The following is a 53,725-nucleotide window of genomic DNA, read 5'->3' on the forward strand; positions in this document are numbered from 1 at the left end:
GAGTCACTCGCAGGCGACCGGATCACCCTCGAGTTCGAAGGGGCGACGGATGCCGCAGCCGCCGCGGCCCGCATCGGCGGCGACACCTCGGGCCGGGTCGTGACCGTCACGGCTCGCGGCGGGGACCGCGCGCTGCCCCGCTTCATCCGCGACCTCGGCGACGCGGGCCTCGACGTGGTGGCGGCCACGCACCGGCAGCCCACGCTCGACGACGTGTTCCTTGCGCTCACGGGCCGCAGCCTCCGCGAGGAGGCGGCGCACGCCGAGGCATCCGACGCCGCCGAGCCCGTCGCCGTCTGACCCGACTGCACCCCTCACTCGTTCACCCGCACGACCCTGCAGGAAGAAACGCCGTCCGGCTCGCCTGACGAGGGGCAACACGCCGCAGGTGCGGCAGAAGTTCCTGCATCTCGAATCCCAAAGGAGCATTCCCATGAACACGATCACCTCGACCGCCGGTTCGGCACCCGCCGCGACCGACCGCCACGCGGCATCCGCTCGCCCGACCGGATTCGTGCGCGACACCGCGAGCGTCTTCGTGCGCGAGTCCCGTCCGCTTGCGCGCGACCCGTTCAGCGTCATGTTCAGCCTCGTGCAGCCGCTCGTCTTCCTCGGACTCTTCGGGCCGCTGCTCGTCGGTGCCGCGGGCGGCGACGTCGCGGGCACACTGCAGTGGTTCGTGCCCGGCATCCTCGTGATGGTCGCGCTGTTCGGCACGGCCTCGACCGGCGCGAACCTCCTCTTCGAGATGCAGACCGGTTCGCACGAGCGCACGCTCGTGGCGCCGCTCTCGCGCAGCGCGCTCCTCGTCGGCCGCGCCCTGAAGGAGGTCGTGCCGCTCGTGATCCAGGGCACGATCGTCGTGCTCGTCGCAGTGCCGTTCGGCTTCAGCGTCGACCCGCTCGGGCTCGTCTCCGGCCTCGCGGTGCTCGCGGTGTTCGGCATCGGCTTCGGTGCGCTGAGCTACTCGCTCGCCCTCGCGTGCCGCAACCGAGACTGGATGTTCTGGATGGTGCACCAGACGCTGCTGTTCCCGCTGATGATCCTCTCGGGCATGCTGCTGCCGCTCGAGGACGGCCCCGACTGGATGCAGGTCGCCGCGGCCGTCAACCCGCTCAGCTACCTCGTCGGCGCCGAGCGCGCACTGCTCGCGGGCGACTTCGGTGCCCCAGCGGTGCTCGGCGGCATCCTCGCCGCGGCGGCGACGTGCGCGATCGGCGTGCTCGTGGGCGTGCGGTCGATGCGCCGCGCGAGCTGACGTCCACAATTCGCACAATTCAGGAAGGCCCCGGCGTTTCGACTGCGACACGCCGGGGCCTCGGCACGCCACGCCGAGCCCGCTCCTGAATTCTGAAACAGGGCCCGGCGGATGCCGCATCCGCTCGTTACGCTCATTGGATGCCCCACCCCCACGACGTCGTGATCATCGGCGGCGGCCACAACGGTCTCACCGCCGCCGCCTACCTCGCCAGCGCCGGCAAGCGCGTGCTCCTGCTCGAGCGCGAGGACCACCTCGGCGGCGCGGCCGTCTCGGCCGAGGCGTTCGACGGGGTCGACGCGCGGCTTTCGCGCTATTCGTACCTCGTGAGCCTGTTGCCGCAGCGCATCGTCGACGATCTCGGGCTCGACGTTCAGCTCGTGCGCCGGCGCTATTCGTCGTACACGCCCGACCCGGCCGATCCGTCGCGCGGGCTGCTGATCGACCGGGAAGCCGGCGCCGAGGCATCCGCCGCCGCGTTCGCCGGCATCGAGGCAGAGAACGACGCCGACGCCTGGAACGCGTTCTACGCCGAAACCGCGCACCTCGCCGAGCGCATCTTCCCGACGCTCACCGAACCGTTGCCCACGCGCGCCGAGGCGCGCGCCCTCATCGGCGACGATCGCGTGTGGGGATCGTTCGTCGAGCGACCGCTCGGCGAGACGATCGAGGCGCGTTTCGAGAACGACCTCGTGCGCGGCGTCGTCGCGACCGACGGCCTCATCGGCACGTTCACGAGCCTCGACGACCCGGCGCTCGACGCCAACCGGTGCTTCCTCTACCACGTGATCGGCGGCGGCACCGGCGATTGGGACGTGCCCGTCGGCGGCATGGGCGCCGTCAGCGGTGAGCTCGCCCGGGCCGCTCGAGACGCCGGCGCCGAACTCGTCACGGGCGCCGAAGTGCTCGCCGTCGATCCCGGCGGTCGAGTGCGGTGTCGCCTCGAAGGCACCGAGCATGAGGCGACCGCGGGGATCGTGCTCTCGAACGTCGCGCCCGCGGTGCTCGAGCGGCTGCTCACGGCCGGAGCGGCGGATGCCGCGGCGCACGCCGCGCGCGAGGCATCCGGCTCGATCGCACCTCGTGACCGGCCGCCGTTCACGCACGACTCGAAGCTCGACGTCCCGCCCGTCGTCCGCGAACGGCTTCGGCTCGCCGCCGAGCCCGAGGGCGCGCAGGTGAAGGTCAACCTGTTGCTCAACCGCCTGCCGCGCCTGCGCGACGCGAGCGTCGCTCCTGAGGTCGCGTTCGCCGGCACGTTCCACATCAACGAACTCGAGTCACAGCTCGACGCCGCCTACGCGACGGCTGCGCGCGGTGCGATCCCATCGCCGCTGCCGTGCGAGATCTACTGCCACACGTTGAGCGACCCGTCGATCCTCTCGCCCGAGCTCGCGGCCACCGGCGCTCACACCCTCACGGTGTTCGGGCTGCACGTGCCCCATCGACTGCTCGAGCGCTTCGGCAACGACGAGCTGCGCGCGCAATTGCAGGCGGCGGTGCTCGCCTCGCTCAACTCCGTGCTCGCCGAACCCATCGAAGACGTGATCGCGACGGATGCCGCGGGCCGCCCCTGCATCGAGACGAAGACCACCCTCGACCTCGAGGAGGCCCTGCGCATGCCGGGCGGCAACATCTTCCACGGCCCGCTCTCGTGGCCCTGGGCCGAAGACGGCGCGCCCCTCGACACGCCCGCCGAGCGCTGGGGCGTGGCGACGCGGCATCCGCGGATCCTCGTCTGCGGGGCGGGCGCCGTACGCGGCGGCGCGGTGAGCGGCATCGGCGGACACAATGCGGCGATGGCCGTGCTCGAGGCATCCGTGCTCTGAGATCTCAGACAGGAGAAGGATGCGATTCGAACGCTACGAAGCGGCTGCCGACGCCGCCGAGCTGCGTGAACAGCTGCGGCACGTCTACTGGATCGGTGGCGGGAGTGGTGCAGGCAAGTCGACGATTGCCCGCCGCTTGGCGGATCAGTACGGGTGGCGTCTCTACGCGACCGACGACGTGATGTCGGAGCACGCTCGCCGGACCACACCCGAAGAAGCCCCGTTCCTTCATCAGTTCATGGCCATGGACATGGACGAGCGATGGGTGAACCGGCCTCCGGACACCATGCTTGAGACTTTCCACTGGTTTCGCGGTGAGGGCTTCGGGCTGATCATCGAAGACCTCCTTCGCCTGCCTCCGGAACCTCGTGTCATCGTCGAGGGTTTCCGGCTGTTGCCACACCTCGTGAAGCCGCTCCTCACCGTGTCCAGTCACGCGGTTTGGCTCCTCCCCACGCCCGAATTCCGCCGGGCCGCGATCGAGAGTCGTGCCACGCCCGGCGAAGGCTTCATCTGGAAGACCAGTGATCCGGAGCGAGCCGGCCGCAACATCGCCGAACGCGACCAAGCCTTCGTGAAACGACTCCACGAGGAAGCGAAACGTCTCGAACTGCACGCCATCGAGGCTGACACCACGATGACCGAAGATGATCTGGCCAAGCGAGTGACGGAAGCCTTCTTGGGCCGCGGAATGGCAGGTGGCGCAGCCGAAAGCTGAACCGCAGGAGATTCGCGGTCATAGGCCCGCATACGCGCCTCTGACGCGGGATCTCCTGCATTTCGCGAGCGGGAGCGCGAGCGGCCTCAGCCGAGCGCGACCCACCCGATGCCCACGGCGAGCGCGACAACGCCGAGCACGATGTTCACGATCGGCGACTCCTTGCGCTTCAGGTGCAGCGCAGACGCGGCACCCATCGTGAGCACGAGCGCGAACGCGGCCACGGGCGTGAGCCACGGCAGGATGCCGGTCGCGGCGGGCAGCACGAGGCCGAGCGCGCCGAGGAACTCGAGGATGCCGATGACACGCGCCTGGCCATTGCTGAGGTCCTCCATGTACGGCTGCTTCGGGATCAGCTTCTCGCGAGGCGTCAACGTCTTCATCGTGCCGGCGGCGAGGAAGGCGAGGGCGAGCAGGGCGGTGACGATCCACAGTGCGATGATCATGTGATTCTCCAGAGGGTCGGTTACGATGAGTGCGTGACGCACGATCGGTGACTATAACCGACGGGTCCCCGGCACTTCATCGTGCGTCACGCACCTCGAGGTGCGTATTGGAGAGAGCGAGACGAGCGAGACGATGACCACGACGGATGCCGCAGCACCCCGATTCGCCGATCACCCTTTGGCGTCGGCGTCGACGTGCAGCAGCGACGAGCCGGCGAGCGGCGTGATCCGCGACGTGCTCTCGCGCGTCGGAGACAAGTGGAGCCTGCTCGTGGTGGGCTTGCTCGACGACCGCTCGCTGCGCTTCACCGAACTGCAGCGCAAGGTCGACGGCATCTCGCACCGCATGCTCACGCAGACCCTCCGCAACCTCGAACGAGACGGACTCGTCTCGCGCACTGCCTACCCCGAGATCCCGCCGCGCGTCGAATACGCGGCGACCGACCTCGGCCGCTCGCTCGCGGCGCCCGTGCTCGGCCTCGTCGGATGGGCCGCCGCGAACCACGAGGCGATCACGGCCGCGCGAGACACGTACGACGACGCGGCACCCGGCGCCTGATCTTCGCGGGCGACCGAACCCCCTCGTCGAGCGCTCGCACGCCGATACGGTCGCCGAAGAGACCCGCGAACATGTTGCCGTTCACGAACGCGCCGAGGTTGCCGAACATGGGCTTCACGACGACGCGCGGGTCATCGGGCATCGACGACGTGAACCGCTCCTTGGCGGCATCCGATGGCTTCGGTATCTGCATTCGCCCCCGCCTCACTCGGGTCTGATCAGGAGCGGCGACACGCTCTCCCGCAACCCATGGCGCCACTCTAATGAGCCCGATCGCTCGCGTGAAGCTCTAGTGAAAGCAGGCCGACCGCATTAGCCTGAAGAGCACGACGAGCGGGGGTCGAAGATGATCGCGAAGCCGACCGGACACTATGCGTTGAAGCCTGACGGCCTGTACCTGCAGTTCGACCGCTTGTTCCATGCGCCGATCGTCGACGTCTGGTTCAGCCTCACGAATCCCACCGCGATGCAGTCGTGGATCGGCACCTACACCGGCAGCCCCGCCACGGGCGGCGTGCGCTTCATCATGTCGGCCGAGCCCGACGCTGAGTGGGAGAACGTGAGCATCCTCGAGTGCACGCCGCCGTATCGCTTCACCGCCGATGCCGGTTCGGGCGACAACGCGTGGCGCGTCTTCTGCCACCTCGTCGAGGGCGGCGGCCTGACGACGCTCACCCTCGGCCAGCGATTGAACAGGGCAGCGGATGCCCCGAGCATCGGCCCCGGCTGGGACTACTACCTCGACCGCCTCAGCGCGGCTCGCAGGGGCATGGCCCTGCCCGAGTGGGATCACTACTATCCGGCGTTCTCCGAGCACTACCGCAGCCTCAACGTGCCCGACGCGGCGCGGCGCTGAGCGCGATTCAGTCGGCTCGCGTAGCCACGGCTCGGTGCGGTCAGCGCCAGACCGACGGCGCCTCGGCGCGCGTCGCGGGCAGCGCGACATCCGCTCCCCAACGCTCGATCCACTCGGGCAGGCCCTCGCCCTCGACGGTGCCGAACGCCTCGATGAGCTCGGGCACGGGCACGATGCCGCCCGACTTGCGCAGGAACCGCCCACGGATGAAGCCCTGGGCGAAGACCTCGGGCACGCCATCTGGGCCCGGCCGCACGAAGCGCTGCTCGACATAGACGGCCTTCTCGTCGAAGCCGAGGATGCGCGACTCGATCGTGAACCGCTGCCAGAGGTTCAGCGACTTGCGGAACGTGATCGTCTCGCTCGCGACGACGGGGTACCAGCCCTTCTCGCGCATGATGCGCCAGACCCCGTTGCGCACGAGCATGTCGAAACGCGCGACATCCATGATCGAGAAGTACACGCCGTTGTTCATGTGGCGGTTGATGTCGAGGTCGGTCGGCAGGGTGATGAAGTTCGTGCGCGCGATGTCGTAGTGCCCGAGATCGTGCTTGCGGCGCGAGAGGAACAACACGTGGAGCAGCGTGCGGAAGAACATGTGCATAGTCCACGACTGTAGGCCCGATTCGTCGTCGATCATCCATCATTGGCGGGTCGCCACAGTCGGCGAGCGGATGCCGCCACGCCGCGTTGTGCGCAACCGATACCGTGGTCTCGTGCTCACCGTGATCGCGATGACCGGCCGATTGCTGCTGGCCCACTGGCCGGCGCTGCTCGCGTGGTTCCTCGGGGGCATCCTCGCCCGGTACCTCGTCATCGAACTGGCGGGCTTCGTCGGGGCGTACTCCGCGCTCGGCGGCACGCTGTTACTGCCGCTCGCGATCCTCGCCCGGCTCGTGAGCTTCGTCGCGATGTTCCTCGTGCTGCGTGACGGGATGAACCGGCTCGGAGCCATCGCACCACTTCCCGGCGATGCCGGGGCACGACGGCGCGCCTTCGTCGACGCCGTGCTCGGCGGCATCCTGCCGTTCTTCGCCTTCTACGCGGCTTGGGGCTACCTTCGCGACGACTGGTTCGCCTACCTCGCCCGTGCGCTCGAGGTGCAGCAGGGCATCAACACCGTGGCGATCTTCGCGGGTGAGACCGTCTCCACCGAGGGCACCATCGACAAGCTGATGTTCGAGCCGGCCACGGTCGCGCTCATCGTGCTTGCCTTCGCCGGCCGATGGGCGTGGAACCGGTTCCGCACGCGGCTGCCGAAATGGTCGGCGATCGGAGCGGCCTACCTCGAGGCGGTCTGGGTCTTCTTCACCGTGATCCTGATCTCGGAGGCGCTCGGCCAAGTGTCGGCGTGGGTGCAGTCGCGGCAGGCGATGGTCTGGCTCGCCGATGTGCGAGCCTGGGTCACCAGCCAGGTCGAACCCGTGGCGTGGCTCTGGGAGGCGGTCGAGTGGCTGCTGGGCGAGGCCGGCGGCATCATCCTGCTGCCGCTCGCCTGGCTCACCATCGCCGGGGTCATCTACGGGCAGGCGGTCGCACCACAGGCGCCGCGGCTCGGCGGCGCCCTCGTCGATGGAGCCCGCCGCCGGTTCTCGAGCCTGCCCGAAGCGGTGCGTCGACGGCTCGGCGACGTGTGGTGGGACTTCGCCGCGCGATTCCGCCCCATCGGGCGCGCGGTGGTGCTGATGTGGCGCGCCGGGCCGGTGCTGGTCGGCGGGTACGTCCTCTTGTACACGATCGTGCTCGGCCTCGAGCAGATGCTGCGCATCTGGGTCACCCGCCTCGTCGGCCCCCAGGACCTCTACTCATTCTGGGCGGTCGCCGACGCGGTGATCCTGCTCCTCGTGCCGCTCATCGTCGAGCCGCTGCGCGTGAGTCTCGTGGCGAGCGCCTACGACGCGACACTCGCACGACTCGTTCCGGCCTCCGCAGCCGGCTCGTCAGGGCTCGACGAGCAGTCGGGCGAATCTGGGAAGCGCGTTGGGCGAGATGAGCTCGACGGCGAAGGGCCCGGTGGCGTCGAGCGGAACGAGGAACGCGACGGTGATCGTGAAGGGGTCCGTCCCGGTCAGGGCGCATGAGCCGAGCTCGTCGGGCGCCGGCGACCACCCGATGTCGAAGGTGGCGTCACTCCATTCGCGTTGGGCTCCCGTCGTCTCCCGCAGGGTGGGTGTGTGGCACGTCACGGCATGCGCACCTGGATCGACCGGCACCGCGGCGGTGACGACCTGCGAACCGGCGGGAGCCTCGAACTCTGCACCTGGGTCCACGACCTCGATCTCGGCGGGTCCCCAGACGGCGCCCTCGAACTCCACAGAGCCGCCCGGCGGTGCGACGACCGGCTGCGTCGCCTGTCCTGAGAAGTACTCGTTCCATTCATTCCAGGCAATCACGCCGAACGTCGCCGGGAGCAGCACCGCGACCCCCACGAGCGGGAGCGCGTTGCGCCGCCACCACCCGCGCCGGTTCGTGAGTGCATCGACCGTCATCTCGCCCACCCGCTCGACATGAGTTCCGCCTCCTCGATTCGATCGAGGGTGCTCGGTTCGAAGTGCACTTCGATCAGAGAGTCGAGCCTCGGATCCGCCTCCAGGCCCAGACTCAGCACGGCGACGTCATCGCCGAGCGCTTCCTCGGGCAATTCGAACGCGATGCTCCCCGATCGCGGCACGCCCACTGCCAGTTCCGAGCGGAACATGGAGTCGGGCGGCCGCTCGCTCGCGCGGTAGGTGCGGCCGTCGACCGAGAGCGTGGCGTGCGAGAGTGTTGCGCGAAGGTCGCTCTGCACCGCCGCGGCCTCGAGGTCGACGATGAGCCACGGACCCTCGGCGTCCCAGCCGTCGATCGTCGCCGCATCCGCGGCTCGAATCCCCGTGACGGTCACGGCCAGGTTCCGCCCCTCGCCGCGGTCGCCGATCTCGACCGGCACGCTGAACGGCCGCTCGGCCTCCGCATCGTCGGGCGTCACGAGCGCGGTGCCCCATGCCGCGACCACGAGCGCCGTGCCGCCGAGCGCGGCGGCCCATCTCCTCATTCGCCAGCCCCGGGATCTGGCTCTGCCACATCGCGGCCCGCTCCGACGTCCTCGATGTCGAGGGCCATGATCGCGGCGGGCACCGGATTGTCCCAGTACTGCCCGCTGATCACCGCCGTACCGGTGAAGAGCGTCTCGTCGTTCAGCACGACGCGCAACTCGTCGCCGGCAGCGTGGCGATCGGCGGGAACCACCCAGGCGAGCACGATCGTCGCGAGCACCCCGGGCTGCAACCACGGGTTCTCCGTCGTGTCGTCATAGCGGGAGATCCCCTCTGGTTCCGCCTCAGGATCGTCGGCCAGCGCGACCGTCGACGACAGGCTGTAGCCGGGTGTCGTGGGCAACGGCTCGTCCCAGAGGTTCTCGGCGTCGACGATCAGGGCGAGCACCCGCTCGCCGGGTTCCACCGTGACACCCGCCTCGGGCAGCTCATCGATGAGCACCGCACGCTTCACGGTGACCGCCAGCTGGTCGTTGCGATGTTCCTCGCCGGCGGTGAGCTCGGGCAGGCTTACGGCCTCCACCGTCTCGAGCCCGCCGAACGCAGCCGTCACGGCCAAGAACACGCCGGTCCCGATTCCTGCGACCCACTTCGTCGGCACTCGGTCGGCCGCCGCCCGCACCCAGCGGAATCGTCGCTTCGGCACGGCCTGCGGCTCAGTCGGTTGCGGCTCCCCCACGGGGGCAAGCATAGAGGCGCGGGTCAGCTGTTCGGCAGCACCACGTAGCGCACGTGGGTGAATTCGCGCGTCGAGCCCTCAGGGCAACTCGCCCGCGACCACGCGACCGCGCGAGACGACCGCGACGATGCCCGACGTGTCGAGCTCACGGATGTCGCGCCACGGCCTGCCCCGCATGACCACGAAGTCCGCGGCGAACCCCTCGCGGACCCGGCCGAGGGAGTCCCCTCGTCGGATCGTCCGCGCGGCCCGTGTGGTCGCCGCCTGCATGGCTCGCTCGGCGCTCCAACCCAGCGTTGAGGCCATCGCGCGCACCTCCGCCATCTGGTCGGCGAACCCGATGTGGTGCCCGTTCGCGTCAGTGCCGAGCACGAAGTCGACGCCGGCATCGGCCGCCGAGCGCATGAGCGCATCGCGCTCGGCGACGAGCGCGCTCGCCTTCGCCGCCTGCTCGGGCGTCACACCGAACTGGCCTGCGGCGATCCGGTCGTTGATGAGCAGCGTCGGGGCGATGCTCACTCCGCGAGCGGCGATGCGCTCGGCCTGGGCGGGTGAGACGAGCGTGCCGTGCTCGATGGAGTCGACGCCCTCGTCGAGGGCGATGCCGATGCCCTGCTCGGTGTGGGCATGCGCGGCCACGAGCATGCCGAGCGCGTGCGCCTCGTCGACGATCGCGGCGATCTCAGCCCGCGTGTGATTGCGCCAGGAGCTCTTGTCGCCCACCGACAGCACGCCGCCGCTCGTGGCGATCTTCACCCCGTCAGCCCCGGCTCGCGCCCACTGGCGCACGAGCTTGCGGCACTCGTCGACGCCGTCGGCGACGGGCTTGCGCGCCGCGACGGCGGGCGGCACGAACAGGTCGCCGTGGCCCGCGGTCATGCTCACCATGCCGTGCGCGAGCACCCGAGGGCCGTCGACGATGCCGGCATCTAGGGCTCGCGCGAGCGAGAACTGGATCTCATCGGCGGAGAGGTCGCGCAGCGTCGTCACGCCGGCCTGTGCGGCTTGCCGCGCGTGCGCGAGCCCGTGCAACACCTGCTCCTCTGGGCGCGTGGTGAGCGGCCACGTGAGGAAGTCGACGCGCCCCTCGCCTGCGTGCCCGATGAGGTGCACGTGCGTGTCGATGAGACCGGGAATCACGGCAAAGCGGGGCGCTTGGGCGGATTCACTCGGCCGCACGGCGACGATCGTGCCGTCGGTGCCGCCGCCGTCGCTCCACTCGATCGTGGATGGCCCTTGCGCCGAGTCGCCATCCCACAGCTCGACGTTCTCGAGCACGTGAGACCTCATGACCGCGCGTTCTTCCGTGGGAACACGTGGCCGAGCGCAGCGGGCGGACGCATCGTGACGCCGGCGACGACGAGCACCGCGAGTGTCACGAGGTACGGCGCGGCGGTGGCGAGGCCGCTCGGCAGCGGCACGAACAGGAAGACGAGCACGAGCACGACTCCCAGCACGAGCGGGGCGATGCCGCCGCGCCGCTCGCCCTTCATGATGCGGCTCACGCCGACCACTACGAAGACGATCGCGAGGATGAACAGCAGCGCCCGGAACGTCTCGGGCCTCCCGAGTCCGACCGCATCGCTGAAGCCGAAGAGCGACGACCCGAGGAACACCCCAGAGGGCATCCAGTTGCCGAAGATGAGCGTCGCAAGTCCGATGAAGCCGCGGCCGGCCGTCTGGTGCTCGACGTAGCCCTGCGAGATCAGCACGAGGTATCCGCCGGCGAAGCCCGCCATGCCGCTGCCGATGAGCACGGCGAGCCAGCGCGTGCGGTGCACGTCACCGCCGAGCGCCTGGAGCGCCGCCGGCCGTTCGCCCGCCGCACGCCATCGCAGCCCGAACGGCGTGCGCCACAGCACGTACGCGGTGGCCGGGATCAGCAGCAGCCCGATCACTGCCGTGATCGACACGTCGCGAGTGAGTCCGCCGACGATGCCGCCGAGCTGCGCGACGACCGGTAGGCCCGACGCCTCCATCACGCGAGTGAGGTCGAACGTGCCGAAGCCGCCCGAGAGGAAGGGGATGCCGATCGTCGGCAGGGAGCCGCCGATTCGCGGCGAGTGCGCGATGGTGCCGCCGTCGACGCCGTTGAAGACGATGTCGGCCATGAATCGGGCGAGCGCCGCCGCGATGACGTTGATCGAGACGCCGACGATGAGCTGGTTGAGCCCCATCTCGATGCAGAGCAGTGCCATCAGGAGTCCGAAGATCAACCCGCCGACGATGCCGCCGCCGAGCGCGGCCCACGGCCCCCAGAGCCAGCCGAACAGGCCCGCCATCCAGGTGCCGCCGATCATCATGCCCTCGAGGCCGACGTTGATGATGCCCGCGCGCTCGGAGTAGAGGCCGCCCATCGCCACGATGGCGATCGGCACCGTGAGGCGCAGCGCGGAACCCCACGTGGAGGAGGCCGCGATCCCCGGGGCGTCGGCGACGTACTGGGCAATGACGATCAGGCCGAATCCGAGCAGCGCCCAGCGGAGTCCGGTGCGAAGCGCCGCCCGCCCGGGCGCGAGTCGCGTCGGCGAAGGTCGCGCCGCGACGTGCGTGATGGTGTCGGTCATCGTGCGGCCTCCGCCCCGTCGGTGGCGAGCGGCATCCGTCGTCTCGCCCTGATCGCCCGCCAGAGGGCGATGCGCTGGTCGGCCTTCTCGGTGAACCAGTAGCCGATCGCCGAGCTCAGGAGGATCACCGCCATGAACACCGACCCGACCTCGGTCGGCAGTTGCACGAGCCCGAGCACTTGCGAACTGCGCTCGACGAAGGCGAGCAGGAACGCGCCGAAGGCCATGCCGATCGGGTGCATCCTGCCGAGCAGCGCGGCCGCGAGTCCCGTGAACATGAGGTCGATCGGCAGGGTGCCGTCGAAACGATGGGCCGTGCCGAGCACGTGCGGCATGCCGATGAGGCCCGCGATCGCGCCCGAGCCGAGCATCGCCCAGATGATGCGATGCTTCACCTTGATGCCCGCCGACTCGGCGGCGTCGGGCGAGCGAGCGGCCACCTGCAGCGTGAAGCCGAACACCGTGCGGTACTGAATGAGGTAGAACAGCACGCCGAGCACGATCGCGACGACGAGAAAGCCCGTGATCGCGGTGCGATTGCCGATGCCGAGGTCGACGAGCACCGGCATCGCGCCGTTCTCGTCGATGATCGCCGTGCCGGTGTCCTGACCGCCGCCGGCGCGGAAGACGTTCGCGAGCAGGATGGCCACGACGGTCGTCGCGATCGCGTTCATGAGGATCGAGGTGATGACCTCGTTCACTCCGCGGTACACCTTGAGCAGCGCGGGCACGAGCGCCCAGAGTGCGCCGGCCACGCTGCCGACCAGCAGCGAGAGCGGCAGCCGCACGGCGAGATCGAACGGGAGCTGCGCGGCCGCGACCGCGCCGGCGAGCGCTGCGACACGGTACTGGCCGTCGATGCCGATGTTGAAGAGTCCCATGCGAAGAGCGAACGCGGCGGCGATCCCCGCGATATAGAGCGGCACCGCGTTGTTCAGCGCCGACACGAGTGAGGCCGGCTCGATGCCGTAGTTCCACATGACCTCGTAGGCGGATGCCGCGGAGTAGCCGCTGAGGCTGAGGAACAGGGTGGTCACGAGCAGCGCGAGCAGCACCGAGACCACCGGGCCGCTCAGGGTGAGCACGATGCGTCGGATCATTCGGCGGCCTCCTGGTCGATCGGTGCCGCAATGCGGTCGCTGCGTACACCGGTCATGTATTCGCCGAGGGTCTCGGCGTCGGTCGCGCGGGGGTCGAGCTCGCCCACGATCGTGCCGCGGTAGAACACGATCACGCGGTCGGAGAGGGCGAGCAGCTCATCGAGGTCGGCCGAGATGAGCAGCGTGCCCAGGCCGCGGTCACGCGCCTCGATGAGTTCGGCCCACACCGCCGATTGCGCGCCGATGTCGACGCCGCGGGTCGGATGCGCCGCGATGAGCACGCGCGGATCGGAGCCGAGCTCGCGCCCGACGATGAACTTCTGCTGGTTGCCGCCCGACAGGGACGACGCGAGGGTCATCGGCCCACCGCCGCGAACGTCGAATCGTGCGATGATCCGCTCGGCGACCGCCGCTGCGCCCGATCGGCTGAACCACGGCCCGCGCTTCACGGGGCGGTGGGTGTGGTGACCCAGCGCGGCGTTCTCGCGCAGCGGCATCGAGAGCACGAGACCGTCGTGGTGGCGATCTTCGGGGATGTACGCCATGCCGCCGCCGCGCCGCTGCTCGGTCGACAGCCCCGAGACATCCGCTCCACTCACCGACACCGTGCCGCGTGCCGCGACCCGGCCGAGCAGGGCGAGCATGAGCTCGGACTGGCCGTTGCCCTCGACCCCGGCGACGCCGAGGATCTCGCCGGCCCGCACCGAGAACGACACGTCGTCGAGCGCGGGCACCTCCCCCTCGTCGCCGACCGTGAGCCCTCGGCCCTCGAGCACGATCTGCTCACCTGGGGGTTCGATGCGAGGTTCGACCGATGGCATCGCCACCTTCACCATGAGCGAGGCGAGCTCGCGTGCGCTCGTCTCGGCCGGCATCCGGTGCCCGACGACCTCGCCGGCGCGGATCACGGTGATCTCGTCGGCGAAGTCGAGCACCTCGTCGAGCTTGTGCGAGATGAAGATGACGGATGCCCCGGCCTCGGTGAACGCGCGCATCGCCGCGAACAGCGACTGCGCCTCGCTCGGCACGAGCACGGCGGTCGGCTCGTCGAGGATGATGATGCGCGCGTCGCGGTAGAGCACCTTGAGGATCTCGACCCGCTGCCGCGCCCCGACGCCGAGGTCGCGCACGACGGCGTCGACGTCGACCGAGAATCCGTTGGCCGCGGCGAGCTCGCCGACGCGGCGGCGGGCGCCCGCCGTGTCGAGCCGGAGCGCCGACCCCGGCTCGTCGGCGAGCACGACGTTCTCCCATACGCGAAGCGCGTCGGCGAGCAGGAAGTGTTGGTGCACGATGCCGACCCCGGCTCGCTGCGCCTCCCGAGGGGACCGGAACGAGCGCTCGACGCCCTCGATCTCGATCGTGCCCTCGTCGGGGTTCTCCTCGCCGGCCAGGATCTTCATGAGAGTCGACTTGCCCGCGCCGTTCTCCCCGACGATCGCGTGCACCGTGCCGGCCTTCACCGACAGGTCGATGCGATCGTTGGCGACGAAGGTGCCGAACCTCTTGACGATGCCGGTGAGTCGCACCAGCTCTTTCCGCTCCACCATGTTCGCGCCCGACCGCGCCTACAGGGCGCTCGGCACCGTGATGTCGCCGTCGATGATGGCTTGCCTGGCCTCTTCGATCTGCGCCTCGAACTCGTCGAGGAACCCGCCGCTCGTCGAGTAGCCGACGCCGTCGTTCGAGAGGTCGAACAGCTGCTCGCCCGGCTCGAGAGTGCCGTCGAGGAAGGCGGCGATGCTGTCCTCCACGGCGACGTTGACGTTCTTGATCGCCGAGGTGAGGATGTACGGCTTGATCGACTCGTCGACCTGCTGGTACACATCGCCGTCGACGCCGATCGCCCACACCTTGGCGTCGGGCGTGCTCGACGCGAGGGCCTGCTCGTAGACGCCGAGGCCGGAACCACCGGCCGCCGCGTAGATGACGTCGGCACCGCCCGCGTACATCGAGGTGGCCGCCTCCTTGCCCTTGGTGGGGTCGGAGAAGCCCGTGAAATCGCCGAGCGGTGAGAGGTAGGTGCTGTCCACCACGATGTCGGGGTTCACCGATTTCGCCCCGGCCTCGAAGCCGACGAAGAAGTTCTGGATGCTCGGCTGGTCGACGCCGCCGATGAACCCGACGTGCCCCGTCGTCGAGGCGAGTGCCGCGGCGACGCCGACGAGGTACGAGGACTGCTCGGCCGCGAACGAGATCGTCGTGACGTCGGGGATCGTGGTGCCCTTGTCGATGTCGACCGCGACGAAGGCCGTGTCGGGGTGGTCGGTGGTCTCGGCCATGGGCGTGGCGTACTGGAACCCGATGCCGATCGCGAGGCCAGCGCCCTCCGACATGGCGAGATCGATGCGGTCCTGGAAGTCGTCGGTGTTCGGACTCGAGAAGTCGAGGGGCGTGAAGTCGTATTTCTCCTGGGCTTCGGTGAAGCCCTTGTAGGCGCTGTCCATGAACGAGAAGTCGCCGGTGGTGCCGTAGATCATGGCGATCTTCGGCGCATCGGGGTCGCCGCTCGGCTGGGTGGCCGCCGTCTGGCCGGAGCACGCGGAGAGCACGAGAGTGGCGGCGAGCACTGCGCCGCCGACCGAGATCACTCGGGAGGTTGCTGAACTGGACACACTGGCTCCTTCTGCTGTGGGGGTCTTCGAGAAGCTACGCCGCAAAAGGCTTTGCGCGATTTCACGGATGTTACATTTCCGATACGTCTGCGGCAACTGTCCTGATATTTCCGGGCAGATCAGACCTGTGGGCCGCGCAGTCGGCACCAGATCGCAGCCCGAGTGCACAAAACGTTCAGGAGGCGGCTAGCATGCAGGCATGAGCGACGAGAACCGCAAGCCCGCGGCCACGATCCGCGACGTGGCGCGGGTGGCGCAGGTCAGCATGACGACGGTGTCGCATGCGTTGTCGGCCAAGCGGCCGGTGAGTCCAGAGACCGCTGAGCGGATCCAGGCCGCCATCGAACACCTCGGCTATGTGCCGAGCTCGGCGGCGAGAAGCCTGCACGCGGGCAAGTCCCTCATGCTGGGGCTCGTCGTGCCCGACGTCTCCGATCCGTTCTTCGGACGCCTCGCTGCGAGCGTCGAACGTGCAGCCGACGAGGCGGACTACGGCGTCGTGCTGGGCAGCTCGAGCGGAGCCTCGACACGAGAGGCGCGATACTTCAACCTCCTGCGCTCCCGGTCGATCGACGGACTGATCTACGTGGCCGGCGCCCCGCGGTACGACGATCGGCTCAGCCGGCTCGCGCGGAGACACCCGATCGTGCTCGCCGACGAGTGGGTCGAGGGGCTCGACGGCATCCCGCTCGCGGCGGCCGACCACGAGCAGGGCGGACGCCTCGCCGCCGAACACCTCGCCGCGCTCGGGCACCGCGATGTTGCGGTGATCACGGGTCCGCGCGGACTGCGCTCGGCCGACGAGCGGGTCGCGGGATTCCGTTCGGTCTTCCCCGACGCCCGTGTCGTCGACGGCGACTTCACCGAAGAGGTCGCCTACCACCGCACCGCGAAGCTGCTCGGGCGGGGCGGCGCCCCGACCGCGATCTTCGCCTCGAACGACCTCTCGGCATTCGGCGTGCTCGACGCCGCACGCGACCACGGCCTCGTCGTGCCGCGCGACCTCTCGGTCGTCGGCTTCGACGATGTGCCGCTCGCGCAGCGCGTCTCGCCGCCGCTCACGACCGTGCGGCAGCCGATCGACGAGATAGGCCGCCTCGCGACCGCGACCCTGTTCGAGGTGATCGCCGGCCGCGATCCCGGCGAGCTCGAGCGCTGCCCCGTCGAGCTCGTCGTGCGCGAGAGCACCGCCCCATCCGCCCGAACCGACTGAAGGAGCCACGTGGCCCGCGTCCTGCTCATCGGCGAATCCTGGTTCGTCCATTCCATCCACCAGAAGGGCTTCGACTCGTTCACGACGTCGGAGTACACGCTCGGCGGAGCGGAGTTCGTCGCGGCCCTCCAGGCGCACGGGCATGAGGTCACCCATGTGCCGGCACACGAGGTGCCCACTCGCGTTCCCACCACGATCGAGCTGCTGCAGTCGATCGCCGACGTCGTCGTGATCTCGGATGTCGGTGCGAACACGTTCCAACTGCCGCCGCAGACCTTCTCGGCGTCGATCGCCGAGGTCGACCGCACCGAGGTGCTGCGCGCCTTCACCGAGCGCGGCGGGGGACTGCTCATGGTGGGCGGATACATGACGTTCTCGGGCATCGACGCCAAGGCGCGCTGGGGCCGCACGCCGCTCGCGGAGGCACTGCCGGTCACGCTCCTCGACCGCGACGACCGGGTCGAGCTTCCGTCGGGGATGCTCCCCCGGGTCGCCGCGGCACACCCGATCACGCGCGGCCTCGACGCGGAGTGGCCCGCCCTGCTCGGGCTCAACGAGGTGAAGCTGAAGGAGACGGCCGTCGGCTTGGCGACGTGCGCGGGGCATCCGCTGCTCGCCGTCGGCCTGTACCGCGCGGGCCGCGCCGCCGCGTTCACCTCAGACCTCGCGCCGCACTGGGCGCCGCCCGCCTTCCTGACCTGGAGCGGCTACGGCACGCTCTTCGATCGCACCATCCGCTGGCTCGCAGGAGAGGAACTGCCGTGACCGACGCCACCACCATCGACACCGTGATCACGGGAGCGACCGTGCTCTCGCACACGACCCGCCCCGCGCCCGACTACCCCTCGTTGCCGCGCGACGATCGCGAGGCCCGGGGCACCGCCGTCTTCCTGCCCGACCACGCGATCGGCATCGCCGATGGTGCGATCGCCTGGGTCGTGCCGACGAGCGAGGTCGACGCGGCGTCGCTCGCGGGGGCGACCGTGATCAACGCCCAGGGGCAGGTGGCGATTCCCGGCCTCATGAACTCGCACACCCACTCGCCGATGACGATGTTCCGCGGCTCGGCAGAGGATGTGCCGACGAACGAGTGGTTCAACAAGCACATCTGGCCGATGGAGGTGAACCTCACCGATCGCGACGTCGCACTCGGCGCACAGCTCGCGATCGGCGAGATGCTCCTCGCCGGCGTGACGAGCTTCGCCGACCACTACTTCGCGACCGACCGCATCGCCGAGGCCGTCGAGGCGAGCGGGGCACGGGCCCTGCTCGCCTCGACGTTCTTCTCGTCGGAGGGCGCAGAGGGAATGCGCAGGTCTGCCGAGTTCGCCGAACGCTGGAACGGCGCCGCCGACGGTCGCATCACGACCGCGATGGGTCCGCATGCCACCTACACGGTCGACGACGCCGACCTCGAGCAGACCGCCGAGCACGCGCGGCGACTCGGGGTGCGCACGCACATCCACGCCTCCGAGGCGCCGGCCCAGACGGCGTCGAGCCTCGCCCGGCGCGGCGTCACGCCGATCCAGGTGCTGCACGACACGGGCATCCTCGAGACCGGGGCGATCATCGCCCATGGCGCCGGCATCATCGAAGACGACCTGCGGTGGCTCGTGCCGTTCGCCGATCGCGTGGCCGTGGCATCCTGCAGCAAGGTCTACCTGAAGCACGCCCAATCGGGCGGCACCCCCGTGCGGATGCTGCACGACGCGGGCATCACCGTGGGCGTCGGCACCGACGGACCCGCCTCCCACAACACCCTCGACGTGCTCGAGAGCATGCGGTTCCTCTCGCTCGTGCAGAAAGACGTGCACAGCGACGCCACATGGCTCACCTCCCAGCACGCGCTCGACCTTGCCACACGGCAGAGCGCCGACGCGTTCGGCCTCGGCGGCCGGCTCGGGCAGTTGCGCCCCGGATACCGCGCCGACATCGTGCTCATCGACACCATGGGGCCTCACATGCAGCCGATGCACGACCTCGCGGCTGCGCTCGTCTTGAGCGTCAAGTCGAGCGATGTGCGCACGGTGCTCGTCGACGGCCGGGTCGTCGTCGAGAACGGGCGGCTGACGACGATCGACGTGAGCGGGGCCATCGAGGAGCTGAACCGGCGCATCCCCGAGCTCACCGACACCTCGCACGGCAGCGCGATCCAGGACTACGCGCCGTGATCGAGGCGGTGAACGCGGCGTGGACGGATGTCGCGGCGCACATCGCCGGCGGGTCCGGCGGCTCCGGCGGCTCCGGCCTCGCGATACTGCCGTTCGGCGCGCTCGAGCAGCACGGCCCGCACCTGCCGCTCGGCACCGACACGGTCACCGCAGCCGAGGTGGCGCGTCGCCTCGCCCAACGGCTCGACGCCGTGCTCCTGCCGCCGCTGCACTACGGGGAGACGTGGAACAACGCGGGCTACCCCGGCACGCTCTCGCTGTCGCCCGCCACGGTCACGGCGATCGCGGTCGACCTCGGACGCTCGCTCGCGGCATCCGGCGCCCGCGCCTTCGTCGTCGTGAACGGCGATTGGGGCAACCGGATGCCGCTGCACGCCGCGATGCGTACCCTCAACGCCGAGGGCGTGATCGCCGCCATCACCCTCGACTACCCGGGCATGGATGCCGCCATCGACGAGCTCCGCGAGAGCGCTGCCGCCGCGCCCGGCCTCAACCACGCCGACGAGATCGAGACCTCGATCATGCTCGCGATCGCGCCCGAGCACGTGCGACCCGAGCGGTACGTGGCGGAGTACCCGACGTTCCCGAGCGACTTCGGCACCCGCCCCATGCAGCTGCACCCGTTCTCACCGAGCGGCGTGTTCGGCGACCCGAGCACGGCGACCGCCGCGAAGGGAGAGGCAATCCTCGCCGCGACCGTCGAGGCGTCGCTCCGCGTGCTCGCGGACTTCATCGCGGGGGTCGCACAGACGCGCAAGCATTCGTAACCGGCACTGCTAGTTACCGGCTACCGATCGGCGTCGGCGCGCACCCGGTACCGCAAGTGCGTGGCGAGCGCACCCTGCTGGACCCCGAGCGGATCGAGCTCGATGCGGTGTGGAGAGGAGTCGGGGAACAGCCTCGCGCCGCCGCCGAGCAGCACGGGCGCCAGGTGGAGGCGCACCTCGTGCACGAGTCCGAGCGCGAGCGCCTGGCGTGCGACATCCGCTCCGCCCATGATGCAGACGGATGCCGCGGCGGCCGCGTCGTCGGCCCGGGCCACCGCCTCGGCGACCCCGCCGGTCACGAACTCGTACCGCGATCCGCCCCGCTCGAACGGCTCGCGGTCACGGGTCGTCACGACGAAGACCGGGCGACCCTCGAACACCGGGTCGTCGCCCCACGGACCCTCGCCGACGTCGAACGTGCGGCGTCCGATCACGAACGCGCCCGTCGACTCGAACATGCGAGCGGCGACGCTGCGGTCGATCTCGTCGGGTGAGGCATCCGGTGCCCCCTCGGTGCCCCCGCCGCTGAATGCGCCCACGAAGTTGCCACCGAGCCACTCCTGCACGCGCTCGCCGCCCACGCCGAGCGGATCCTCGAGGCTCACCGCGGGTGCGGCCGTGAAGCCGTCGAGCGTCATCGTCATCTCGAGGAAGATGTGCGACACCGCTCAGCCCTTCGCCGGGACGTGCCGTTCGTCGGGACCGTTGTAGACGGAGAGCGGGCGGATAAGGGCGTTCGACGCCGCCTGCTCCATGATGTGCGCCGTCCACCCCGTGATACGGCTCGCCACGAAGAGCGGCGTGAACGTCTCGGTGTCGAAGCCCATGACGTGATAGGTCGGGCCGGTCGGGTAGTCGAGGTTCGGCTTGATGTTCTTGCGCTCGGCCATGCCCTTCTCGAGCGCCTCGTAGAGCTCGAGGAGGTCGCGGCGATCGTAGTGCTCGAGCATCCGCTCCATCGCATCGCGCATGGTCGGCACCCGGGAGTCGCCGTTCTTGTAGACGCGGTGCCCGAAGCCCATGATCTTGCGCTTCTCGGCGAGCGCGGCGTCGAGCCACGCCTCGGCGCGGTCGGCGGTGCCGATCTCGCCGAACGCGTGCATGACCGCCTCATTCGCCCCGCCGTGCAGTGCACCCTTGAGGGCGCCGATCGCACCCGTGACCGCGGAGTACAGGTCGGCGAGCGTCGACGTGATGACGCGCGCGGTGAAGGTCGAGGCGTTGAAGGAGTGCTCGGCGTAGAGGATCATCGACACGTCGAACGCGTTGACGACCGCGAGCTCTGGGGCTTCGCCGAACGCCTGCCAGAGGAAGTTCGCCGAATAGCCGAGGTCGGCGCGGGGCTCCACGAACTCGAGGTCGTGACGGCGACGCTGGTCGTAGGTGATGATCGAGGGGAGCTTCGCGAGCAAGCGGATCGACTTGTCGAGGTTTGCCTCGAGGGAGTCGTCGGGCGTGTTCGGGTCGCTCGCGCCGATGACGCTCACAGCGGTGCGCACGACGTCCATCGGGTGCGCCGTGAGCGGGATCTCGTCGACGATGCGCTTCACCTCGTGGTCGAGCCCGCGGTGCGAGCGCTCGAGCTCCTCGAACGCGGCGAGCTGCGCGTCATCGGGAAGCTCGCCGTACCAGAGCAGGTAGGCGACCTCTTCGAAGGTGACGGATGCCGCGAGCTCTTGCACCGGGTACCCGCGGTAGAGCAGCGAGTTCGTGTCGGAGTTGACCTTGGAGACGGCCGTGTAGTCGACCGGCACTCCAGCCAGGCCCTTGTAGATGACGGGCTCTGCCCCCTGCTGATCGCTCATCGTGCTCCTCGCGTGACGATGCGGCCGCTGCGGCGCGACCGCTCCCCCAGCCTACGACCTGCGGAGGGTGTCCGGTGGTCGAGTAGCGCCCGCCGCAGGCGGACGCGTATCGAGGCCACTCAGCGAGCGACGCGGAAGTTGAAGATCGAGGTGTCGAAGCGGTTGTAGCCCTCGTAGTCGATGAGCTCGTACAGGTCGGCACGATGCTGCATCTCGCCGAGGAGGCCGTTCAGGCTTCCGGATGCCTCGAGCTCGTCGAGCCCGCGGACGGCCGAGCCCATCGCGAGACGCAGCAGCGACACGGGCCAGATCACGAGGTTCATGCCGACATCCGCCAGCTGCTGCACCGTGAAGAGCTCGCTCTTGCCGAACTCGGTCATGTTGGCGAGGAGCGGCACGTCGACGGCGGCGCGGATCGCCGCGAACTCCTCGAGCGAGGCCATCGCCTCGGGGAAGATCGCGTCGGCGCCCGCGTCGACGAGCTTCTTCGCGCGGTCGACCGCGGCAGGAAGACCATCGACGGCACGGATGTCGGTGCGCGCCATGACGAGGAAGTTCGGGTCGCGGCGGGCGTCGACGGCGGCACGGATGCGCTGCAGGGCCGTGGACTCGTCGACGACCTGCTTGCCGTCGAGGTGGCCGCAGCGCTTCGGGTTCACCTGGTCTTCGATGTGGAGGCCCGCGAGGCCCGCATCTTCCATCTCCTGCACGGTGCGGGCGACGTTCATCGGCTCGCCGAACCCGGTGTCGGCGTCGATGATCGCGGGCAGCTCGGTCATCCTGGCGATCTGCTTGCCGCGCCCGGCGACCTCGGTGAGCGTCGTGAGGCCGATGTCGGGCAGTCCCAGGTCGGCCGAGAGCACGGCTCCCGAGATGTAGACGCCGTCGAAGCCCTTCTGCTCGATCAGCCGCGCGGAGAGCGGGTTGAACGCGCCTGGGAAGCGGAGGATCTCGCCGCTCGCGAGCCGTTCGCGGAAGAGCCGGCGCTTCTCGGCGGGCGCCGTGGTGGCGTACAACATGGTGCGACTCTCTCTCAGCGCGATTCAGTCCAGGGGGCGTTTGCATGACATTCGCCCATTTGCATGACGTTCTCGCGCGTAAACGTCATGCAAACCACCCCATGTCATGCAAACAGGGCCACTGCAGGATCTGATGGAAGCAGGCCTCCATCAGAAGAGGCCCTGCGGGATGTCGATGCCGACGAGCGCACCGGGCGCCGCCGTGATCGTGAGGCCGCCGAGCTCGTCGGGGCCGAGTTCGGGCAGGCGCTGCGCGAGCTCGAGGAACCGCTCGATCTCGGCCTCCTCGAGCACCCACTCGGCGAGCGAGCGGAACTTCTGCACGTACTGCTCGCGGCCGAACGGACGGGCACCCAGCGGGTGCGCGTCGGCGACGGCGATCTCGTCGACGATCTCGCCGCCGTCGGCGAGCTTGATGACGACCCGGCCGCCGAACGCCTTCTCGGCCATGTCGAGCGAGTGGTAGCGGCGCGTCCACTCGGGGTCTTCGACGGTCGTGACCTTCTTCCACAGCTCGACCGTGTCGGCGCGGTGGGCCCGCTCGGGCGAGTAGGAGTCGGCGTGGTTCCACGCGCCGTCCTGCAGGGCGACCGTGAAGATGTACGGGATCGAGTGGTCGAGCGTCTCGCGCGAGGCGTCGGGGTCGTACTTCTGCGGGTCGTTCGCCCCCGAGCCGATCACGAAGTGCGTGTGGTGCGAAGTGTGCAGCACGATCGACTCGATGCGTTCGGGGTCGTCGAGGATGAGCGGGTACTCCTCGTGGAGCTTGCGCGCGAGGTCGATCCACGCTTGCGCCTGGTACTCCGCCGAGTGCTCCTTCGTGTACGAGTCGAGGATGGCGCGCTTGGGCTCGCCCTCGTCGGGAATCGACACCTCGTAGGAGGCATCCGGCCCCCCGAGGAGCCAGGCGATCACGCCGTCTTCACCCTCGTAGATCGGCACGGGGCTCGTCTGCCCGCGCATCGCGCGGTCGACCGCTTCGACGGCCATCTTCCCGGCGAACGCGGGGGCGTGCGCCTTCCACGTGGAGATCTCGCCCTTGCGGGACTGGCGGGTCGCCGTCGTGGTGTGCAGCGCCTGGCCGATGGCCTGGAAGATCGTCTCCTGGTCGAGGCCGAGGAGCGTTCCGATGCCCGCGGCGGCCGACGGACCGAGGTGCGCGACGTGGTCGATCTTGTGCTCGTGCAGCGAGATCGCCTTCGCGAGGTCGATCTGCACCTCGTAGGCGGTCGCGATGCTGCGCACGATGTCACGGCCGCTGAGCCCGCGGTTCGCAGCGAGGTGCTGGGCGACGGCGACGATCGGCGGGATGTTGTCGCCGGGGTGCGAGTACTCGGCGGCGAGGAACGTGTCGTGGAAGTCGAGCTCGCGCACGGCGACCCCGTTCGCCCACGCCGCCCACTCGGGAGACGTGCGGCGCGCGGCATCCGCGCCGAAGACGGTGGCGCCGTCGCCCCCGATCGAGACCGGGTGGGCGAGCGCCTGGCTCCGCGCCGACACCACCGGCCCGCGCCCGAGTGAGGCCGCCGCGACCGCAGCATTGTCGATGACCCGGTTGACGACCATCTCGATGACGTCGTCGTCGAGTTCGACTGGATCGACCGCGACGCCGGCCAGCTGCCAGGCGAGCTGGCCCTCGCGAGCGAGGTTCTCGTCACTCCGGTGTGTGCGCAAATGGTGGGTCTTCACCCGTCCAACGCTAGCGGGTGGGGTGCCGGATGCCGCGGCGGAACACGTTCTCCCAGCGCTTGCGCGGCTCAGCTCGGCCAGACCGGCTCGTGCACCTGCTCCTCGAGCACGCGTGCCGCGAGCCCGCGGTCGACCTCGCCGAGGGTCGCCGGACGCCACTTCGGCGAGCGGTCTTTATCGATCACCTGCGCTCGAATGCCCTCGCGCAGGTCGTGCTGCTCCATGAACCACGACACGAGCCGGAACTCCTGCTCGAGCGCGTCTTCGAGGCGCGGCAGGGTGCGGGCGCGGCGCACCGACTCGAGCGTCAGCGTGAGCGCGGTCGGCGAGAGCGTCTCGAGCTCGTCGGCGGCAGCTGCGGCGTATGCGGAGGCGGCGGGGTCGAGCGGATGCCGCAACAGCTCGGTCGCCGCCGGGTCGCCGATCCGGCCCGCGGCATCCGCTCGGCCCTCGGAGAATGCGCGCAGGCGCTCGATGATCTCGGCGACCGTGGGCGCGGAGTAGCAGGCGTCGACCCAGTCGCGTGAGAGGGCGAGTGTTGACGGGCCGGGCGTCTCGTCGAAGAGCATGACGATCTCGTAGGGACTGCCCGGGTCGGCGCGCTCGGTGAGGGCCTGCAGCAGGTGCGGAATGAGTTCGGAGGTCACGAACGCGTCGGCGAATCCCGCGTGCAGGGCGTCGGCGGCGTCCATCGTGCGGGAGTTGAGGCCGACGTGCACGCCGAGCTCGCCGGGCGCCCTGCCGAGCAGCCACGATCCGCCGACGTCGGGCGTGAATCCGATGCGGGTCTCGGGCATCGCGACGCGCGACCGCTCGGTGACGATGCGGATCGACGCGTGCCCGGCGAGGCCGATGCCGCCACCCATCGTGATGCCGTCCATGATCGCGACGACCGGCTTCGGGTAGCGGGCGATCATCGCATCGAGGCGGTACTCCGCCCGGAAGAAGGCGCGCGCCTCTTCGTGCCGGTCATCGGTCGCGTATCCGTAGAGCTCGCGGATGTCGCCGCCGGCCGAGAAGCCGCGCTCGCCTGCGCCGTCGAGCACGACGAGCTCCACCTGGGAGTCGTGTCGCCAGTCCACGAACACCTCGGTGAGCCGCCGGATCATCTCGTAGCTCAAGGCGTTGAGCGCCTGGGGCCGGTCGAGCGTGACGTGGCCGACACCGTCGGCGACGCTCGTGGAGATATGGTCGCTCACGAGTCACACCGTAGCGGCATCCCGCCCGGCGGCGTAGCCTCCCCTTCGAGGAGGGGTCATGATCGAATCCGCGTTCCCGATTCTCGAAGTGCCCGACGTTGAGGCCGCGCTCGGCTTCTACCGCGACGGGCTCGGTGCCATGGTGGTCTACCGGTTTCCACCCGAGGGTCCGCCGGCGTACATCTCGCTACAGGCCGGCTCCTCCTCGATCGGCATCGGCTTCGCCGAGACGGTGACGCCGCCGTCGAACATGCTCCTGTGGTTCTACGTCGACGACGTCGATGCCGTCACGGCCGCGCTCGCCGCCCGCGGCGCCGAGGTGATCGAGGAGCCCGTCGACCAGGAGTGGGGCGAGCGCACGTCGCTCGTCACCGATCCGTTCGGCACGCGCGTGCGGTTGGGTGCGGCGATCTCGCCGCCGCCCGACGAGGAGTAGGGCCGGCCGTTTGCTCAGGTAGCCGGCGCGCTCGACGGTGCCGGCTCGAGCGCGAGCACCTCGACGGGCGTGCGCAGCTCGAAACCGAGCCGTTCGTAGAGCCCAATGGCGGCCCGATTGGTCGCGTAGACGTGCAGGAACGGCGTCTCGCCTCGCGTCACGATGCGGTCGGCCATCGCGGCGGAGAGCATCGCCGCGTACCCGTGACCCCGGTGATCGGGATGCGTGCACACGCCACTCACCTCGGCGAAGCCCTCGGGCTTCATCCGCTCGCCCGCCATCGCCACGAGGCGTCCGTCGACGCGAACGCCGAGGAAGCCGCCGAGCTCGGGCGTGCGCGACTCGAACGGACCGGGCACGGTGAGCTTGGCCAGCGCGACCATCTCGGCGGCGTCTGCCGCGGTGAGCGGCACGAGGTCGGATGTCGCAGGCACGGCGCGCAATCGGTCGAGCACGAGTTGCAAGCCCCGGGCCGCCAGACGTGTGGTGGTGCCGGGCGGCAGCGGAATCGCGTCGCGCTGCAGCAGCACGACCGGACCGTGAGCGGCGACGAGCTCCCCGAGCCGCGCGAGGTGCTCTGGGTCGTCAGCGGCGACGGCCGCGAACGGCCCGATCTCGGGATCGAAGCGCCGGGCGAGGTCGTCGCCGACAGCGAGGTCGCGCTGGCGCGTCGTGAGGGCGCTCCACACCGGGCGATCGAGCGGATGCCGCGTCATCGCGTCGCCTCGGCAGCGTCGCGCACCGCGGCCGCCCGCCGGTCGAGCGGCACGAGGGCGAGCCGCGCCTCGATCTCGCCGAGCTGGCCGAGGAGCGGCCCCTCGAGGTCGCCGCAGAGATCGGCCACGGCGCGGTCGACGTGCGGCCACACCGACCGTCGCGCCACCTCGACGACGCGCTCGCCCTCTGCGCTGAGCTGCACCGAGCGGCGTCGCCGGTCGCTCGACCCGGGCTGCACGGTGATGAGCCCGAGGTCGGCGAGGCGCGTGACACTGCGGGTGATGCCGGGCTGGCTCACGCCCACGGCTTCGGCGAGCTCGCCGATCGTGAGCCCGCCGGGGCGGTCGAGCGCGGCGAGCAGGGGGAACTGGCTCGCCGGCAGCGAGAGCCCGCTCGCCTCGATGAAGCGCGTCGTCTCGGCCTGCAACCGTTCGCCGAGCCGTTTCAGCCGGGAACCGAGCGCGAGATGACCGAGACCCTCGACGACGTCTTCGACCACGATTCCTCCTCGTTCCATAACAGGATATATAGCGCGTTATGAATGTGCAAAGCGCCGCGGGAGTAGCATCGCTCCATGGTCCCCGTCGAGAACCTCTGGGCGTTCGCCCTGGCATCCGTCGTGCTCATCCTGATCCCCGGTCCGAGCGTGCTGTTCGTGATCGGTCGCTCGCTCGCGCTCGGGCGCCTCGGCGGCCTGCTCAGCGTGCTCGGCAATGCGATCGGCATGCTGCCGCTCATCGCCGCCGTGGCGCTCGGCGTCGGCGTGGTCGTCGCGCAGTCCGTTGTGATCTTCACGATCATCAAGTTCGTCGGAGCGCTCTACCTCGTCTACCTCGGCATCCAGGCGATCCGGCACCGAGCGGATGCCGCTGCCGGCGTGAACGGCGAACTCCCGTCGCGGTCGCACTGGCGCCAGCTCGGCGAGGGGTTCATCGTCGGCGTCACGAACCCCAAGACCATCGCGTTCTTCGTCGCCGTGCTCCCGCAGTTCGTCGACTTCAGCGGCGGACCGATCCCTCTGCAGTTGTTCGAACTCGGCGTCGTGTTCGTCGTGCTCGCACTCCTCTGCGACTCGGTCTGGGCTCTCGCCGCGAGTGGGGCCCGCACCTGGTTCGCCCGCTCACCGAGGCGCGCCTCGCACCTCGCCGCGACCGGCGGCGTCATGATGATCGGGCTCGGGGGCGTGCTCGCGTTCAGCGGCAACGGCAGCAAGCACTGACGGCGCCTGCAGGCGCGGGAGTCGGCGGGGTTCAGTCGCCTGAGGCGGTGCCCACGAGGATGCCTCGGCCGAGCCCGTGGAAGAAGAGCTGCATGCCGAGGGTGGCGAGCGCGGCATCCGTCGACACGTCGACGTGCGGCACGTCGAGCGCGTGCACGACGAAGAAGTAGCGGTGCACTCCCGTTCCGGGCGGCGGCGTGGGGCCCGAGTAGCGGCGCTCGCGGTCGTCGTTCAGCAGCATGAGGGCGCCCTCGGGGAGGTTGTCGCCGCTCGCGGCGCCGGCATCCGTCGGCAGGCTCGTCTGGGTCGCCGCGAGGTTGACGACCGCCCAGTGCCACCAGCCTGAGGCGCTCGGGGCGTCGGGGTCGAAGCACGTGACGGCGAAGCTGCGGGTCTCAGCCGGGAAGCCGGTCCAGCTGAGCTGCGGCGACCGGTCGAGGCCGCGGTGGCTCGACCCCACTTGCGCTCGGTCGAGGGCGCCGTCGCCCCGCACATCGCTGCTCACGAGACTGAACGCCTCGACGGGCTTCAATCCCTGCAGGGCCTCGTACGGGTTGTAGTCGAACATCACGATCTCCTCGAGTCGGACGCCATCACGACGGTGCACCACGCCACAGGGGCGCAGGTCTCTCGCGACCAGCGTACGTCGCACGCTCTTTGGGCGACAGGCGTTGCCCGGCGATCCAGGACGTGCTCGGCCTTAACCTGAACTGATCGCGACGGAGCCGCCTGCCGTCCCGGCCGTCGGGTCGTCGCCGGCGAGACGAATCAGACCAGGTTCCTCGATCCACTCGATCATTTGTGGCGATGGAGCCATGGGTCGGCTAGTCCGGCACTCCCGTGATCCATTCGTCAATGCTGATTCCAAAGAGTGCAAGTGGTGCATTCCCGAACCAAAGCGCAAAGAACGAGATCAACACGAAGACCGCTGCAGCCGTGACCGCGACGATAACGGCACCGCGCTTCTCGGGTGCAGCTCTCAGGCTCAATGCCACTGCCCCGGACACGACTGCGACGATGGCCGCGATCTCCAGCACCAACCAAACGCTGAGAAATGCCGGGTAGAAGAAGAGTGTGAACGACTGTCTCCAGACATAGACCGGGAGCCACCACACCAGCCACAGAATCGCAAACGAGACCCAGACGCCGACGGTTGCATAGACTGCCACGCTTGCCAGCCATCGGCGTGTGGCGTTCGGCGCCACGGTGTCCTCACTCACGGGACGACTCTATGCCTCGACCACGTGCTCCACGCACGACAGCGACCACCCAGCGAGCGCCCGTAAAATCTGCGGGTGGCCGTCGCCAAGATCCTGCTCTACTACGTCTTCACGCCGCTCGCCGACCCCGAGGCGATCCGCGTGTGGCAGCGTGACCTCGCCGACTCGCTCGGCCTGCGCGGTCGTATCCTCATCTCGAAGGACGGCCTGAACGGCACCCTCGGCGGCGAGCTCGACGCGCTCAAGCGCTACGTGCGCAAGACGCGCGACTACCCCGCGTTCAAGGACATCGACTTCAAGTGGAGCGGCGGCACCGGTCTCGATGACGAGGGCGGCAGCCTCGACTTCCCCAAGCTCAGCGTGAAGGTGCGCGACGAGATCGTGAGCTTCGGTGCACCCGGCGAGCTCGAGGTCGACGCCGGTGGCGTCGTGGGCGGCGGCACGAAGCTCTCGCCCGAGGCGCTGCACGAGCTCGTGGCCGAACGCGGCGACGAAGTGGTCTTCTTCGACGGACGCAATGCGCTCGAGGCGGCGATCGGGCGATTCCGAGGGGCCGTCGTTCCCGACGTGGCGACGACGCGCGACTTCGTGGCCGAGCTCGACTCGGGCAAGTACGACGAGCTGAAGGGCAAGCCCGTCGTCACGTACTGCACCGGCGGCGTGCGCTGCGAGGTGCTCTCGAGCCTCATGACGAGCCGCGGGTTCGGCGAGGTGTACCAACTCGACGGCGGCATTGCCCGCTACGGCGAGCGCTACGGCGACGACGGCCTCTGGGACGGCTCGCTCTACGTCTTCGACGCGCGCGGCGCGGTCGACTTCAGCGATCACGCTGCGGTCATCGGTCGCTGCGAGATCTGCGGTTCGCCGGCGAGTCGAACTTCCGATTGCACGGATGCCGCCTGCCCCACGCAGCTCGTCGCGTGCGAGGCCTGCGCCCCTGCCCCGTGCGCCGAGCACGCCCGCCTGGTGGTTGAGTAGGCAGCGAAGCAGGTGTATCGAAACCACCCCGCGTGCCCCGGTGGTTGAGTAGCCAGCGAAGCAGGTGTATCGAAACCACCCTGCGCATCCTTGTCTCCTCCTCAACACCCGGCCGCCGCAGCCGCGCACCGCGAGCCCTTCACCGGCCCCGGTTGCACCAGCACCCGCCGGCCCACACTCGACTGCATGCCGCACATCTGCATTCCTCGAATGTGCCGACGGCTCCACCTACGTCGGCAGCACCAACGACCTTGCTCGCCGACTCCTCGAGCACGAACGCGGGGAGGGGTCCGTGTACACCAAGTCCCGCAGGCCGGTGAAGCTCGTATACGCCCATGAGGTGGATCGTTTCGACACGGCGTTCGCACTCGAGAAGCAGGTGCAGGGATGGAGCCGGGCGAAGCGTCGGGCACTCATTGAAGGTCGGCTCGAGCTCCTGCCTGAGCTCGCTCGCAAGGCGCCGAGGGCGCGGGTGGTCGGCCAGATCCGCGGTGGTGGTTTCGATACGCCTGCTTCGCGGGCTACTCAACCACCGGAGTGAGTGGTTTCGATACGCCTGCTTCGCGGGCTACTCAACCACCGGAGCGGCGGGGTCGAGGGCGGCGGGCGTAGGCGCGAGCGTTGTGGCTCGAGAGTGCGAGTAGCACGAGGATGTCGAGGGAGAGGGTGATCAGCGTCGTTCGCAGCGTGATCTCGGCGTCATCGCTGAAGTAGTCGATCGCCGCGACCGTGATGCTGATCGTCGCGAAGACCATGACGGTGATGCGGGCCCAGTTGCTGCCGCGATACACAAGCAGGGCCATGGCGAGCACCGCCAGCAGGATGACGGCGCCGATGATGAGCACCACGGTGAGGATGACAGCGGATGCCGCGGTCTCATCGGTGCCCGGCTCGAGCTCGATGTCCAGGTCCTCGGTGACCACGCGGTCCCACTCCAGGGCGAGCGCGATGAGCCACACCACGCCCGCGAGCGCGCGAAGCACCACCAGCACCGCGCCGAACGACGTGGCGATCGGCCGGCGCATCTGCGGCGGCGGCGTCTCGCGCTCCAGGAGCACGGCGGGAGGCTCGAAGGCCGGACGCTTCTCGACGCTCATGACGTCTTCACCCCCGGCACCACGCGAACGCGCTCAGGAGCGGCATCCGATATATCCGACTCCTCGATCGCAGCGACCCGCTCCTCGCGCACGTCGCTCACGTCGAGCACCGGCAGGTCGCCGTCGGTGCGCACGGAGTCGCCGCCGCCGTTGCGCGAGTGGTAGCCGGTCGAGAAGTCACGCAGGATGACGACGCGCGCGTCGGGGTTCGCGGCGAGCACGGTGCTCACGATGTGGTCGCGCTCGACGTCGATGTCGGCGTCGATCTTGTGCGTGACCTGCAGCGTGAAGAGCGAGAACCCGACGGCGCGGTCGAACGTGCCGGCCGCGAGCCAGTCGACCCGGCGACCGCCCGGCAGGAGCCAGCCGTCGGGGGTGCGCCAGAAGCGCACGTGATGGCGCCTCGCGGGATTGCCGAGCACCTCCTGCTGGTAGGCGAAGTCCTGCTGGCGGCCGAAGAGGAACAGCGGGCTCACGGGCGCCTCGTCGTAGCTGCGGCGCGTGATCGTCGAGGTGACGATGCGCCAGCTCGAGGCGAGGGTCACGTCGTCGGCGCGGGTCCAGGCGGCGGCCCGCATCGCGGCGTGCACGGATGCCTCGTCGCCGTCGAGCGCGAGGTTCACCGGGTCGCCGAGCAGGCCGTCGCTCGTGCGGGCCCGCCCGATGAAGTAGTCGGGCACGTAGATCGTCGTGAGGATGCGGTGCAGACGCGGCAGCACGAGGTAGGCGAGCACGAGCCAGAACACGACGAAGAACGCGATGCCGAACCAGCCGAACGCGAACGTCTCGCTGAGCACGAGCCACGCCAGCCAGACCGCCGCGAGCCCGGCGTAGACGAAGAAGAATCCGTCGAGGGCGGCGTTGATCGAGAATCGCCGCGGTGGCGGCGGCTCGGATGTGTCGGCGCCCGGCTCGCCCATGTGTGCATGCTATCGCCCGGCTGCCTCGCTCGGCCTCGATGTCAGAGGATCAGAGGAGGCCCGTGACGAACAGGTGGTGCTCGATGGCGTACGTCGCCGCTGCGGTGCGCGAGCGCACGCCGAGCTTGTCGAAGATGTTGCTGACGTGGCGGTCCACGGTGCGTTCGCTCAGGAACAGCTCGGATGCGATCGCATGGTTCGTCTTCCCGTTCGCCACGAGGCGGAGCACTTCCATCTCGCGAGCACTCAGCCCGTGCGTCCCTGCACCTTCGCCCGGTGCAAGGAGGCGCTCGACTCGGTGCAGGTCAGGCAGCGCCCCGAGCCGGGCGAACGTCTCGGCGGCCGAGCGCAATTCGAACACGGCGGCCTCCTCGTCGGAGAGGTCGCGGCAGGCGGCCGCGATGAGCACCGACGCCTTGGCTGTCTCGTAGGGCGCATCGAGGTCGCGCCACGTCGTGGCTGCGGCCCGCAGCAGGGGCAGCGCGTCGGCGGCGCGTGCTTCGGCCAACGCAACACCCGCCCGGGCGAACGCGAGCTCCGCACGCATCGCCGCGGTGGGAAAGCCGTCGGCGACCATGACGAGTTCATCGAGTGCGCGCTTGGCCTCCTCGACCTCTCCGGCCGCCAGCAATGCCGTCACCAGGTCGGGGAGGAGCCGGCATCGGTCGAGGTCGCTCCCGGCCTCTGCGAGCGCACGCCGCATCCCCGTGACGGCCGTGCCGACCTCACCCTGGGCGAGCCGCAGCAGCGCGAGGCCCGGCTGGATCGGCTCCCCGTAGTCGCTCGCACGGCGGTAGGCGTCCTCGGCCTCAGCAACGTCTCCGAGCAGCCGATGCATCTCGGCGAGGTGGTAGTACGCGTGGCCGACCACGCGGCGGCCGTAGCCCTCCGCGAGTTCGATGCACACGTCGTCGAGCTCCTCGACGGCCGCGTGCCACGAGCCCTGCAGCCGCAGGAGCAGGGAGCGGTAGATGCGGCAGTTGCCGAAGTACGCGCCGTGAAGCGGGGGCAGTGTGTTGAGCCATCCGTCGAGGGACCGACCCCACTCCCTGACCCGGCCCAGCTCGAGCGCTTCGTGGCACGTCGCGATCGCGGAGCAGTACAGCATGCTCGTCACGCGTGGTGACGTGGCCCCCTCGGTGACCGACAGCATGCCCTCGTCCATGCGGCCCAGTCCCTCTTCGAGCCGGCCCGCCTTGAGCAGGGCGCGGCCGCAGATCGTCGTGGCGAACGCGAAGAGGTCGACCACTCCCTGCCGTGCACCGAGCTCCGCCGCGCGCCGCGCGAGCCCGACCGCATCCTCGTACTCCCCCGCAGCCACCTGGCCGTAGGCCTGCGTGATGAGCAGCCACCCCTGTTCATGACCTTCGGGATGCTCCGCCACCATCTGTCGCACCCGGGCCGCCCAGCCGCCCGCTCGCGCGAACTCGCCGTCCAGTATCAGTGCCTGCCACAGCCAGAACCCAGCGGTCACCGCGGCGTCGAGCTCGCCGGCGCTGACGCGCGCATGGTAGACCCGCTCGAGGGCGCGAACCGCGTCATCGCCGCGCCCGAGGATCTGGGCGCTCTCGGCGAGGAGTTCTAGGTCGTCGACGCCGAGAGGCTCGGCGTGGTCGGCGAGCAGGAATTCGTCGCAGGCCTCCGCCCACCGGGACTGCCGATGCAGGTCTCGGGCGTGGATCACGAGGGCTGCGACGTCCTCCATGGAGTTCCCTCCCGAATTCGATCATCCCACCGGTGCCGCCCGAGCGCCCGCCCTTGCGCCCGCACGTGCACCCGGCGCGAAGTACCCATCCGCCCGGTCAGGAACGGCGCGTTCTGCGGATGTCGCATGCAGGCGCCACGGCGCACGATGAGCGCATCGCCCCGAACACGGGGCCCATCCCGACAAGGAGGCCATCATGTCCGAGCCGTTCATCTTCATCGGAACGCACCGCGCTCGCGAAGGCAAGCTCGAGGAGTTCCAGGAGTACTTCATCGACTTCTGCAAGACCGTCGTCGAGCCCAACGAGCCCAGGCTGCTGTCGTTCCACGGCTACGCCGACGCTCCGGCCAACGAGGTCACCGTGGTGCAGATCCACCCCGACGCCGAGTCCATGGCCCACCACATGTCGGTCATCACCGAGCACGTCACCGTCGCATACCGCGATCTCCTCGAGCCGAAGAGCCGGTTCCAGGTCTACGGGGTCGCACGCGGCCCGGTGCTCGACATGGTGCGGGAGATGGGGCGCACCGACGGTGACGCCCTCACCGTGAGGCAGGCGTTCACGGGCTTCGAGCGGCTCCCGCGCGTGTGAACCCGGCACACGTGCGAGCGCCCGCAACCCGCCGCCCGTCGCTTCCGCCGAGGCCTTCGGCGGAAGCGGCGCCTGTTCTAGGCTCGTCCGCATGGCCTACGACGTGTCGCGCATCCGTTCGGAGTTCCCCTCGCTCGAGAGCGGGTGGGCGCACTTCGACGGACCGGGCGGCACGCAGACTCCGCGGGCGGTGGGCGACGCCGTGGCATCCGTGCTCACCGGTCCGCTCTCGAACCGCGGCACGATCGGCGTATCCGAGGAACGCGCCGAAGCGGCGGTGCACGGGTTCCGGCTCGCGATGGCCGACCTCGTGAACGCCCACCCGCGCGGCATCGTGCACGGGCGCAGCGCGACGCAGCTCACCTATGACTTCTCGCGGCACCTCTCGCGAGAGTGGGGGCCGGGCGACGAGGTCGTGGTCACGCGGCTCGACCACGACGCGAACATCCGCCCGTGGGTGCACGCGGCCGAGCGGGCAGGGGCGAGGGTGCGCTGGGTCGACTTCGACCCCGCCACGGGCGAGCTGTCGACGGATGCCGTGACGGCGGCGCTCACCGACCGCACTCGCCTGGTCGCGGTCACGGCGGCCTCGAACCTCATCGGCACGATGCCCGACATCCCCGCGATCGCAGCCGCGGTGCACGACGCCGAGGCGCTGCTCTTCGTCGACGGCGTGCACTACGCAGCGCATGAGCTGCCCGATGTCGTCGCGCTCGGCGCCGACTTCTTCACGTGCTCGCCCTACAAGTTCCTCGGCCCGCACTGCGGAGTGCTCGTCGCCCGGCCCGAGTTGCTCGACACGATCTCCCCCGACAAGCTGCTGCCGGCCACGAATGTCGTGCCCGAGCGATTCGAGTTCGGCACCCTCCCCTACGAACAGCTCGCGGGCGTCACGGCGGCCGTCGACATGCTCGCTTCGCTCGACCCCGAGACGACGGATGCCGCGAGCTCCCGCCGCGACCGGCTCGTCGCGTCGTTCGAGGCGCTGCGCGAGCACGAGTCCGCGCTGCTCGAACAGCTCGAGGCGGGCATCTCGGCGCTGCCCGGCGCGACGACCTGGTCGCGGGCGGCGCGCCGCACGCCCACGCTGCTCGCGACGTTCGACGGCCACGCGGCATCCACTCTCACGGCGGCGCTCGCCTCGCGGCAGGTGCTCGCACCGAGCGGCAGCTTCTACGCGCTCGAGGCCTCGCGGCACCTCGGGTTCGGCGACGCCGGCGGCTTGCGCATGGGACTCGCGCCCTACTCCGACGCCGGCGACGTCGAGCGGCTGCTGGCCGGTCTCGCCGACGCGCTCGGCTGAGAGTCGAGGCTGAAAGCCCAGAGGTCGAGCGAATCATCGGCTGAGCGGTCATAGGCTGAACGGATGACTCTCGCCGACACCGCCGCCGAACTCCGCCGCCTGCACACCGCCCCCGAGCTCCTTCAGGTGGTGAACGTGTGGGACGTCGTGAGCGCGAAAGCCGTCGCCAGCCTCCCCGAGACCCGGGCGCTCGCCACGGCGAGCCACTCGATCGCGTCGACGTTCGGCTACCCCGACGGCGAGCAGATCCCGGTCGAGATCATGCTCGACATGGCGGGCCGCATCGCGCGCGCCGTCGACGTGCCCGTGAGCGCCGACCTCGAGGCCGGCTACGGCGACCCCGGCGAGACCGTGCGCCGTGCGATCGGCGAGGGCATCGCGGGCGCCAACCTCGAAGATGAGCTCAAGCCGCTCGCCGAGTCGGTCGCGGCCGTCGAGGCAGCGGTCGCCGCCGCCGACGCCGAGGGCGTGCCCTTCGCACTGAACGCCCGCACCGACGCGTTCCTCCGCGGCAACGACCGCCCCCGAGAGGTGTGGATCGCCGACGCGATCGAGCGCGGCCGCGCCTACCTCGACGCGGGCGCGACGTGCGTCTTCGTTCCCGGCATCTTCGGCGAAGACGAAGTCGTCGAGCTCGTCGACGGCATCGGTGCGTTCCGGGTGAGCCTCATCGGGCTGCCGGGCGTGCCCACTCCCGCGAGGCTCGCCGAGCTCGGCGTCGCCCGGTTGTCGTACGGCCCCACCACGCAGCGCGTCGCGCTCGGTGCCCTGCAGGACCTCGCGGCCGAGCTCTACGCCGGGGGCGTGCTGCCCAGCGGCATCCGCGCGCTCAACTGAGCCATCATCTGGGCCGCGCATCTGGGACCATGCGCGAATCCCCCGCGCGAGGGATGCCCCGAACCGGCCGCGGTCGCTAGGGTGAGCCGTATGGCGGTTCCGGCCGTCGGGTCGTGCGGGGGTGCGACCCAGCGCGGCCCTGCTCGCCCCCGACAGGAGGAGAGCGCATGCAGAGCGGCATCCCCATCGAGATCACCGGTCTCAGCAAGCACTTCGGTCAGGTCGTCGCGGTCGACGACCTGACGTTCACGGTGCATCCCGGGCGGGTCACCGGCTTCCTCGGCCCGAACGGCGCCGGCAAGACCACGACGCTGCGCGTGCTGCTCGGGCTCGTGCATCCGAGTGCCGGCACCGCGACGTTCGGCGGCACGCCTTATGCAGCGCTGCCCCGGCCGCTCGAGACGGTGGGCGCCGCGCTCGACGCGAACTTCCATCCGGGCCGCACGGCTCGCGACCACCTCAAGGTGTACGCGACCGCGACCGGTCTTTCGAAAGCGAGAGTTCCGGTGGTGCTCGAGCAAGTGGGCATGACCGAGTTCGCCGACCGGCGGGTCGGCGGGTACTCGCTCGGCATGCGCCAGCGACTCGCGCTCGCCTACACGCTGCTCGGCGACCCCGGCGTGTTCGTGCTCGACGAGCCGATCAACGGCCTCGACCCCGAGGGCATCAAGTGGATCCGCGGCTTCCTGCAGAACCTCGCCCACGAGGGCCGCACGGTGCTCGTGAGTTCGCACCTCCTGAGCGAGGTGCAGCAGAGCGTCGACGAGGTCATCATCATCTCGAAGGGCAGGCTCGTGAAGAGCGGCACGCTCGTGAGCCTCGAGCTCGACGCGGCCCCGCGCACGATCGCCGACTCACCCGACCGCGAGGCGCTCTCCGCCGCGCTCGACGAAGCGGGCCTCGAGTACACCGAGGGTCGCAACGGCTTCATCGTCAACGAGCCCGACCCGGGCCGCGTCGGCCACGCGGCGTTCCTCGGCGGTGTCGAGCTGAACACCCTGCACCGGCTGAAATCGGGGCTCGAAGAGTCGTTCCTCTCGCTCGTCGGTGGGGGTGAGCAGTAGATGTCGTTCCTCCGCGCGATCGCCTCCGAGTTCCAGAAGGTCTTCACCACGCGCATGTGGTGGCTGCTCGCTCTCCTGCTCGCCGGCTATGTCGCCCTCATGTCGGGCGGGTTCGGCGCCTTTCTCGGCTGGGCGAGTGAGAATCCGGATGCCGCGGCCTCCGCGGGCGGTGGCACGGCCATCCCGCCGGGGCTCGACATCGCCCCGCTCGTCTACAGCTTCGCGACATCGATCGGCTACGTCTTCCCGGTGCTCCTCGGCGCGCTCGCCGTCACGGGCGAGTTCCGGCACAAGACCCTCACGCCCACGTTCCTCGCCGAGCCGCACCGCACGACCGTGCTCACCGCGAAGTTCCTCTCGCAGCTTGCGATGGGTGCAGGGCTCGGCGTGATCGCGTTCGCCGTCTCGGTCGGCACCGGAGCGGCTGCCCTCGCGGGCTTCGGCCTCGACACGGGCCTCGACGACCCCGACACCTGGGCGCTCATCGGACGCGGCGTGCTCGCGATGGCGCTCTGGGGCGCGATCGGCGTCGGGCTCGGCGCGCTCGTGCCCAACCAGGTGGCCGCGATCGTCATCGTCATCGCGTTCACCCAGTTCGTCGAGCCGATCCTTCGGTTCACGGCCTCGCTCAACGAGGTCACCGCGAACATCGGCAAGTTCCTGCCGGGTGCCGCGAGCGACGCCCTCGTCGGGGCGTCGTTCTACAACATCGCCTCGCTCGGTGCCGCAGCCGCCCTCGAGTGGTGGCAGGGCGGGGTCGTGCTGCTCGGCATCGCCGTGGTCGCGACGTTCATCGGGGCGGCGACCACCTGGCGAGGGGACGTGTCGTAGGCGTGGACCTGGCAAGGCTCCGGCAGTTGCGGCTCCACGTGCAGGGAGTGCGCGAGCCGGTCGCCGCCTCGGCGCCCGAGGTCGTCGAGCGCTTCGTCGCCGTGCAGTCGCAGGAGTTCGTGCCGGCCCAGTGGGGCCTCGCGGCGCGGGTGCGCTCCGAGCACCGCCCCGACGCGGCATCCGTCGCCGCCTCGATCGACCGCGGCGAGATCCTGCGCACGCACGTGCTGCGACCGACGTGGCATTTCGTGAGCCCCGCGGATGCCAGGTGGCTGCTCGAGCTCTCGGCAGATCGCGTGCACCGGCTGAACGCGACGTACTACCGCCGGGTCGGTCTCGAAGGTGAAGCGGCCGCTCGCGGCCTCGATGTCGTGGCCCGCGCACTCGAAGGCGGACACCGCACCCGGGCGCAACTGACGGCGGCGCTCGACGAGGCCGGGTCGCCCATGGCGGGCCTCGCCTTCGGCTACCTGCTCATGCTCGCCGAGCTCGAACGCGTCGCGATCAGCGGCGCGAACGTCGGCAAGCAGCGCACCTACGCGGCGTTCGACGAACGGGTGCCGGCTTCGGCGCCCAAGCCGCGTGACGAGGCGCTCGCCGAGCTCGCCGAGCGCTTCATCGGCTCACGTGGGCCGGCGAACGAGCGCGACTTCGCGGCCTGGTCGGGCTTCACGCTCGGCGACGCACGACAGGCGTTCGCCGACGCCGCCGACCGAAGCGACGGACGCATAACGACCGTCGACGTCGACGGCGCGGCCCAGTGGCTGGATACCTCGACGGTGCCGGATGCCGCGGCGGCAGCCTCGGCGACCGACAGCGACACCGACCGCGTCGACCTGCTGCAGGCCTACGACGAATACATCATGGGCTACGCGGCGCCCCGCGCGTACCTGCAGTCGCCGGAGCGGCCGGCCCCCGTGGGTGCAGAGTTCCCGCTGCACGCGCTCATGATCGGCGGGGTCATGTGCGGCCGGTGGGCGCCGGTCGTGAACGCGAAGCATGCGGTGGTGCGCATCGTGCCGTGGCGCACGTTCTCACCTGCCGAGGAGCGCTCGCTCGCGGCATCCGTCGCCGAGCTCGAACGGTTCCTCGGCCTGCCCGTCACCGTCGACCGGAACTCATGAGGCGCTGATCATCCGGCGGTGCTTCACCTCGGCCATGTTGGCGTCGGCCCAGTCCTTCATGTGCCACACGATCGGCATCAGGCTCTCGCCCAGCGCGCTGAGCGAGTACTCGACGTGCGCCGGGTACACCTGCTTCACCTCGCGACCGACGATGCCGTCGCGCTCGAGCAGCCGCAGCGTCTCGGTGAGCATCTTCTGGCTGGCCCCGGGTATCCGTGTGCGCAGTTCGGAGTGGCGCAGCGGATGCCCCGACAACTCGAGCAGCACAAGCGTCGTCCACTTCGTGGCGAGGATCTCGAGCACCTGGCGCGAGGGACACTCGGCCAAGTAGTCCGCGTAGGCGTTCTTCGCGACGGCGCGCCTCTGGTCGGCGGTGAGGGTCACTCGTCCTCCATGATCTCGGTCGGGGTGGGCACCTTCAGCACCCGACGGCACTTCGAAGTGCCTGCTGTTGCGGATGCCGCAGCGCTGTGAGTATCGAAACCGCCGCGCGGCCCGAACCATTCCGGGCCTGGCGGCGAGAGGTCCGCGACATCCGCTTCACCAGAGGAAACCCATGACTCACCTGCTGCACGTCAACGCATCCGCCCGGGGCGACGCCAGCCGCTCGCTCGAGCTGGCGACCCGCTTCATCACTGAGCTCGAGGCGACCGACGATGGCCTGACCGTGGACCGGCTCGATGTCTTCGACGGCTCGCTTCCGGAGTTCGGCACGGTTGCCGCGGGCGCGAAGATGGCGGTCTTCGCCGGCCAGGACCAGACGACCGAGGAGCGCCGCGCCTGGGACGACGCCCGCGCGGTGTTCGATCGGTTCGCCGCGGCCGACGTCTACGTGTTCAATGTGCCCTTCTGGAACGCCGGCGTGCCGTACGCACTGAAGCAGCTCGTCGACGTGATCACCCAGCCCGGCTGGACGTTCGCCTTCGATCCCGAGCACGGCTACCGCGGCCTCCTGGAGGGGAAGCGGGCGTTCGTGGTCTACACGAGCGGCGTGTACGCCGACGGGCGGCCGCCGTCGTTCGGCGCCGACTTCACGACCACCTTCTTCCGGGACTGGCTGGAGTTCATCGGCATCGCCGACGTGCACGAGGTGCGATACGGGCCGACCGTCGTCAATGCCGACGTCGAGGGCACGCGCCGCGCGGCGATCGACGCGACCGTGACGGCCGCGCGGCGATTCGCGGCGTGATCGTCGAATGACGTCACAACTCCGGAGACGCGTACCGACGCGCCGGCGAGCCGACCGAGTCGCGCGGCGTGTCGCACGGTATCTCCGGAGTAGTGCATCGAGCCGCTCGATACGATCGCGGCATGGCCGTCATCGCGAGCATCATCGTCGCCCTCGCCGCGCTCCTGCACGGCTACATCTTCCTGCTCGAGAGCGTGCTGTGGGCGAAGCCCGCCACGTGGAAGCGGTTCGGCGTCGCCGACCAGGCGAGCGCCGATGTGACGAAGCCCATGGCCTACAACCAGGGGTTCTACAACCTGTTCCTCGGGCTCGGCGCAGCCCTCGGGCTCATCCTGTTCTGGACGGGAGCCGACTCGGTCGGGAAGGCGCTCGTGCTCTTCACGACGGGGTGCATGGTGCTCGCCGCTGCGGTGCTCATCACGACCGGGCGCGGCTACCTGAAGCCCGCGCTCATCCAGGGCACGCTGCCGCTCATCGGCTTCGTACTGTTCCTCTTCACCTGAGCCGGGCTGCCGGCCGCGCGGGCGCTGAGACGCCGGCTCAGTCGGCTTCGGTTTCGGCGTCGCCGTCGGGTGCCGCCGGCGGCGGCGAGTTGAGCTTCAGGCGGTCGATGAGCGCACCGGCGTGATTGGTGCTCACGATGAGCCGCGTGAACTCGCCCGCGGCGAGCTCGATCACGACGGCGGGCCGCTTGCCCTTGGCGATCACGAAATCGCTGCCGCCGTGGTATTTCCAGACGCCCACCGCGACGACGAGCGGGATCGCCGAGCCGCGTACGCGGATGCCGCGGATCCAGATCCACGGGTCGTCGGTGATCGTGGCCGACTTGATGTCATCACGCTGCACCACGATGTCATCGGCGCGCAGCGCGAGCGACTTCTCGGCCGGAGTGAGGTGAACCTCGATCCGGTCGGTGTGCACGCGGAGGTGGGCCATGGTTCCATCCTGCCCGAGTCGGCGGCCCGCCGTGGTGTCGATGCCCGACAAACCCGCAAACGATTCATGCACGATTCCTTGCGGCACCACCTCAACCGGTTACGCCCGGTGAGCGGATGCCGCAAGCCCGATCAGGCAGGGCGAGCGGATGCCGCGGCGCGAGCCGCCCCCGGCAGCGCGTCGAGCACGCGGCCGATCGCGGCCTCGTCGTGCGCCGCCGTGACGAACCACGCCTCGAACACGCTCGGCGGCAGGGAGACCCCCGCCTCGAGCATCGCGTGGAAGAACGGCGAGTACCGCCACGACTCCTGGCGCAGCACGCCGGCGTAGTCGTGCACTCCCCCGGCGACCGCCTCGCCGAACACGAAGCTGAAGAGGTTGCCGGCGTGCTGCGTACGGTGCGCGACGCCTTCTGCGGTGAGCGCTGCGGAGACCGCGTCGCTGATCGTCGCGGCAGTGGCGTCGAGCTGCTCGTACACCGCGGCATCCGCTGCCCTGAGCGTTGCGATGCCCGCCGCGACCGCGACGGGGTTGCCCGAGAGGGTGCCCGCTTGGTAGACCGGCCCGAGCGGCGCGAGCTGGTCCATGATCTCGGTGCGGCCGCCGAGCGCGGCGACGGGCATTCCGCCACCGATGACCTTGCCGAAGGTCAGGAGGTCGGGGGTGTAGGCGGAATCGGTGCCGTTCTCGAGCCCCCACCAGCCGGCGGCCGAGACGCGGAAGCCCGTGAGCACCTCGTCGGAGATGACGAGCGCGCCGTGCGCATGGGCGAGGTCGACGAGCGCGCGGTTGAAGCCGGGAAGCGGCGGCACGACGCCCATGTTCGCCGCGGCAGCCTCGGTGATGACGGCGGCGATGCGGTCGCCGTGCTCGGCGAAGACGGCGCGCAGGGCGTCGAGGTCGTTGTAGGGCGCCACGAGGGTGAGCGCGGCGATCTCGCGGGGCACTCCGGCCGAGCCGGGCAGCGCGAAGGTCGCGAGGCCCGAGCCGGCCTCGGCGAGCAGTCCGTCGGAGTGGCCGTGGTAGTGACCGGAGAACTTCACGAGCAGATCGCGGCCGGTGAATCCGCGAGCGAGACGGATGGCGCTCATCGTCGCCTCAGTGCCCGTCGAGACGAGGCGCAGCTTCTCGACGGGGGCGATGCGTTCCTCGACGAGCTCGGCGAGTTCGGTCTCGGCGGGCGTGGAGGAGCCGAACGAGAGACCACGTGCCGCGGCATCCGTCACCGCCTCGACGACCCTGGGGTCGGCGTGCCCGAGGATCGCGGGGCCCCAGCCGGCGACGAGGTCGACGTACTCACGGCCCTCGGCGTCGGTGACGTACGGGCCCCGCGCCGAGACGAGGAAGCGCGGCGTGCCGCCGACCGAGCGGAACGCCCGCACGGGCGAGTTGACGCCACCGGGGATCGCTGCCTGGGCGCGGGCGAAGAGCCCGGCGTTCGTCACTTCCGCCGGTTGAGTGGCCATAGAAGCAGGCGTCTCGAAACCCTCGGCGCTCACGCGAGGTCTCCCTTCCGGATCCAGTCGGCCAGTTCGAGGGCCCAGTACGTGAGCACGGCATCGGCGCCGGCGCGACGGATGCCGCGCACGGTCTCGATCACGGCGCGCTTGCGGTCGATCCAGCCGTGCGCTGCGGCGGCCTCGATCATCGCGTACTCGCCCGACACCTGGTACGCCCAGACGGGCACGACGCTCGCGGCCGAGATGTCGGCGAGCACGTCGAGGTAGCTGCCCGCGGGCTTGACCATGACGATGTCGGCGCCCTCGTCGATATCGATGAGCGCCTCGCGCAACCCCTCACGGCGGTTACCGGGGTCGAGCTGGTAGGTGCGGCGGTCGCCCTCGAGCGTCGACTCGATCGCGTCACGGAACGGGCCGTAGAACGCCGACGCGTACTTGGCCGAGTAGGCGAGGATCGGCGTGTTCGAGAACCCGCTGCCGTCGAGCGCCTCGCGCACCGCGGCGACCTGGCCGTCCATCATGCCCGAGAGGCCGAGGAGCTGGGATCCGGATGCCGCCTGCACGATCGCCATCTCCTGGTAGCGCTCGAGCGTGGCGTCGTTGTCGACCCGCCCGAGCATGTCGAGCACGCCGCAGTGGCCGTGATCGGTGAACTCGTCGAGGCAGAGGTCGGTCTGCACGACGAGTGCCCCGTCGGCCGCATCGGCGGCGACTCGCGTGGCGACGTTGAGGATGCCCTCGGGGTCGGTCGCGCCCGAGCCGCGGGCGTCGCGCTGCTCTGGCACGCCGAAGAGCATGACGCCGCCGAGTCCGGCCGCCGCGGCATCCGTCACCGCGCCAGGCAGGCTCTCGAGGCTGTGCTGCACGACCCCCGGCATCGAGGCGATCGGCAGCGGTGCCGCGGCGCCCTCGCGCACGAAGATCGGGAGCACGAGGTCGGCGGGGTCGAGCCGGGTCTCGGAGACGAGCCGCCGCATGGCGGGGGTGTCACGAAGGCGGCGCGGACGGTCGCGGGGAGCGGGCGTGGGACTCACACGACCAAGCCTACGGTGCGGCACCGGCGACCCGAGCGTCGAGCGAGCGGTCAGGCGTTCGCCGTCGCCGCCGTCACGACGGCATCGATGAGGGACTCGGCGGTGCGCTCGCGCGCGACGACGTCGACGCGAAGGCCGAGCTCGGCAGCGTCGCGCTGCGTCTGCGGGCCGATCGCCGCGACGAGGATCGACTCGGGAATCGGCCCGAGTTGCTGCTGCACCTGCTCGGCCACGCTGCCGGACGTCACGAGCACGGCGTTCACGCGGCCGGCCCGAACGTCGGCTGCAACCTTCGACGCCACCGGCACACCCACGGTGCGGTAGGCGACGACGGCCTCGACGTGGTGCCCGGCGCGAGCCAGGCCGAGGGAGAGCACTTGCTTCGCGATCGCCGAACGGAGCGCCAGAATCCGGAGCGGGGTGACGCCGCCGGTCGCGGCCTCCCACTCCTCGAGCAGGCCCTGTGCCGAGTTGTCTTCGGCCGGCACGATGTCGACGTGGTAGCCGGCGGCGAGGAGTGCGGCGGCCGTGGTCTCACCGACGGCGGCGACCTTGGTCGCTTCGGGGATCACCGCGCCGTACGACGACAGCACGTCGACCGTCGTCGCGCTCGTGACCGTGAGCCAGTCGAAGCCGCCGGCGGCGAGCTTCGCGAGCGCCGCCTCGAGGGCGGGCTGGTCGTCGGTCGGCGCGAAGTTGATGAGCGGGGCCACGATGGGTGTTGCGCCGCGCGCACGAAGGGCCGCTGCGACTCCGTCGCCCCAAGGCCCGCCGCGCGGGACGAGCACTCGCCATCCGGCCAGGGGCTTGCCCCCGCCCGAAGGCAGATTGATCGCGCCGGTCATCGGCTCGAATTCGCTCACTGCGACTCCTCAGGTGGTGCGAGTTCGGCGGCGCCGTTGCCGAGGAGTTCTGCGACGGCCCGTTCGGCGACGTCGCGTGCCGCATCCGCCAAATCGGCGGCCGAGCGGCTGTCGGGGGTGGCCGCGTGCGAGCTCGTGAGCTGCCGCGTCCCGTCGGCACTGTACACGGTCGCCGTCAGGAACAGAAGTTCCCCATCCACAAAGGCGGTCGCGCCCACCGGGGCGGTGCAACCCGCCTCGAGGCCCGCGAGCACGAGCCGTTCGGCGAGCACCGTGGCACGGCTCGTGCCGTGGTCGATCGAGTCGAGTGCGAGTTCGAGCTGGCGGTCTCCGCGCTCACGGCGCACCTCGATCGCGAGGGCGCCCTGACCCGGCGCGGTGGGCCAGTCGCTGAGCTCGAAGAGCTCGGTCACCGCCTCCATGCGCCCGAGCCGGCCAAGCCCGGCGGCGGCGAGCACGACCGCGTCGAGCTCACCGGTCTCGACCTTGCCGAGGCGGGTGTCGATGTTGCCGCGGATGTCGACGGCGACCACGTCGGGCCGGGCCGCGGCGAGCTGGGCGATGCGCCGCGGCGAACCCGTGCCGATGCGCGCACCGGCGGGGAGGGTCTCGAGCGTCAGCCCGTCGCGCGCACAGAGGGCGTCGCGGGCGTCGGCGCGCTTCGGCACCGCACCGAGCCGGAGCTGCGGGTGGTCGGCCGTCGGGAGGTCTTTCAGGGAGTGCACGACGACGTCGCACTCGCCGGCGATGAGCGCTTCACGGAGCGCGGCGGCGAAGACGCCGGTGCCGCCGAGCGACGAGAGCGACGCCCGCGAGGTGTCGCCCTCGGTCGTGACCGGCACGAGCTCGATCTCGGCGCCCGTGGCCTTCGCAAGCCGATCGGCGATCTGGCGCGTCTGGGCCATCGCCAGGGCGCTCGCCCTGGTGCCCACCCGGATGACCGCGGTCATCGAGTCGTCGCCTCCACTGCCGGCACCGCGGCGTCGGACGGGACGACCGCCCCGCTGGTGACACGCGCATGGTCGGGCCAGGGGCCGAGGCTGGTGAGGTGCGGTCGCTCGTCGGCCGGCACGTCGTCGACGCGTTCGAGCACGAGGTCGACGAGGCCGCCCACGAATGCCGGGTGCACGCCGGGTGTGGGCACGCGGCGCACTTCGAGTCCGTGTTCGCCGGCTGTCGCGACCGCTTCGTTGTCGAGGTCCCACATGACCTCCATGTGGTCGCTCACGAACCCGAACGGCACGATCACGACGGCGTCGGCGCCCCCGCCGGCGGCGAGCTCGCCGATCGCGTCGTTGATGTCGGGCTCGAGCCACGGGGTTCGCGGGTCGCCCGATCGCGACTGGTAGACGAGCGACCACGGCGCGGCGGGCGCGGCGGCCTCGCTGATGACGGATGCCACGGCGAGGTGCTGCGCCACATACGCGCCGCCGTCGCCGAACTCGGGACCCGAGGCGAGGGCCGCGGCGGTCGGGATGGAGTGCGTGACGTAGAGCACGTGGATGCGGTCGGGCGCGACGCCCGCCGCGACGAGGGAGGCGGCGGCATCCGTCACCCCCTCGACGAACGGCTGCACGAACCCGGGGTGATCGAAGAACTCACGGATGCGATCGATCGAGACGCTCGTGCCGGCGGTGGCCTTCTCGAAGTCTTCGCGGTACTGCCCGACGCCCGAATACGAGGTGTAGGCGCTCGTGACGAGTCCGAGCAGCTCGGTGTGGCCGTTCGCCTCGGCCTCGGCGACGACGTCGCGGAAGTACGGCGCCCAGTTGCGGTTGCCCCAGTACACGGGCAGGTCGATGTGGCGCGCGGCGAGCTCGGCTTCGAGCGCCGCCTTCAGCTGGCGGTTCTGCTCGTTGATCGGGCTCACGCCGCCGAAGTGGCGGTAGTGGTGCGCGACCTCTTCGAGTCGATCGTCGGGGATTCCGCGACCGGCCGTGACGTTGCGGAGGAACGGGATCACGTCGTCTTGGCCCTCGGGCCCGCCGAAGCTCGACAGGAGGATCGCGTCGTAGTGCGTCACTACTGCAGCACCTCCACGAGCTCGGCCGTCGAGATGCGGCGGCCGGTGAAGAACGGCACCTCTTCGCGCACGTGCATGCGTGCGTCGGTGGCGCGCAGGTCGCGCATGAGGTCGACGAGGTCGGTGAGCTCGTCGGCCTCGAGCGGCAGCAGCCACTCGTAGTCGCCGAGCGCGAACGACGCGACGGTGTTCGCGACGACCCCGCGGAAAGCGGCGCCCTTGCGGCCGTGCTCGGCGAGCATGCGGCTGCGCTCATCAGGCTCGAGCAGGTACCAGTCGTAGCTGCGCACGAACGGGTAGACGGTGAGCCAGCCCTTCGGCTCGACGCCGCGCAGGAACCCGGGCACGTGCGCCTTGTTGAACTCGGCGTCGCGGTGCACGCCCATGGCGTTCCACGTGGGGAGCAGCGCGCGCAGGAGCCGGGCGCGGCGCAGCTCGCGGAGCGCCCACTGCAGCCCTTCGGCCGTCGGGCCGTGGAGCCAGAGCATCACGTCGGCGTCGGAGCGGAGGCCCGACACGTCGTAGATGCCCCGCAGGGTGATGCCCTCGTTCTCGACGAGCGTGATCACGCCGTCGAGCTCGTCGACGAAGCGCGGCACGTCGTGTCCGTCGAGGTCGTCGGGTCGCACGGGGTCTCGACGGAGCACGGCGAATACCGTGTAGCCCTCGAGAATCTGCTCGGCGTCGGAATCGGTCTGGAGCGCGTCGGCTGCCGCTTCGGCAGCGGGGGAAGACATGCTCCTATCCTCCCCCTTCCCCGCTGTACCGCCAAAAGCGCTACGCAGACGCATCGATGCAGAGACACGCCAGGGGACGGATGCCGGATGCCGCCCGCCGGCGTCAGCGCACGAGCCGCGTGAAGCGGAAGCTGGCGAAGCCCTCGATCGGCAGCTCTTCGATGCCCGAGAAGCCGGCTTCCCGCGCGTAGCCCTCGAGCGTCGACTGGCGCATCACCGTTCCCGTGCCAACCGAGCCCGGGCTCGAGAGGCTGTCGGGCAGGCACACGACGAGGCTGAAGCCGTACATGTAGCGCTCGACCTCGTCGCCGTCTGGGGCGAATCGCTCGGCGACGGCCTCGTCCATGATGACGACCTGGCCGTCATCGCGCACCGCTCGGCGGATCGCTGCGAGCACCTCGACGGGGCGGGGCATGTCGTGCACGGCCTCGAACACGAACGCGGCGTCGAAGCGGCCCTCCGCGGCCAACTCCTCGCCGCCGGCGAGGTGGAACCTGACATGTTCGCCGAGCCCCGCCTCCGCCGCGTGCCGGCGTGCCGCCTCGATCGACGGCTGGTCGACGTCGAAGCCCTCGACGCGAGCATCGGGGTAGGCACGGGCGAGTGCGAGCGTCGACCAGCCGTGACCGCAGCCGACATCGGCGATGTGCGCGCCGGGCCGTGACAGCACCTCGTGCAGTGAGCCCACCGAAGCGAGCGCGGGTGCGAGCCGCTTGTCGAACCACGGCCGGTTCATGTCGCCCTGCGACTCGTGCGCATCGGCACCGAGTTCCTGCCACGAGACGCCGCCCCCGGTGCGGTAGGCGTCGAGGAGCTGCGGGAGTTGAGCCGCGGAGGCGGCGAACATGCGGACGGAGGGCGCGAGGTAATCGAGCGAGGTGTCGTCGGTCAGCACCTCCGCGTGGGCGGCCGGCAGAGAGAAGCGGCGGTCGGATGCGGCGACGGGTGCGGCATCCGCGTCATCCGGGTCATCCGTCTCTTCGACGGTGAGGATGCCGCTCACCGCCTGCTGCTCGAGCCATTCACGCGCGTAGCGCTCCTGGGTCGCAGTGCGCCGGGCGAGCTCGGTCGAGCTGAGCTGCCCGGCCTCGGCGAGCGCCCGGTACCAGCCGAGCCGATCGCCGAGGTAGATGCTGAGAATGTCGAGGGCGCCGACGGCCGAGCCGAACACCCGGCCCGCGAAGTCCGCGACAGCGTCGCCTCGGCCTTCATTCGAATCATCGGACATGAATCGTTCCCTTCGGTGCACGCTCGGATGTCGGTCAGCCGTCGACGAGCAATCGCGTCGAGTGCTCGAGGTGTTCGCGCAGGGCCGACGGGCCGCGGGAGGGCAGCTCGTCGAGCAGGGCGCGGTGCTCGGCGATGAGGCTCCCGAGCGTGTAGTGCGGGCGCACGTGCAGCAGGAACAGCAGCAGTTCGCTGCCGAGTGCCGTGTGCGTCTCGATGATGCGGGGGCTCGCAGATGCCGCGACGAGCGCCCGGTGGAAGTCCGCATGGATGCGCTCCACCTCGAGCCAGTCGACGGGCTCGCCGAACTCCTCCCGTTCGCGTATCGCGTCGAGGCGGTCGAGCGCGTCGCGCGCGGGCGCGAGCACCGACGCGGGCCACTCCTCGCCGAGACCGAAGCGCTCCCCGGCGATGCGCACCGCCTCGACCTCGAGCGCCGCGCGCAGCTGCTGCAGGGCGATCACCTGGTCGCGGTCGAAGCTCGTCACCCGCACGCCGCGGTACGCCTCGGCGACCGCGAGCCGCTCGGCGACGAGGCGCTGGAACGCGGCTCGCACGGTGTGCCGCGACACCGCGTAGTGCTCGGCGGCGGATTCCTCGCGCAAGGGCGAGCCGGGCGCGAGCGCGCCGCTCAGGATGTCGGCGCGAACGGCGGCGGCGACCCGGTCGACGGCGGACTGGGCGACCGGGGCGTGCGCGGGGGCTGCGGCACTCGTGGGCATCGCAGCATCCGCTCGCTCGCCGCTACCGGTCGAGGTTCGCACGCACGACGAGCCAGACCGTCACCCCGACGGCCGCGACCGCCGCCACGGCGACGCCGATCGCGACGACCGGCTGCTCGTCGGCGAACCTGCGCAGGCGCACCTTGGCCTCGGCCGTCTTGATCTTGAACTGCCTCGGCACGTTGAGCTTGTCTTCGAGCGCGCTGAGCGTCGAGACGAGATCGGCTCTCGCGGCCGCGGCGTTGTCGTGCGCCTGGATGCGGGTGAGGTTGCGTTCGGTCTTCTTGTTCAGCCGGGGCCGGTCAGTAGCGGTCATAGTCGCCGGCTCCCTTCACTGCGTCGAGATCTTGGCGAACGCTCTCGATGGTTTCGAGCGGTTCGCTGCCGCGTTTGAAGCTCAGCCAGGCGATGCCGAGCAGGATCAGCACGATGAGCAGCAGCACGCCCGAGACGATGAGGGCGGCGGCCCAACCGGGCAACACGAGCGAGAGCGCGAGGATGCCGGTGGCGATGAGCGTGCCGAGCAGGAAGATGCCGACGAAGCCGGCGATCACGACGAGCGCGGCGCCGATGCCGAAGTGCTTCGCCTTGTAGCCGAGCTCGGCCTTGATCTGGTCGATCTCGGCGCGAATGAGGGTCGAGAACCGCTCGGGGAGCTCACCGATGAGGGTGAGCAGTGAGCGCTCGTCGTTCACTGGTGCAGCCATCGCGTGGTCACCTTCCGCGCGATCAGGAGTCGGATGCCGCGGTCGACCCGCGGGGCTTCGTGGCGGGTTTCACGGTCTTCGGCTGGGCTTTCTCGCCCGTGGAGCCCGGCCCGCCCGTCGGCTCGTCGCCGACTCTCGTCGGCCCTGAGGACGTCTTGCCGCTGGCCGACGACTTCGGCTTCGTGGAAGCCGAGGACTTCGCGCCGCTCTCGCCCTTCGTGACGGTGCGGACGAACGACTTCACGTTGTCGAGCACGACGTCGCTGAGGTCGCCCACCCGTGACGCGGCGAATTCCTTCGCGGTGTCGACGCCCTCCTGCACGGCGGGCGTGTTCCAGATCTTCTCCGCGCCCCTGCGGATCTGCTCATAGCGTTCTCGGCCGGCTCGCGTGCCGAGCACGTAGCCGACTCCCAACCCGACGACGAAGAGGATCTTGCCCTTCATGTGAAACCCCATTCCATGTAGGCGTCTAACCAGAGTAGACCCCGCGCCGCGGCGCGCAAGGGGGTTGCGCTGCAATATTCCCCTCGGGCTATGCGATGTCGCCGGGGTGCACTGCGTCGTGCCGGATGCGTCGTGCGGCCGCGAGCGCGTGCGGAATCACCGACGCCAGGCCCGTGCCCGAGACCCACGAACCGGTCGCCTCGATGCCCGGCTCCGCAGCGAGCGCTTCGTCGAGTGCGCGCACCCGATCGCGCTGGCCGAGCGCCGCGTGCGAGAGCGCGTCGCGCCACGCGGTGCGCGCCGAGGCCCTCAGCATGGACTCGTCGAGGGCAACGCCGAGCAGCGCCGCGGCGTCGGCGAGCGCGAGACGCGCGACCTCGTCGTCGTCCAGGCCATCAAGCGGGTTGGGTTCGCCCGCCCGCCCGTAGGAGAGGCGCACGACGTGGCGCCCGCCCGCGGCCTCGGCGAGCCACGACCACTTCGCGGTCGCGTGGGTGAGTGCCTTCGCGGTCACGCCGGGGGTTCCGGATGCCACGAGCACGCCCGTTCCGCGCGGGGCGGCGTCGAGTGCGGGTGCGTCGAGCACGAGGGTCACGAGTTCGACGGATGCCGCGGCTGGCCAGCTCGAGGCATCCGCCCATCCCTCGACGGCGTCGCCGAGCAGGCGGCGCGAGGTCTGCGCCGGTGCAGCGAGCACGACGTAGCGGGCGTCGACGATGAGCTCGGCCACGGGAGTCGTCGCGGTGACGCGCCACTCGGGTGCCTCGTTGTGCGATCGCTCGAGTCCGTTCACCTCGGCGAAGACGACCACCGTCACGCCGAACCGCTCGAGCTCGCGCCGCAGCGCGTCGACGAGGCGGTGCATGCCGCCGCGAAGGCCCAGCACGGCGCTGCCGGCCTTGCGCGCCTCGACGAGCTCGCCGACGCCGCCCGAGAGCGATCCGGCGCGGGTCATCGCCTCGTTGAGGCCGGGCGCCACCACGTCGAGATCGAGGTCGTCGGGATCGGCCGAGTACACGCCGGCCGAGATCGGGGTCACGAGCCGGTCGAGCACGGCTTGCCCCATGCGCGAGCGCACGAGTTGCCCGAGGCTGTGGGCGCGGCCGATGCGCACGATGGGCATGATCCGGTCGGCATACGCGCGGATCGCGCCGCCCCAGCCGATGATGCGCCGCACGTCGTCGCCGAGCGGGTTCGCGGGAATGCCGAGCACGCCCGTGCGCGGTAGGGGCGCTGCCGTGAGAGTGCCGCTCGAGCCGGGCATGGCGAGCCACGCGCCAGCCGGGTTCGGTCGCTCGATGTCGCCCGCAAGGCCGAGCGCGCCGAGGAGCTCCTCGACCGAGCCGCCGCGGGTCGCGAAGGACTCGGCGCCGCTGTCGAGCGTGAGGCCGTCGAGCTCGACGCGGCCGACGCATCCGCCGACCTCCTCGCGCCGTTCGAGCACCGTGACGCGCAGGCCGACCTTCGCGCACTCGAGTGCCGCCACGAGGCCCGCGACGCCGCCACCGACCACGACGACATCGGCTTCGAGGCTGATGGTCTCGAGGTCGTCGTCGGAGCCGAGCGACACGTTCGGCTCGTCGCTCATGCGCCCGCCTCGTGCACGAGCTCGACCACCCGGGTCAGCACGGCCGGATCGGTCTCGGGCGGCACGCCATGGCCGAGATTGAAGATGTGGGCGGGAGCGACCTGCCCGCGGCGCAGCACCTCGCGCACGGCGCCCTCGAGCACCGGCCACGGCGCGGCGAGGAGCGCGGGGTCGAGGTTGCCCTGCAGGGGAACGCCCGCGCCGACGCGCCGGGCGGCGACGTCGAGGGGCACCCGGTAATCGACGCCGACGGTGTCGACGCCGACGCCCTCCATCGCGCCGAGCAGTTCGCCGGTGCCGACGCCGAAGTGCACGACCGGCACGTGGCGGGTCACGGCCGTGCCCGCGGCATCCGTCGCCGCGTACTCGAGGTCGTGCACGAAGCTGAGTGCCTTCGCCGAGGCGGGCGCGACGTGCCGCTCGTAGTCCTCGAGCGAGAGGGCGCCGGCCCACGAGTCGAAGAGCTGGGCGGCGGATGCCCCGGCGAGCACCTGGGCGCGCAGGAATCGTCCGCTGAGCTCGGCCGTCCAGTCCATGAGCGCGCCCCATGCACCGGCGTCGGCGTGCATGAGCGTGCGGGCGGCGAGGTGGTCTTTCGACGGGCCGCCCTCGGCGAGGTACGCCGCGAGCGTGAACGGCGCCCCCGCGAACCCGATGAGCGGCGTCGCCGTGCCGGTGGTTGAGCCGGCCCCTCCGGTGGTTGAGCCTGTCGAAACCACTCCCCCGGGCACCGTCGTCGCAAGCTCCGCAATCACCCGCCCGACCGCCTCCGAAATCGGCCCCGATGCCTCATCGAGCCGAGCGGGGTCGACCTTCGTCAACTCCGCGACCCCCGCGGCATCCGCATACCCCCTGCCGAAGACGGGCCCGCGGCCCGGCTGGATCTCGACGTCGACGCCCACGAGCTTCAACGGCACGACGATGTCGCTGAAGAAGATGCCCGCGTCGACCTTGTGCCGGCGCACGGGCTGCAGCGTGATCTCGCTCGCCATCTCAGGGTCGAGGCACGCGTCGAGCATGCGCGTGCCGACGCGCAGGTCGCGGTACTCGGGCAGCGACCGCCCAGCCTGCCGCATGAACCACACGGGCGTCGTGTCGGAACGCTCTCCCCTATATGCGCGCACGAGGCGCGAGTCAGACGTGAGGCCGGCGGAGAGCGGATGCTGGGGGGAGAGGATCACGCGAGACATTGTCTCGTATCGGGCTGGGCGAACCGATTCACGCTT

Annotated in this window: 60 protein-coding genes (1 of these 60 running past the window's edge); 23 read left to right on the forward strand and 37 right to left on the reverse strand. The window is 70.3% G+C overall.

Going from position 1 to position 53,725, the window contains the following annotated elements; genetic code table 11:
* The 4 genes from ESP51_RS00540 to ESP51_RS00555 all read left to right on the forward strand — a co-directional run.
* Positions 1 to 300, forward strand: the 3' portion of a protein-coding gene (locus ESP51_RS00540) for an ATP-binding cassette domain-containing protein (RefSeq protein ID WP_241842898.1). 693 nt of this gene lie to the left of the window's left edge; 300 of the gene's 993 nt are visible here — the last part of the coding sequence; its start codon lies beyond the left edge, outside the window; the stop codon is at positions 298 to 300.
* A gap of 133 nt (positions 301 to 433) precedes the next feature.
* Positions 434 to 1,258, forward strand: coding sequence for an ABC transporter permease (locus ESP51_RS00545; RefSeq protein WP_129518926.1), 825 nt, complete (start codon positions 434 to 436; stop codon positions 1,256 to 1,258).
* 140 nt (positions 1,259 to 1,398) lie between these two features.
* On the forward strand, positions 1,399 to 3,087 hold the full coding sequence (locus tag ESP51_RS00550) for a phytoene desaturase family protein (RefSeq protein ID WP_129518927.1): 1,689 nt from the start codon (positions 1,399 to 1,401) through the stop codon (positions 3,085 to 3,087).
* A gap of 19 nt (positions 3,088 to 3,106) precedes the next feature.
* The gene (locus ESP51_RS00555) at positions 3,107 to 3,805 is read left to right on the forward strand and encodes a shikimate kinase (protein WP_129518928.1); all 699 of its coding nucleotides are present in this window, start codon (positions 3,107 to 3,109) and stop codon (positions 3,803 to 3,805) included.
* An 86-nt stretch (positions 3,806 to 3,891) separates the two neighbouring features.
* Here ESP51_RS00555 and ESP51_RS00560 read toward each other — a convergent pair whose 3' ends face one another.
* The gene (locus ESP51_RS00560; RefSeq protein WP_129518929.1) at positions 3,892 to 4,251 is read right to left on the reverse strand and encodes a DoxX family protein; all 360 of its coding nucleotides are present in this window, start codon (positions 4,249 to 4,251) and stop codon (positions 3,892 to 3,894) included.
* Positions 4,252 to 4,384: 133 nt separating this feature from the next.
* Here ESP51_RS00560 and ESP51_RS00565 point away from each other — a divergent pair, with 133 nt between their 5' ends.
* Positions 4,385 to 4,810 (forward strand): winged helix-turn-helix transcriptional regulator, encoded by a 426-nt coding sequence (locus tag ESP51_RS00565; RefSeq protein WP_129518930.1) that lies wholly within the window; start codon positions 4,385 to 4,387, stop codon positions 4,808 to 4,810.
* Here the strand turns inward: ESP51_RS00565 and ESP51_RS00570 are convergent.
* Positions 4,764 to 5,003 carry a hypothetical protein gene (locus ESP51_RS00570; protein ID WP_129518931.1) on the reverse strand — a complete coding sequence of 80 codons (240 nt, stop codon included), beginning with the start codon at positions 5,001 to 5,003 and terminating at the stop codon, positions 4,764 to 4,766. The genes ESP51_RS00565 and ESP51_RS00570 overlap by 47 nt on opposite strands.
* Before the next feature lie 153 nt (positions 5,004 to 5,156).
* On the opposite strand from ESP51_RS00570, the gene ESP51_RS00575 reads away from it, so the two are divergent.
* Positions 5,157 to 5,666, forward strand: coding sequence for an SRPBCC domain-containing protein (locus ESP51_RS00575; RefSeq protein WP_129518932.1), 510 nt, complete (start codon positions 5,157 to 5,159; stop codon positions 5,664 to 5,666).
* A 40-nt stretch (positions 5,667 to 5,706) separates the two neighbouring features.
* Here ESP51_RS00575 and ESP51_RS00580 read toward each other — a convergent pair whose 3' ends face one another.
* Complete coding sequence (locus ESP51_RS00580; protein ID WP_338420329.1) at positions 5,707 to 6,264, reverse strand: acyl-CoA thioesterase; 558 nt, start codon at positions 6,262 to 6,264, stop codon at positions 5,707 to 5,709.
* A gap of 118 nt (positions 6,265 to 6,382) precedes the next feature.
* Here ESP51_RS00580 and ESP51_RS00585 point away from each other — a divergent pair, with 118 nt between their 5' ends.
* Complete coding sequence (locus ESP51_RS00585; RefSeq protein ID WP_129518934.1) at positions 6,383 to 7,747, forward strand: hypothetical protein; 1,365 nt, start codon at positions 6,383 to 6,385, stop codon at positions 7,745 to 7,747.
* A gap of 404 nt (positions 7,748 to 8,151) precedes the next feature.
* On the opposite strand, the gene ESP51_RS00590 is transcribed toward ESP51_RS00585, so the two are convergent.
* From ESP51_RS00590 to ESP51_RS00620, 7 genes are all read right to left on the reverse strand, one after another.
* Positions 8,152 to 8,700 carry a hypothetical protein gene (locus tag ESP51_RS00590; protein WP_129518935.1) on the reverse strand — a complete coding sequence of 183 codons (549 nt, stop codon included), beginning with the start codon at positions 8,698 to 8,700 and terminating at the stop codon, positions 8,152 to 8,154.
* Entirely contained in the window at positions 8,697 to 9,380 is a 684-nt protein-coding gene (locus ESP51_RS00595; protein WP_241842899.1) for a hypothetical protein, read from the reverse strand. The genes ESP51_RS00590 and ESP51_RS00595 overlap by 4 nt, the downstream gene beginning before the upstream one ends.
* Before the next feature lie 78 nt (positions 9,381 to 9,458).
* A complete protein-coding gene (locus ESP51_RS00600; protein ID WP_129518937.1) occupies positions 9,459 to 10,670 on the reverse strand; it encodes a metal-dependent hydrolase family protein in 1,212 nt (403 codons plus the stop codon).
* Complete coding sequence (locus ESP51_RS00605; protein ID WP_129518938.1) at positions 10,667 to 11,947, reverse strand: ABC transporter permease; 1,281 nt, start codon at positions 11,945 to 11,947, stop codon at positions 10,667 to 10,669. The genes ESP51_RS00600 and ESP51_RS00605 overlap by 4 nt, the downstream gene beginning before the upstream one ends.
* The gene (locus ESP51_RS00610) at positions 11,944 to 13,047 is read right to left on the reverse strand and encodes an ABC transporter permease (RefSeq protein WP_129518939.1); all 1,104 of its coding nucleotides are present in this window, start codon (positions 13,045 to 13,047) and stop codon (positions 11,944 to 11,946) included. Before ESP51_RS00610 ends, ESP51_RS00605 begins: the two co-directional genes overlap by 4 nt.
* Positions 13,044 to 14,597 (reverse strand): ABC transporter ATP-binding protein, encoded by a 1,554-nt coding sequence (locus ESP51_RS00615; RefSeq protein ID WP_129518940.1) that lies wholly within the window; start codon positions 14,595 to 14,597, stop codon positions 13,044 to 13,046. Before ESP51_RS00615 ends, ESP51_RS00610 begins: the two co-directional genes overlap by 4 nt.
* 18 nt (positions 14,598 to 14,615) lie before the next feature.
* Positions 14,616 to 15,662, reverse strand: coding sequence for a BMP family lipoprotein (locus ESP51_RS00620; protein ID WP_129518941.1), 1,047 nt, complete (start codon positions 15,660 to 15,662; stop codon positions 14,616 to 14,618).
* Positions 15,663 to 15,861: 199 nt separating this feature from the next.
* On the opposite strand from ESP51_RS00620, the gene ESP51_RS00625 reads away from it, so the two are divergent.
* From ESP51_RS00625 to ESP51_RS00640, 4 genes are read left to right on the forward strand one after another with little or no spacing between them, the layout of a single operon-like run.
* Positions 15,862 to 16,875: a LacI family DNA-binding transcriptional regulator gene (locus ESP51_RS00625; protein ID WP_129518942.1), complete on the forward strand. Its 1,014-nt coding sequence runs from the start codon at positions 15,862 to 15,864 to the stop codon at positions 16,873 to 16,875.
* Positions 16,876 to 16,884: 9 nt separating this feature from the next.
* Positions 16,885 to 17,640 (forward strand): glutamine amidotransferase, encoded by a 756-nt coding sequence (locus tag ESP51_RS00630; RefSeq protein WP_129518943.1) that lies wholly within the window; start codon positions 16,885 to 16,887, stop codon positions 17,638 to 17,640.
* Positions 17,637 to 19,046 carry an amidohydrolase gene (locus ESP51_RS00635; RefSeq protein ID WP_129518944.1) on the forward strand — a complete coding sequence of 470 codons (1,410 nt, stop codon included), beginning with the start codon at positions 17,637 to 17,639 and terminating at the stop codon, positions 19,044 to 19,046. The genes ESP51_RS00630 and ESP51_RS00635 overlap by 4 nt, the downstream gene beginning before the upstream one ends.
* Positions 19,043 to 19,813: a creatininase family protein gene (locus ESP51_RS00640; RefSeq protein WP_129518945.1), complete on the forward strand. Its 771-nt coding sequence runs from the start codon at positions 19,043 to 19,045 to the stop codon at positions 19,811 to 19,813. The genes ESP51_RS00635 and ESP51_RS00640 overlap by 4 nt, the downstream gene beginning before the upstream one ends.
* 20 nt (positions 19,814 to 19,833) lie before the next feature.
* On the opposite strand, the gene ESP51_RS00645 is transcribed toward ESP51_RS00640, so the two are convergent.
* The 5 genes from ESP51_RS00645 to ESP51_RS00665 form a co-directional block, all read right to left on the reverse strand.
* On the reverse strand, positions 19,834 to 20,478 hold the full coding sequence (locus ESP51_RS00645) for a dihydrofolate reductase family protein (protein ID WP_129518946.1): 645 nt from the start codon (positions 20,476 to 20,478) through the stop codon (positions 19,834 to 19,836).
* A 3-nt stretch (positions 20,479 to 20,481) separates the two neighbouring features.
* On the reverse strand, positions 20,482 to 21,618 hold the full coding sequence (locus tag ESP51_RS00650; protein ID WP_129518947.1) for a bifunctional 2-methylcitrate synthase/citrate synthase: 1,137 nt from the start codon (positions 21,616 to 21,618) through the stop codon (positions 20,482 to 20,484).
* A 119-nt stretch (positions 21,619 to 21,737) separates the two neighbouring features.
* Complete coding sequence (prpB, locus tag ESP51_RS00655; RefSeq protein ID WP_129518948.1) at positions 21,738 to 22,637, reverse strand: methylisocitrate lyase; 900 nt, start codon at positions 22,635 to 22,637, stop codon at positions 21,738 to 21,740.
* 150 nt (positions 22,638 to 22,787) lie between these two features.
* Positions 22,788 to 24,326, reverse strand: coding sequence for an MmgE/PrpD family protein (locus tag ESP51_RS00660; RefSeq protein WP_129518949.1), 1,539 nt, complete (start codon positions 24,324 to 24,326; stop codon positions 22,788 to 22,790).
* Between the two features lie 68 nt (positions 24,327 to 24,394).
* A complete protein-coding gene (locus ESP51_RS00665) occupies positions 24,395 to 25,525 on the reverse strand; it encodes an enoyl-CoA hydratase/isomerase family protein (protein ID WP_129518950.1) in 1,131 nt (376 codons plus the stop codon).
* A 58-nt stretch (positions 25,526 to 25,583) separates the two neighbouring features.
* Here ESP51_RS00665 and ESP51_RS00670 point away from each other — a divergent pair, with 58 nt between their 5' ends.
* Entirely contained in the window at positions 25,584 to 25,961 is a 378-nt protein-coding gene (locus tag ESP51_RS00670) for a VOC family protein (RefSeq protein WP_129518951.1), read from the forward strand.
* Positions 25,962 to 25,975: 14 nt separating this feature from the next.
* Here the strand turns inward: ESP51_RS00670 and ESP51_RS00675 are convergent, their stop codons facing one another.
* Complete coding sequence (locus tag ESP51_RS00675; protein WP_129518952.1) at positions 25,976 to 26,677, reverse strand: GNAT family N-acetyltransferase; 702 nt, start codon at positions 26,675 to 26,677, stop codon at positions 25,976 to 25,978.
* The gene (locus ESP51_RS00680; protein ID WP_129518953.1) at positions 26,674 to 27,177 is read right to left on the reverse strand and encodes a MarR family winged helix-turn-helix transcriptional regulator; all 504 of its coding nucleotides are present in this window, start codon (positions 27,175 to 27,177) and stop codon (positions 26,674 to 26,676) included. Before ESP51_RS00680 ends, ESP51_RS00675 begins: the two co-directional genes overlap by 4 nt.
* Before the next feature lie 75 nt (positions 27,178 to 27,252).
* Between ESP51_RS00680 and ESP51_RS00685 the strand changes: the two genes are divergently transcribed.
* Positions 27,253 to 27,897, forward strand: coding sequence for a LysE family translocator (locus ESP51_RS00685; RefSeq protein ID WP_129518954.1), 645 nt, complete (start codon positions 27,253 to 27,255; stop codon positions 27,895 to 27,897).
* 31 nt (positions 27,898 to 27,928) lie between these two features.
* Here the strand turns inward: ESP51_RS00685 and ESP51_RS00690 are convergent, their stop codons facing one another.
* Complete coding sequence (locus ESP51_RS00690; RefSeq protein WP_129518955.1) at positions 27,929 to 28,465, reverse strand: YbhB/YbcL family Raf kinase inhibitor-like protein; 537 nt, start codon at positions 28,463 to 28,465, stop codon at positions 27,929 to 27,931.
* A gap of 256 nt (positions 28,466 to 28,721) precedes the next feature.
* The gene (locus tag ESP51_RS00695) at positions 28,722 to 29,117 is read right to left on the reverse strand and encodes a hypothetical protein (protein ID WP_129518956.1); all 396 of its coding nucleotides are present in this window, start codon (positions 29,115 to 29,117) and stop codon (positions 28,722 to 28,724) included.
* 75 nt (positions 29,118 to 29,192) lie between these two features.
* Between ESP51_RS00695 and trhO the strand changes: the two genes are divergently transcribed.
* Both trhO and ESP51_RS00705 read left to right on the forward strand, forming a co-directional pair.
* A complete protein-coding gene (gene trhO, locus ESP51_RS00700) occupies positions 29,193 to 30,095 on the forward strand; it encodes an oxygen-dependent tRNA uridine(34) hydroxylase TrhO (RefSeq protein ID WP_129518957.1) in 903 nt (300 codons plus the stop codon).
* A 64-nt stretch (positions 30,096 to 30,159) separates the two neighbouring features.
* Positions 30,160 to 30,636, forward strand: a complete 477-nt coding sequence (locus tag ESP51_RS00705; protein WP_129518958.1) for a GIY-YIG nuclease family protein — start codon at positions 30,160 to 30,162, stop codon at positions 30,634 to 30,636.
* 31 nt (positions 30,637 to 30,667) lie between these two features.
* Here ESP51_RS00705 and ESP51_RS00710 read toward each other — a convergent pair whose 3' ends face one another.
* The 3 genes from ESP51_RS00710 to ESP51_RS20915 are packed head-to-tail and all read right to left on the reverse strand — an operon-like array spanning position 30,668 to position 33,817.
* Entirely contained in the window at positions 30,668 to 31,192 is a 525-nt protein-coding gene (locus ESP51_RS00710) for a hypothetical protein (protein WP_129518959.1), read from the reverse strand.
* A complete protein-coding gene (locus ESP51_RS00715; protein WP_129518960.1) occupies positions 31,189 to 32,112 on the reverse strand; it encodes an LssY C-terminal domain-containing protein in 924 nt (307 codons plus the stop codon). The genes ESP51_RS00710 and ESP51_RS00715 overlap by 4 nt, the downstream gene beginning before the upstream one ends.
* 49 nt (positions 32,113 to 32,161) lie before the next feature.
* On the reverse strand, positions 32,162 to 33,817 hold the full coding sequence (locus tag ESP51_RS20915) for a helix-turn-helix transcriptional regulator (protein WP_129518961.1): 1,656 nt from the start codon (positions 33,815 to 33,817) through the stop codon (positions 32,162 to 32,164).
* Positions 33,818 to 34,013: 196 nt separating this feature from the next.
* Between ESP51_RS20915 and ESP51_RS00725 the strand changes: the two genes are divergently transcribed.
* The 6 genes from ESP51_RS00725 (at position 34,014) to ESP51_RS00750 (ending at position 39,568) form a co-directional block, all read left to right on the forward strand.
* Positions 34,014 to 34,409 (forward strand): hypothetical protein, encoded by a 396-nt coding sequence (locus ESP51_RS00725; RefSeq protein WP_129518962.1) that lies wholly within the window; start codon positions 34,014 to 34,016, stop codon positions 34,407 to 34,409.
* A 91-nt stretch (positions 34,410 to 34,500) separates the two neighbouring features.
* Positions 34,501 to 35,712: a cysteine desulfurase-like protein gene (locus ESP51_RS00730; RefSeq protein WP_129518963.1), complete on the forward strand. Its 1,212-nt coding sequence runs from the start codon at positions 34,501 to 34,503 to the stop codon at positions 35,710 to 35,712.
* A 63-nt stretch (positions 35,713 to 35,775) separates the two neighbouring features.
* Positions 35,776 to 36,549 carry an isocitrate lyase/PEP mutase family protein gene (locus tag ESP51_RS00735; RefSeq protein ID WP_129518964.1) on the forward strand — a complete coding sequence of 258 codons (774 nt, stop codon included), beginning with the start codon at positions 35,776 to 35,778 and terminating at the stop codon, positions 36,547 to 36,549.
* A 167-nt stretch (positions 36,550 to 36,716) separates the two neighbouring features.
* Positions 36,717 to 37,613, forward strand: a complete 897-nt coding sequence (locus ESP51_RS00740; protein ID WP_129518965.1) for an ABC transporter ATP-binding protein — start codon at positions 36,717 to 36,719, stop codon at positions 37,611 to 37,613.
* Entirely contained in the window at positions 37,614 to 38,444 is an 831-nt protein-coding gene (locus ESP51_RS00745) for an ABC transporter permease subunit (protein ID WP_129518966.1), read from the forward strand.
* A gap of 2 nt (positions 38,445 to 38,446) precedes the next feature.
* Positions 38,447 to 39,568, forward strand: a complete 1,122-nt coding sequence (locus ESP51_RS00750; RefSeq protein WP_164990338.1) for a winged helix DNA-binding domain-containing protein — start codon at positions 38,447 to 38,449, stop codon at positions 39,566 to 39,568.
* Here the strand turns inward: ESP51_RS00750 and ESP51_RS00755 are convergent.
* On the reverse strand, positions 39,563 to 39,952 hold the full coding sequence (locus tag ESP51_RS00755; RefSeq protein ID WP_129518968.1) for a winged helix-turn-helix transcriptional regulator: 390 nt from the start codon (positions 39,950 to 39,952) through the stop codon (positions 39,563 to 39,565). The genes ESP51_RS00750 and ESP51_RS00755 overlap by 6 nt on opposite strands.
* A gap of 172 nt (positions 39,953 to 40,124) precedes the next feature.
* On the opposite strand from ESP51_RS00755, the gene ESP51_RS00760 reads away from it, so the two are divergent.
* Both ESP51_RS00760 and ESP51_RS00765 read left to right on the forward strand, forming a co-directional pair.
* Positions 40,125 to 40,757: an FMN-dependent NADH-azoreductase gene (locus tag ESP51_RS00760; RefSeq protein WP_129518969.1), complete on the forward strand. Its 633-nt coding sequence runs from the start codon at positions 40,125 to 40,127 to the stop codon at positions 40,755 to 40,757.
* A gap of 122 nt (positions 40,758 to 40,879) precedes the next feature.
* Positions 40,880 to 41,260 carry a DUF1304 domain-containing protein gene (locus ESP51_RS00765; RefSeq protein WP_129518970.1) on the forward strand — a complete coding sequence of 127 codons (381 nt, stop codon included), beginning with the start codon at positions 40,880 to 40,882 and terminating at the stop codon, positions 41,258 to 41,260.
* A 37-nt stretch (positions 41,261 to 41,297) separates the two neighbouring features.
* Here the strand turns inward: ESP51_RS00765 and ESP51_RS00770 are convergent, their stop codons facing one another.
* The 14 genes from ESP51_RS00770 to ESP51_RS00835 form a co-directional block, all read right to left on the reverse strand.
* Positions 41,298 to 41,693, reverse strand: a complete 396-nt coding sequence (locus tag ESP51_RS00770; RefSeq protein ID WP_129518971.1) for a hypothetical protein — start codon at positions 41,691 to 41,693, stop codon at positions 41,298 to 41,300.
* Between the two features lie 131 nt (positions 41,694 to 41,824).
* Complete coding sequence (hemL, locus tag ESP51_RS00775) at positions 41,825 to 43,159, reverse strand: glutamate-1-semialdehyde 2,1-aminomutase (RefSeq protein WP_206737138.1); 1,335 nt, start codon at positions 43,157 to 43,159, stop codon at positions 41,825 to 41,827.
* 29 nt (positions 43,160 to 43,188) lie between these two features.
* Positions 43,189 to 44,187 (reverse strand): porphobilinogen synthase, encoded by a 999-nt coding sequence (gene hemB, locus ESP51_RS00780; protein WP_277871057.1) that lies wholly within the window; start codon positions 44,185 to 44,187, stop codon positions 43,189 to 43,191.
* A 50-nt stretch (positions 44,188 to 44,237) separates the two neighbouring features.
* Positions 44,238 to 45,032: a uroporphyrinogen-III synthase gene (locus tag ESP51_RS00785; protein WP_129519055.1), complete on the reverse strand. Its 795-nt coding sequence runs from the start codon at positions 45,030 to 45,032 to the stop codon at positions 44,238 to 44,240.
* A gap of 14 nt (positions 45,033 to 45,046) precedes the next feature.
* On the reverse strand, positions 45,047 to 46,000 hold the full coding sequence (gene hemC, locus ESP51_RS00790; protein WP_129518973.1) for a hydroxymethylbilane synthase: 954 nt from the start codon (positions 45,998 to 46,000) through the stop codon (positions 45,047 to 45,049).
* Positions 45,997 to 47,073, reverse strand: a complete 1,077-nt coding sequence (locus tag ESP51_RS00795; RefSeq protein WP_129518974.1) for a ferrochelatase — start codon at positions 47,071 to 47,073, stop codon at positions 45,997 to 45,999. Before ESP51_RS00795 ends, hemC begins: the two co-directional genes overlap by 4 nt.
* Complete coding sequence (gene hemQ / locus ESP51_RS00800) at positions 47,073 to 47,810, reverse strand: hydrogen peroxide-dependent heme synthase (protein WP_129518975.1); 738 nt, start codon at positions 47,808 to 47,810, stop codon at positions 47,073 to 47,075. The genes ESP51_RS00795 and hemQ overlap by 1 nt, the downstream gene beginning before the upstream one ends.
* Positions 47,811 to 47,913: 103 nt before the next feature.
* Positions 47,914 to 49,038, reverse strand: a complete 1,125-nt coding sequence (locus ESP51_RS00805; RefSeq protein ID WP_129518976.1) for a class I SAM-dependent methyltransferase — start codon at positions 49,036 to 49,038, stop codon at positions 47,914 to 47,916.
* Positions 49,039 to 49,072: 34 nt separating this feature from the next.
* Complete coding sequence (locus ESP51_RS00810) at positions 49,073 to 49,759, reverse strand: GntR family transcriptional regulator (RefSeq protein WP_129518977.1); 687 nt, start codon at positions 49,757 to 49,759, stop codon at positions 49,073 to 49,075.
* Positions 49,760 to 49,781: 22 nt separating this feature from the next.
* A complete protein-coding gene (locus ESP51_RS00815; RefSeq protein WP_129518978.1) occupies positions 49,782 to 50,075 on the reverse strand; it encodes a DUF3618 domain-containing protein in 294 nt (97 codons plus the stop codon).
* The gene (locus ESP51_RS00820; protein ID WP_129518979.1) at positions 50,062 to 50,466 is read right to left on the reverse strand and encodes a phage holin family protein; all 405 of its coding nucleotides are present in this window, start codon (positions 50,464 to 50,466) and stop codon (positions 50,062 to 50,064) included. The genes ESP51_RS00815 and ESP51_RS00820 overlap by 14 nt, the downstream gene beginning before the upstream one ends.
* A 22-nt stretch (positions 50,467 to 50,488) precedes the next feature.
* Positions 50,489 to 50,911: a YtxH domain-containing protein gene (locus ESP51_RS20920; RefSeq protein WP_241842900.1), complete on the reverse strand. Its 423-nt coding sequence runs from the start codon at positions 50,909 to 50,911 to the stop codon at positions 50,489 to 50,491.
* Positions 50,912 to 50,999: 88 nt separating this feature from the next.
* Positions 51,000 to 52,499, reverse strand: a complete 1,500-nt coding sequence (gene hemG / locus ESP51_RS00830; protein WP_129518980.1) for a protoporphyrinogen oxidase — start codon at positions 52,497 to 52,499, stop codon at positions 51,000 to 51,002.
* Entirely contained in the window at positions 52,496 to 53,680 is a 1,185-nt protein-coding gene (locus tag ESP51_RS00835) for a uroporphyrinogen decarboxylase (RefSeq protein WP_241842901.1), read from the reverse strand. Before ESP51_RS00835 ends, hemG begins: the two co-directional genes overlap by 4 nt.
* Positions 53,681 to 53,725: the final 45 nt, after the last annotated feature.

The organism is Agromyces albus (assembly GCF_004134825.1).
GTDB lineage: Bacteria > Actinomycetota > Actinomycetes > Actinomycetales > Microbacteriaceae > Agromyces > Agromyces albus.

Excerpts from the sequence above, each read along its gene's own strand:
- ESP51_RS00545 (WP_129518926.1), top strand. The coding sequence starts at position 434 with ATGAACACGATCACCTCGACCGCCGGTTCGGCACCCGCCGCGACCGAC.
- ESP51_RS00550 (WP_129518927.1), top strand. The coding sequence starts at position 1,399 with ATGCCCCACCCCCACGACGTCGTGATCATCGGCGGCGGCCACAACGGT.
- ESP51_RS00555 (WP_129518928.1), top strand. The coding sequence starts at position 3,107 with ATGCGATTCGAACGCTACGAAGCGGCTGCCGACGCCGCCGAGCTGCGT.
- ESP51_RS00560 (WP_129518929.1), bottom strand. The coding sequence starts at position 4,251 with ATGATCATCGCACTGTGGATCGTCACCGCCCTGCTCGCCCTCGCCTTC.
- ESP51_RS00565 (WP_129518930.1), top strand. The coding sequence starts at position 4,385 with ATGACCACGACGGATGCCGCAGCACCCCGATTCGCCGATCACCCTTTG.
- ESP51_RS00570 (WP_129518931.1), bottom strand. The coding sequence starts at position 5,003 with ATGCAGATACCGAAGCCATCGGATGCCGCCAAGGAGCGGTTCACGTCG.
- ESP51_RS00575 (WP_129518932.1), top strand. The coding sequence starts at position 5,157 with ATGATCGCGAAGCCGACCGGACACTATGCGTTGAAGCCTGACGGCCTG.
- ESP51_RS00580 (WP_338420329.1), bottom strand. The coding sequence starts at position 6,264 with ATGTTCTTCCGCACGCTGCTCCACGTGTTGTTCCTCTCGCGCCGCAAG.
- ESP51_RS00590 (WP_129518935.1), bottom strand. The coding sequence starts at position 8,700 with ATGAGGAGATGGGCCGCCGCGCTCGGCGGCACGGCGCTCGTGGTCGCG.
- ESP51_RS00600 (WP_129518937.1), bottom strand. The coding sequence starts at position 10,670 with ATGAGGTCTCACGTGCTCGAGAACGTCGAGCTGTGGGATGGCGACTCG.
- ESP51_RS00605 (WP_129518938.1), bottom strand. The coding sequence starts at position 11,947 with ATGACCGACACCATCACGCACGTCGCGGCGCGACCTTCGCCGACGCGA.
- ESP51_RS00610 (WP_129518939.1), bottom strand. The coding sequence starts at position 13,047 with ATGATCCGACGCATCGTGCTCACCCTGAGCGGCCCGGTGGTCTCGGTG.
- ESP51_RS00615 (WP_129518940.1), bottom strand. The coding sequence starts at position 14,597 with ATGGTGGAGCGGAAAGAGCTGGTGCGACTCACCGGCATCGTCAAGAGG.
- ESP51_RS00625 (WP_129518942.1), top strand. The coding sequence starts at position 15,862 with ATGAGCGACGAGAACCGCAAGCCCGCGGCCACGATCCGCGACGTGGCG.
- ESP51_RS00650 (WP_129518947.1), bottom strand. The coding sequence starts at position 21,618 with ATGAGCGATCAGCAGGGGGCAGAGCCCGTCATCTACAAGGGCCTGGCT.
- prpB (WP_129518948.1), bottom strand. The coding sequence starts at position 22,637 with ATGTTGTACGCCACCACGGCGCCCGCCGAGAAGCGCCGGCTCTTCCGC.
- ESP51_RS00670 (WP_129518951.1), top strand. The coding sequence starts at position 25,584 with ATGATCGAATCCGCGTTCCCGATTCTCGAAGTGCCCGACGTTGAGGCC.
- ESP51_RS00675 (WP_129518952.1), bottom strand. The coding sequence starts at position 26,677 with ATGACGCGGCATCCGCTCGATCGCCCGGTGTGGAGCGCCCTCACGACG.
- ESP51_RS00685 (WP_129518954.1), top strand. The coding sequence starts at position 27,253 with ATGGTCCCCGTCGAGAACCTCTGGGCGTTCGCCCTGGCATCCGTCGTG.
- ESP51_RS00690 (WP_129518955.1), bottom strand. The coding sequence starts at position 28,465 with ATGTTCGACTACAACCCGTACGAGGCCCTGCAGGGATTGAAGCCCGTC.
- ESP51_RS00710 (WP_129518959.1), bottom strand. The coding sequence starts at position 31,192 with ATGAGCGTCGAGAAGCGTCCGGCCTTCGAGCCTCCCGCCGTGCTCCTG.
- ESP51_RS00715 (WP_129518960.1), bottom strand. The coding sequence starts at position 32,112 with ATGGGCGAGCCGGGCGCCGACACATCCGAGCCGCCGCCACCGCGGCGA.
- ESP51_RS20915 (WP_129518961.1), bottom strand. The coding sequence starts at position 33,817 with ATGGAGGACGTCGCAGCCCTCGTGATCCACGCCCGAGACCTGCATCGG.
- ESP51_RS00725 (WP_129518962.1), top strand. The coding sequence starts at position 34,014 with ATGTCCGAGCCGTTCATCTTCATCGGAACGCACCGCGCTCGCGAAGGC.
- ESP51_RS00730 (WP_129518963.1), top strand. The coding sequence starts at position 34,501 with ATGGCCTACGACGTGTCGCGCATCCGTTCGGAGTTCCCCTCGCTCGAG.
- ESP51_RS00735 (WP_129518964.1), top strand. The coding sequence starts at position 35,776 with ATGACTCTCGCCGACACCGCCGCCGAACTCCGCCGCCTGCACACCGCC.
- ESP51_RS00740 (WP_129518965.1), top strand. The coding sequence starts at position 36,717 with ATGCAGAGCGGCATCCCCATCGAGATCACCGGTCTCAGCAAGCACTTC.
- ESP51_RS00745 (WP_129518966.1), top strand. The coding sequence starts at position 37,614 with ATGTCGTTCCTCCGCGCGATCGCCTCCGAGTTCCAGAAGGTCTTCACC.
- ESP51_RS00760 (WP_129518969.1), top strand. The coding sequence starts at position 40,125 with ATGACTCACCTGCTGCACGTCAACGCATCCGCCCGGGGCGACGCCAGC.
- ESP51_RS00765 (WP_129518970.1), top strand. The coding sequence starts at position 40,880 with ATGGCCGTCATCGCGAGCATCATCGTCGCCCTCGCCGCGCTCCTGCAC.
- ESP51_RS00770 (WP_129518971.1), bottom strand. The coding sequence starts at position 41,693 with ATGGCCCACCTCCGCGTGCACACCGACCGGATCGAGGTTCACCTCACT.
- hemL (WP_206737138.1), bottom strand. The coding sequence starts at position 43,159 with ATGGCCACTCAACCGGCGGAAGTGACGAACGCCGGGCTCTTCGCCCGC.
- ESP51_RS00785 (WP_129519055.1), bottom strand. The coding sequence starts at position 45,032 with ATGACCGGCGCGATCAATCTGCCTTCGGGCGGGGGCAAGCCCCTGGCC.
- hemC (WP_129518973.1), bottom strand. The coding sequence starts at position 46,000 with ATGACCGCGGTCATCCGGGTGGGCACCAGGGCGAGCGCCCTGGCGATG.
- hemQ (WP_129518975.1), bottom strand. The coding sequence starts at position 47,810 with ATGTCTTCCCCCGCTGCCGAAGCGGCAGCCGACGCGCTCCAGACCGAT.
- ESP51_RS00805 (WP_129518976.1), bottom strand. The coding sequence starts at position 49,038 with ATGTCCGATGATTCGAATGAAGGCCGAGGCGACGCTGTCGCGGACTTC.
- ESP51_RS00810 (WP_129518977.1), bottom strand. The coding sequence starts at position 49,759 with ATGCCCACGAGTGCCGCAGCCCCCGCGCACGCCCCGGTCGCCCAGTCC.
- ESP51_RS00815 (WP_129518978.1), bottom strand. The coding sequence starts at position 50,075 with ATGACCGCTACTGACCGGCCCCGGCTGAACAAGAAGACCGAACGCAAC.
- ESP51_RS00820 (WP_129518979.1), bottom strand. The coding sequence starts at position 50,466 with ATGGCTGCACCAGTGAACGACGAGCGCTCACTGCTCACCCTCATCGGT.
- ESP51_RS20920 (WP_241842900.1), bottom strand. The coding sequence starts at position 50,911 with ATGAAGGGCAAGATCCTCTTCGTCGTCGGGTTGGGAGTCGGCTACGTG.
- hemG (WP_129518980.1), bottom strand. The coding sequence starts at position 52,499 with ATGAGCGACGAGCCGAACGTGTCGCTCGGCTCCGACGACGACCTCGAG.